The organism is Asaia bogorensis (assembly GCF_900465345.1).
In the GTDB taxonomy this organism is placed as follows: Bacteria; Pseudomonadota; Alphaproteobacteria; order Acetobacterales; family Acetobacteraceae; genus Asaia; species Asaia bogorensis_A.
This window is the reverse complement of sequence record NZ_UEGO01000016.1, coordinates 57672-115342: the sequence shown is the minus strand read 5'-3', so window position 1 is coordinate 115342 and position 57671 is coordinate 57672. Positions and strand designations below refer to the sequence as shown.

Genomic DNA, 57671 nt, shown 5'->3' with positions numbered 1-57671 from the left:
ATTCAACTACAGTAACAATAATCACGATATTGTCTTATTGATATATATCAAAGGGAAGAAATACAAAGATAGCGAATATTAACTACTTAATGTGCGTTTGCCACACGGGAATGATCTGAATCCACCAGGGCAATAACGGTACCGAAGAGGGCTTTCTTCCTGGGCGGATTTTCTTACGCCGGGCACTGGGGGCGGCTTTGCGAGTTCTTTTCGCGCCCGGGTGGCTGCCTTACAGGTGAGTTGCTAACAGAAGACTGTGACAGGTTGCACTGCGTGCGCTCAGGCAGTTCAAGGCGCTAAAGACGCGGAAACAGGGAGCGGATGAGGCGTCCAGGCGCCTCAATGTCGCATACGAGCGAGTCGTAATATGGCCCCTGGAACCAAAAAAAGCCCGCCACGGTCACGTTAGGCGTGCCGGGCGGGCCTTGGTATAGGTCCGGCTGCAACCAGGCGCAGCCGGAACCATGGCGACTTCAGTTCTTCGGCCAGCCCTGCAGGACCGCGTCTTTCACGGATTGCGGCAGCGGAACATAGTCCAGCTTCACAGCGTCAGGATTGCCGTTCTTGAGCGCATAGCTGAAGAAGTCCTTCACGGCCTTGCCCTGCGCAGCATCCTTCGGGTCAGTCGGAACCAGCACGAAGGTGGCACTCATGATGGGCCAGGCGTTTGCACCAGCGGTGTCGAGCAGATCCACGGCATAACGGTCTGCATGAGCCCAGTCGGCATGGGCCGCAGCGGCAGCGAAAGCAGCGGAATCCGGCTTGATGAAAGCGCCATCATGATCACGAAGCTGCGCCATGTTCAGATGGTTGCGGCTGGCATAGGCGTATTCCACGTAGCCGATACCGCCTTCTGATTCCTTCACGCCAGCGGCAACACCGTCATTGCCGCGCGCACCTGCACCGCCCGCCCAGGCGATTGACGTACCAGCCCCGAATTTCTGCTTCCAGGCGCCGGAAACCTTGGCGAGGTAAGAGGTGAATACGAAGCTGGTGCCCGACGCATCGGCACGATGGATCGGGGCCACATCCGTGTCGGGCAGCTTGAGGCTCGGGTTGAGTGCCGCAATGCGCGGGTCATTCCAGGTCGAGATCGTGCCATCATAGAGTCCGGCAATCGCAGGGCCATCCAGCTTCAGCGCACCGGGAGCAATGCCCGGCACGTTCACAATAACCACGATCCCGCCCATGGCCGTCGGGAATTGATAAAGCTTGTTGCTGTCCAGCTTCGCCGCGTCCATCGGCTTGTCAGAAGCGCCGAAATCGACCGTGCGGGCAATGGCCTGGTTCTGACCGGCACCCGAACCAACGCTCTGGTAATTGACCGAGGTGCCGATTGCCTTTTGTGCAGTCTCACCCCAAGCGCCATAGATCGGGGCCGCAAAGCTCGATCCGGCGCCGGTGATGGTGGCAGCGTGCGACACGCCGCATGACAGGGCCAGAGAGAGCGACAGGGCGCCGAAAATTCGGGAAAGCTGCATTGTTTGACCTCGATAGATCGTGATGACGGCTCGTTCTATCGGCGCCAGAAACAGGAAGATACATTTATAAAATGATAGTTTTATGAAAGCGGTCGGCGCTCCGGCATGACGTATGGCGTGCCTTGCAACCTGTCATGCGCTGTGTCTGAAAGGGGCCGTGAGACCGGTTTCTGCTGGCGTGATCGGCTCGATCGAAGTGGGATCAACAAACTTCGACCCGTACGGATGATCGACGTGGCGCTCCGCTGCGCCCAGCTTAGGGAGAATAGGTCGACCGATGAAGATCGTAGCAGATCGGTCGGGCGGAAGGTTGAACCCCGCCCAGTGTCTCGTCATTGACCAGCGCATCGGCGGGCAATGAGGCGGCTACAGCGTCCAGAGCGGGATAAGCGGCATCCCCTTATTGGGGAGCGGAGGATGGGCTGACCGGCCATTGTCAGGTTCAGTGTCCATCAGGTCAGCGAGAGTGCTTTGAAACCTCCTATGGCCCCACCCGCAAAAGAGTGGAGCCATAGGGTGCAGTGTCAGAAGCTGACACCTGTTTCAAGGTCGATCAGCAGGGCGTTCTTGTACCGGTTGGTACCGCCCGGGTGCCAGATATATTGAAGGCCGGGGCGGATGGTGAGCCACGGCGCCGGACGCCAGCCATAGTTGATTTCGCCCGCATGTTCACCGCTCGGCTTGAGCAACCCGGTATCCTGCGTCTGCACCGCCTGGAGGGCTCCAACATAGGCGCCCAGTTTGGGGTTCACGAAGTTGAATTTGCCACCGATGCTGATTGTATCATTTGGCCGGTTCCAGAACGTTCCCTTGCGGACCACACCCCAGGTGATGAAATACGGGGCGATTGCCGTGCGCGGGTCACCCCAGGTGAAGGACAGGAAGGCCACGGTCGAGCGCGATGAATCGCTCCTGTCGCGCTGAAGCATCTGATCGGCCATGAACCATCCGCCGTAACGTCCGCGTACCTTGTCGATGGGCAGATTGCCGAGAACGCTTGTCGGCAGCTCAAACCCTGCCAGCTGGGCGTAGACATTCTTGACCTCTGACGTATCCCAGTAGCCGCCAATCTTGACGTTGGTCGGCAGGCGACCTTTGGTGTCCGTGCCGCCGAAATGCCACCCAAGCTGGAAGGGCAGGTAGGCGCCGGTCGAACCATGCAGCCACATCTTCCAGGCATAGCCCGTATTCGAAATGGTCGGATCGACGTTATAGATGCCAGCTGAAACGAGCATGCGCTGATCACCGAAGGGGAACAGCTTCACGAACGCGCCGGGATGGGCAGTCGGGTAGTAACCATAGCCAGAGTTGCTTGCGAGCGCCTGTGGCATACCGCAGATCGCATTCGATTCGAACTGGCAATAAAGATTCATGCCCCAATGCATGGTGGACTGACCGAAATCATTTTCGGTATTGATCCAGCCGATTTCGGTATCGGCGTAGCGGTTCCACTGCATTTCCCATGAGAGCCGTGTGAAACGAATGGTCTCGCCCGAACCGAAGATTTCCTGCGGGCTGTTCAGCGCGGGAAGCTGCTGGCCAATGCCAAGGCCGGCGCGCTCGGTGAGCAGCACATGGAACATACCGTAATTATGCCCTGTGAGCTGGGCAAAATTGACATCGGCGCCAATCGCCACTTCATGAGCATAGCGCACGGTCTGGGCGCGCCCGCCGGTGGGATTACCTGCGCTGTCCTGCAGGTAGTGGCCCTGCGGCGTGATGCCCATGTTCTGCAAGCGGGTACGCAGGCCGCCCCAGTCACCCGTCATTGTGGGCTGCTTCAGCCAGTCTGAAAAACTCGCCGGAAAAAGGGCCTCGTTACCCGGTACCGGCACGAAGGGGTGGCGTACGGTGCCCAGAGAAGGCTGTGTGCGATCATAGGGGCTGCCATAGAGATTGGGCGGGTTATCGGCGCCCTTGCCTGCATGATTCTGGGTTGCCGTCTCCTTGAGCATAGGATCGAGCGTGGCTGCGGTCTGATCACTCGGGCTTGCTTGCTGGCTCTGACTCTGGGCAGAGGCCGGTGCAATGAGAAGGCAGCTTCCAAGTATCGTCCCGGCAGCCCAAAGTGCCAGACGCCCCGCGGCATTCTTTACAGGCATGATCGCGTGATCTCTCCATACTGACAGGTAACAACCTCACGCGACGCAAAGCTGAGATATGGCCAACTCTGTGCGTCGTTGCGCCCTCCCTATCAATATTTCATATCATGACAAGGAGATTGACGGCCGCAATCTATTTCCCACGTTGTGGGCTCCTGGCCTGTGTTTTTAAGGCAACACCTATATATCGGGTGCGGATTAACAAAATACCGTCGCGGTCGGCATGGCGCGGCGTGCATCGACTGTAAACTCGCGTTGCGTGTCCGCAATGGTACCCCGGCGGCTCAAAGGCGACCCGCCGGGAAGATCGTTTTCCCTTGCCCCGTTGGCAGTCGGTCATCGCATGATCAAAACCAGCTGCGAATACCGACCGTCAGGCGCAGGTTGCCGCCGCTATCGTCTCGCTCCCGCGCAAAACGCCGCGCCTGCTGGAAATAGCCGTCATACGTCATGGCAATATAGGGCGCGAATTTCCGCCATATCTCATATCGCAGCCTCAACCCCGTATCGATATCGGAAATTCCCGCACCGTTACCCCGGGCTGGATCGGCCTTCGAATAGAGATTCAGCTCAATCTGAGGCTGCAGGATCAGCCGGTTTGTCAGAAGAATGTCGTACGAGCCCTCAAAACGGGCGGCAAAACGTCCCTGATCGCTGACGTAGCCGGTGGCCTGCAACTCGAACTGATAAAGCGACAGCCCCTGTATACCGAGCGCAGCCCAAGTGCGTGTGGGACCACTATCCAGATCGACGCGAACACCGCCCTGCACGTCGAAATAAGAGGATACGGCGCGGCTATAGAGAACCTCCTGATCGCCATCTCCCATGCGGCCTTTCGACACGGTGCCCTCGGAACGCAGCCAGAGGCGATTATAGTCGCCGCCAACCCAGGCTTCGCCATCCCACCGGAAGCTCGAATTCTGCCCGGCAAGGCGCCCCTCGAACTCGTCGAGCAGGCCATGGACCCATATTCCCTGATCCATGACAGGCATGACACCGTCGATATAGCTGGGCATCGTCGCACTCGACTTTGCCTGCGACGCTGACGCTGCATGGCTGCCCGATGAGAGCAAAAGGGTACCGGCAAGGCTGGTCAGAAAGCTGATGGTGTGTCGGCGCATGTTCATGACACCACCACCGTGCGGAACATGCCGAGATGCATGTGATAGATCAGGTGACAATGTAGCGCCCACATGCCCGGCGTGTCTGCCGTCACAAGATAGCTGAGCTTCGAGCCGGGCTGGGAGAGGATGGTATGCTTGTTGGGCCTGAGCGCCCCCTGACCGTTTTCCAGCTCGCTCCAGAACCCATGCAGGTGAATCGGGTGCTCCATCATTGTGTCGTTGATGAGTGTAATCCGTACACGTTCCCCCAGACCGAGCATGATTGGCGGCGCTTCAGAGAATTTCTTCGCGTCAAAACCCCAGATATAGCGCGTCATATTCCCTGTCAGGTGCAGCACGATTTCCCGGCTTGGGGGGCGTTGGTCCGGGGCAGGGCGCAGGGCACGGAGCATCGCGTAGGTGAGGACTACACGCCCGTTATCCTCCAGTCCGTCCCCCGGCTCTGACAGGCGATTGACCGGGGCCATGGCGACATTCTGGTTTTCCACATTGCGTGGCGGCGGGCCGGGGTCATCGATCTGGATGGGCTGCGCCGGGGTCGGATACGCGCTTGACGCTGGTTTGTCTTGCGGTTTCATGCCGCTCATGCCGCTCATGCCGCTCATGCCGCTCATGCCGCTCATGCCGCTCATGCCGCTCATGCCGCTCATGCCGCTCATGCCGCTCATGCCGCTCATGCCGCTCATGCCGCTCATGCCGCTCATGTGAGCAGGGGCTTTCTCCATGCGCCCCATTCCCATATCGATCATGCTGCGCATGGGACGCGGGTCCATGGGGGGGATGGGTCCCGTCATCCCCAAAGCGGGAGCGAGTGTGCCGCGTGCGAAGCCGGTGCGGTCTTCTGGCTGGATGAAGATTGTCCATGCCCGGTTGTCGGTCGGGGTGACGATCAGATCATAGGTTTCAGCCGGGCCGATGCGGAATTCCTCAACACGCACGGGCTGAACATCTGATCCATCCGCTGCAATGATATCAAAATCGAGCCCCGGTATCCGGAAGTCGAACAGGGTCATGGCCGACGCATTGACGACACGCAGCCGGATCCGCTCGCCCGGGGAAAACAGGCCGGTCCAGTTGTCATCCGGCGATTGCCCGTTGATGAGGTAACTGTAAATCACCCCGCTGACATCAGAGATATCCGTGGCTGACATTCGCATACGCGACCACATCAGTCGGCTCGCCAGAGCGTCATGCAATCCATGCTGGCGGGCTTCATGAAACAGCGAGGCCACGCTGCGCTGGCGGAAATTGTAATAATCGTCCTGCTGCTTGAGGTTGCTGACGATGTCATGCGGCGCGACATCGCTCCAGTCTGACAGGACAAGAACGTAATCCCGCTCATAGTGATGGAGCGGCGGCCCTGCCGGATCGATCACCAGCGCACCAAAAAGCCCCTGCGCCTCCTCCATGCCGGAATGGCTGTGATACCAGTACGTGCCCGATTGGCGCAGCGGGAAACGGTAAGTGTAGCGACCCTTGGCAGGAATGCCGGCAAAACTCAGGCCCGGCACACCGTCCATGTTGGCTGGCAGCCTGATGCCATGCCAGTGGATCGAGGTAGGCTGATCAAGATGGTTGACGACATTCAGCACCATCTCGTCACCCTCGCGCCAGCGGAGGGTGGGGGCAGGAGCGCTTCCATTGACCGTAAAGGCGCGGCCCCTGCGCTTGCCGACCTGCCAGGGTGCCGTATCGACAGTCAGGTCGTAGGTGGAGGCGGGCGCCGGCGGAATGGCTGAGGGGTCAGATATGTGTGCCGCAGGCGTCATAGCGGGCATGGCGCGGGCGGACGAGGCAACGCCGAGCCCCGCCAGCCCCGTGACGAATTTCCGGCGATTGAGCGCCGGACCTTTGCGTGTCAAGGCAATCATGAAACAGGTCCTGAATGATCGGAACGGAACGCGCGGCCTGAAAAGATCAGACCGGCATACGGATCAGCGATTCAGGAAAAGCGGGGCGGTCTGGGGTCCGGAACCCGTCGCTGGCCGGCCAGAGCAAAGCCGGATGAGGCAGCATAGCGGGTTACCTGCACGGCGAGCGGACGGGCAGGTGACGTGGCAACAAGAGCGACATGGCCAGTTGTGCAGGACAGGCTCGGGGGGCAGCCATGGCAGCTTTCCCCATGCGGTTTGTGCTGGGGCTGTTCCGCCTTGCCCATCATGCCGTTTGTGGCTGCGCTAGACTGATCCATTCCGTTCAGGGCGACGATGGGGTGATGCATCGCACATCCCGCATGGGTGCTTTGCACCGTCATCTCGCCGCAACCGGGCAGCTGCGCACCAGCCGCCTGCGCCGGGAACGCCCCGCGCAGGATCAGGCAGAATGCAGCGAGCATCACGATCCATAGAGGCGTGCAGCGGTTCGGCATGTCGTCCCATAGACGTTACAGGGAAATAATTGGATTAGTTGCGACACTCTCTCAGAGGTATACGTTGATTGCAACCGTATTGATCACCATCTCAGTCTGGTCATATTGGCAAGGAGCATGAAACAATGAGCGAGACCCTTGATTTCCAGGTTGAAGGCATGTCCTGCGGGGGCTGCTCAAGCCGCCTCGAAAAGGCACTGCTCGAGATCCCCGGCGTGACGGATGTCAAAGCCAGCCACGAGACGGGCGATGTGCGCGTCACCACGGACGGTGCGGCTGTGCCGCGCGCCGCGCTGGAAACGGTCATTGAGGAAACGGGCTTCGACATCGCACGAGGCTGACATGCTCGTCTATCGCCGCCCGGAGATCATCGAGGCCCATTTCGTCGGTTACAACACGGCGGGATGGGCTCAGCGGTCGTCGCCTTTCACGCGCCCGTCGCTTAACGAGCCAGCGGTTCAATCTGACCAACACTGGTCAAATGTCGGCATCCCGCACACTTCGGGCTGATGGTTGCCGGAGAATGGTTCAGCCGACGGTCCCTACGGGGCAGGCGGTAGTAGCTCTACGCGATGGAGCGGCCAGATAAGGGACGCCCCATCGGTAGAGGCAAGCGGTTGAAATGACCCTTTCTTTCAGTCGAATGAGAAATGATTCCATGAGCGCCAGCAGTCTTGATCTGGAAGTAACGGGTATGAGCTGTGCTGCCTGCGCGGCACGGCTGGAGAAAGTGCTCAACCGGCAGGATGGGCTGACAGCGTCGGTCAATTTTGCATCCTCGCGCGCGATCATCTCCCGAGCCGATGAAGGGCCAGACCTCACCGCCATTGAAAAGATCGTTGAGAAAACGGGCTTCGGTCTTGGGCATCAGGAAGCACGATTTGCCATTAAGGGAATGAGCTGCGCCGCTTGCTCTGCGCGACTGGAAAAGGTGCTCAACCGCTTGCCGGGCGTCAGGGCAGCCGTCAATCTCGCCACGGAGACCGCGCAGATCGACTATATCGCAGGGGCAGTCACTGAGGATCGTCTCGTCGAGGCCGTTCGCAAGGCTGGCTTTACGGCAACCCCCACAGCGGATCAGCAGGGGCACGAAGCGCCTTCGAAAGAACCTGCAACGGCGCAGCGGGATCTGGCCATTATCGCCCTGTTCTGCATTCCGTTTGCCATCGAAATGCTGGGTATGGCGGTTGGCGCCCATCACCTCGTGCCGCTCTGGCTTCAGGCGCTTTGTGCGAGTGTCGTACAGATTTATGGTGCCCGTCATTTCTATCGCAGTGCCTATCATGCGCTGCGAAGTGGCTCGGCCAATATGAACGTGCTGGTCTGCCTCGGCACGAGCATCGCCTACGGCTTCAGCATGGTTGTCACGCTTTGGGGGCTTGATCTGCCAGTCTATTTTGAAGCGAGCGCCTTTGTGATCCTCCTGATTTCGGTTGGAAGGCTTCTCGAGGCGAGGGCGCGTCAGAAAGCGGCTTCCGGTCTGGAAGCTCTGCTCAATCTGAGGCCGCAAACTGCCAACCGCGTAACCCCGAACGGCGTGGAAATTTGCGCTGTCGCTTCATTGCAACGCGGTGATGTGTTCGTGGTCCGCCCTGGTGAGGCCATACCGGTTGATGGCGAGGTTATCGAAGGCACAACCGAGATCAATGAGTCGATGATTACGGGTGAGGCTGTGCCCGTCCTGCGTCAGGTTGGCGATACGATTTTCGCCGGAACGCTCAACACGACGGGTGTCGTGCGCGCCCGTGCAACCTCGCTTGGAAGCGAGACCGCACTGGCCCGCATCGTGGCGATGGTCTCGCGTGCGCAGGGATCGAAAGCGCCAATCCAGCGCCTGGCTGATCGTGTTTCGGCCATCTTCGTACCCACCATCATTGTTATCGCCTTATCGACGTTCGTCATCGGTTGGCTGGCAACGCACGATGCGCAATGGAGCCTCGTCTCGGCCATATCGGTGCTCGTCATTGCCTGCCCCTGTTCACTGGGCCTTGCGACGCCGACCGCGCTGATGGTCGGGACAGGAAAGGCGGCCTCTGCCGGTATTCTGTTCCGCAATGCTGAAGCGCTTGAACGCGTTCATCGTCTCAAAGTGCTGGCCTTCGACAAGACAGGCACACTCACCAAGGGGCAGCCTGAAGTCGAAGCGATTTATCCCGCCGATGGGGTGACCGAGGCGGAACTTCTGGGGGTGGCAGCATCACTGGAGGCCAACTCGGAGCATCCATTGGCGAAGGCCATCATGCTGCGGGCAAGAGAAGCGGGGGTCACCTCCGCCCACAGTCTGGACCATTTCCGCGCCGTGCCGGGCAAGGGGATCGAAGCGGCAGCGAAGGGGGAGACCTTTCTGCTCGGGACACCCGAATTCCTGCAAGAACAGGGCATCGCCGTGTCGGCCCTGCCATTGGATGCCGAAACACAGAGCATCGCCTGTATTGCACGCGGGGGCGTCTATCTTGGCGCCATAACCCTGTCTGACGCTCTGCGCCCGGAAGCCGCGGCCATTGTTTCCTGGCTCCGCAAGCAGTCGATCGAAACGATCATGCTGACAGGCGATCGCGAGGCGGTTGCTGCGCGGGTTGCCCGGGAAGCAGGTATTGACGAGATCAGAGCCTCACTTCGGCCCGAAGGCAAGGTCTCCGCGGTGCAGGCGTTGCGCGGTGAGGGTCGTCTGGTTGGTATGGCTGGGGATGGCATCAATGATGCGCCTGCTCTGGCCGCTGCAGATATCAGTATCGCAATCGGCTCAGGCTCGGCCGCGGCGCTGGAGACAGCAGATCTCGTGCTCATGAGTGCGGATCTGCGTGCTATCCCGGATGCTCTGTCCATCTCCAGGGCTACTGTCGGCAAAATAAGGCAGAATCTCGTTTTTGCCTTCGGCTATAACGTGGCGGCCATACCGCTTGCAGCCTGCGGGCTACTCAATCCGGTGATTGCCGGCGGGGCCATGGCGCTCAGCTCAGTCTCGGTTGTCACCAACTCCCTGCTTCTCAATCGCTGGCGCTCACAACGATCCCTCTGATCGCTGCAGCGCCGAGCGGGGAAGCCTCAGTGTGTGATCAGGCTGACCTTGAGCGCACCGCCTTCGGGTGTCAGTCTGACGGCGCAATCGTCGAAGCTCGGCGGCCCGAAACGGACGCTCGGATCCCGTGAAAACCCTATGGGCTCCTTGGGTATGCCAATGAACGAGCGATCGAGCCGGGCATTGCCGTTGCGGTCCTGATAGGCCTGCACGGCATATACGCCTGCCGGTATGTCGGCAAAATTCACGGTAACGTCTGGCTTAGATGATTTTACCTCAGCATGGAATTTGCAGCTGGGCTTGAGGAACTCATCCTCCGTGCAGATCGCCACCCTGATGGTACCAACGTCATCGGGGACGTTTCCGATAACCGCCTGAACGGGGCCTGCCACGGCCACAAGAGGGGCAAGCGGCAGGGCCATAAGGGTGGCGAGCAGACCAAGTTCAGGTTTCATAATATCGTCCTTTCCAGGTGACGGGGCGTCCAAGCACATGCCTCAGGCGGGCGTGAAACTGGATGAAAAGCAGCATGAACACCCCGACCGGACTGGCGAGAACGGTGCGTAACCCCTGCTGACACCGCAGCGCCACCAGCAGGCGCAGTGCAAGGCTCGCCAATCGCGCAAACTGCATCGTCGGGGTGCCACGAAGCAGGAAGGGAAGGATATGTCCTCCGCCCAGCAGGAGCGTCCATATGGGCAGGGCGACAGGGCCGGCCAGGCCTTCCACGGCGTTCTTCATCAATCCTGCATAGACCTCGCGCCCATTGCGGTACATTCGGCATGTGGCGAGATCGGTGGCATCGAGCAGCCGTGTGCGAAAACCGGCCCGACGCATTTCGCGTGCCAGAGCAAGGCCGTCATGAAGCTTGTCCCGTATCTGCCCATGGCCACCGCTCTGGCGATAGGCCTCTGCCTTGACCATGACCAGCTGCCCGCAGGCTGCCGCTAGGGCAGGAGAGCGACCCTTGTCGAAAACGAGTGGCAGATAACCGAAAAGCAGGACATCAATGAAGGGCAGGAGAAGCCATTCAAAGCCCGAGCGCATTTCCTGACGTGGCACACCGCTGATCAGTGACGGGGCGTGTACGCCCTCGGTAAGTGCCAGCAGCCGTGGAATTGCGCGTTCCTCCAGCCGGACATCGGCATCGATGAACAGGAGCCATTCCTGTGTGGCGGCGGCAACAAGCTGGGCGCAGGCATGGTTCTTGCCACACCAGCCTTCAGGGAGAGGTCGTCCGTGCAGCAGTCGTACACGTTTGTCGGCAATGGCTTCGACACGTGCCGCGGTATCGTCCTGAGAGCCATCATCGAGCACCAGAACCTCGCGCACCGCAGGTCCGTTTGCGAGAACGGCCATGATGGCCGCCTCGATCTGTGCCCCTTCGTTGCGTGCGGGAATAAGCACAGAGATACCGGCGCTGCGGGCATTTGAACGTGAGGGCGCGCGGCTCAGGGCACGCAGGTTGAGCAACCCGACCAACAACGGAAAGGCTGCAAGGGCTGCGATGGTCAGTTCAGCCCGCGTCGGGGCTGACCGTTCAGCGCCCTGCGTGGCGTGGGTCATGTTTTTCCCTCCTCATCAGGCTGCTGAGTTTCTGAAGCTGGGCATACAATCCGCCCATGCCGGATCGCCCTTCGAGGAGAAGTCGGAAACGCGCATGGTCGCGTTTGATGACATCTGCCGCCAGCGCATCCTGTGTTGCGTTAAGAGCGTCCTCCAGAAACGCGTGATTGGCTGTGAGGCTACCGGGCAGGCTGGAATGAGGCACGGGCTGGCCGAAACGTATGAATACTTCTGCCCGACTTTCGGAGCCGTAGGCATATTCGATTGCAACCGGGATGATCACGCAGTCTGTCGCCTGAGTGGCGATATGGGCCAACCCCGCCTTGAGCCTGACGGGTCGCAGGCGGACATCAGTAAATTGCCCTTGTGCAGTGAGCCAGAAAACGCCGCCACTTTTCAGGATCGCTACGGACTGGTGCAGGAAGTGTCGTAGCGAGCCATGCGATGACGGATCAAGCGGCAGAAACCCGGCGCGATTGAGGGTGGGGTAACGCTCGAGCGTCCGGGCATCTATCGGGCCGAAGCCCGGTCGGCCGGGCATGAAATGCGACTGTAGCAACGCAAACAGGGCAGGGTCCCACCAGCCGGGATGGTTGCTGTAGAACAAAGTACCGGATGCTAGGGACGCGTCTGGCTTATGTCCCGACCACTGCACGGAGGCAAAATGACGGGTCAGGCGTTGCCTGAGGGCCCGCGTGATCCAATAAGTAAGAAATGGAGATCGGCCATAGGCCGTCTCCAGTCCCGGTCGCCACGCGTTACCACGGTTGCTGCGTGACAACTCAGCCGGCCGTGCTGCGTGATGCTGCACCCGATGGGGCTACGGGCACGGGGCTATCCTTATCGAGGCAATCGGCAGCGATCCAGCCCGACATGAGCGCCATAGGCATGCCGGGGCCCGGATGAGCGCTGCCACCCGCCATGTAAAGCCCTGCAATGTCGTCCGACCGGTTTGCAGGCTTGAAGCCGCCGCTCAGCTTCCCATGGCTGGCAAGGCCATAAATGGCACCCGCCTGGGGCGAGTATCTCGTATGGATATCCATTGGAGTCAGGTGGTGTTCTGCCACGATACGCTCTTCGATATCAGGCATACCGCCCGCCTTCTTCAGCTTGTCGAGGATGACCTGACGATAACCCGGGAACATCTCGGTCCAGTTCTGGCCGGGGCGCAGATACGGCGTGTGGACCAGCACATAAAGGGCCTCTCCACCGTCCGGCGCGGTTTGCGGCTCGGTCCTGGCAGGCGCAGCGAGATAGCAGGTGGGGTCCGGGGCAGGGCGGCCCTGGTGATAGATCGCATCGAATTCCTCTTCCGCATCGCGCGAAAAGACGAAATTGTGGTGGGCAAGGTGCTCATAGGCCTTGTTCAGACCCAGATAGAGCACAACGCCCGAGCACGCGGGCTCGCGAGACTTCCACTGGCGACGGAACTGGCGAAAGGCCTTTGGTGCGGCCTTGCGATCGATCAATTCATACATGGTACGCACGCTGTCCATGTTCGACACGACTGCCGATGCAGCGATGGTTTCGCCGGATTGGGTCTCGACACCATGGACCCGTTTTGCGTCGTGCAGGATGCGCTCGATACGGCAGTTGGTGCGAAACACGACGCCATTCTCTTCGGCGATCTTACGCAAGGCAACGGGTACCGCGCGTGTTCCGCCTATCGGATACCAGATGCCTTCATCAACCTGCATGTGGGCGATACCGGTCAGTACCGCCGGCGCCTGGAGGGGGTTTGAACCAACATATTGCGTGAAATGATCGAAAACCTGCACAGCCTGCGGGTTGGTGATGCGCTTTCTGATTTCCTGCCCAAGCGTCGAATGCATACGCAATGCAAGGACGTCTCGCAGCGTTTTGGGCGCAAAAGTCTCACCAATATTCATGGTGTCGCGCAGCCCGCCGACGGATTTCCAGAATACGAAACGCCGCGAGATATCATGAAGCCGCTCGCTGACCCTGAGCAGATCCTCATAACCGGCTCCATCGCCCGGCTTACGTTTTTCCAGCTCCTCTGACATGAGGGCAATGTCCTCAACGAGGTCGAGGGGTTGGCCTTCGTCAAAGAAGCAGCGCCATTGCGGATCCAGACGACGCAGGTCCAGACGATCCTCCATACGCAGGCCGCTCTCGGCGATGATGCGGCGAAGCACGGAGGGAAGCGTGAGAATGGTCGGTCCCATGTCGAAACGGAAACCATCCTGATTATGCTCGGCCGCCTTGCCGCCCGTCCAGTCATTGGCCTCGCACACGATCACCTCGTGACCGCGGGCGCTTAGCGTGCAGGCGGCGGCCAATCCCCCGAGCCCTGCCCCGATGATGACTATGGGTGCTCGCTTCGTCGTATTCAGCATGGAATTCTCTTCCGCTCAGGCGTGGCCACCGGTACATTCTGGCATCAGGTGCAGACCCGGAGGTGGGGTCTCGATAATCGTCGCTGGCGCCTTGGCCAGATCTTCGATGAGGAGCGTCGCACTGATGCGTGCCCCCTCGAAAATGACGGGCAGGCCACTACCAGGATGGGTGCCCCCGCCCGCAAGATAAACGCCTTTTACGTCTTCAAACCGATTATGGGGGCGTCGATGCAGCATTTGTCCAAGCGAGTGGGCCATGTTGAACACCGCCCCACGATGGACATCGTGTTCCTCCTGCCATTGCAGCGGGGTGATGGTTTTCTCGACCAGGATGCGCTCTTCTATATCGCCAAACCCTGCATCACGAAGACGCTGGAAGACGATCTGGCGCGCCTGCGCTGTGTTGGCCTCATCCCACGCGAAGCCATCCTCGCGCAGATTGCCGACCGGCATGAGAACGTAGAGAGCTGAGCATCCTTCAGGCGCCTGACCGGGATCTGTCACACACGCGTTCTGGATATAAAGGGACGCCTTGGACGAGATCTGTTTACCTGCCTCGATCTCGGCAAAATTGTTCTCATAGTCGCTGGAGAGGAAAATGGTGTGATGAGCGTGATCGGGCAGAGTGCCCTTGAGGCCGAGATACATCATGAATGTCGAGCAAGAGTATTTCTTGCTGGCGATATTCTCATCGCTCCATTTCTTGCGTGAATTGTCTGGCAAAAGGGCGGAGATGGTGCGGGCAAAATCGCCGTTGACGACAACGGCATCGACCGGAACGGCCCTTCCGTTCGCCACAATCCCGGTTGCCTTGCCCTTGCTGGTCTCGATTATCTCAACGGCACTGTTGAGCTCGATACGGACCCCCAGGGTCGTAGCTGCCTGCGCCATGGCGGCCTCGGTTCCACCCTTGGGGTGATAGATACCGAACTCGTGTTCCATGAAGCTCAGGATGGTAAAGAGCGAGGGACACCGGTAGGGCGACATGCCCAGATATTTGCTCTGAAACGAGAAGGCGAGACGCGTGCGCGGGTCGCTGAAGTAGCGTGACAGGTCCTTGTCGATGGAAGAGAACGGCGAAAGAACCGGGAGCGCCTTGAGCATGTCAGGCTTGAACAGGTCAAAGACAGAGCTGAAAGGCCGCTGAAGAGGCGCGATGAAACGCTCGAACTTATTCCTGTTATCGGCGAGGAAGCGTCTCACTTGTCTCGCATCCTGCGGCGAGATCTTGGCTATTTCCTCTTCAAGGCGCTGTGGATCGGTCGTCAGCGAGAGGTTAGGACCATCTTCAAAGCGCAGATCGTAAAGGTGATGGAGCCTTTCTAGCTCGACCATCTCATCGAAGTTGAGCCCACATTGCGCGAAAATCTCACGGATAATCTCGGGGTACAGAAAGAAGGTCGGGCCGGTGTCGAAACGGAAGCCCTCGAGCTCGATACATGACGAGCGACCACCGATCCTGTCACCTTTTTCGTAAATCGTGACATTGGCGCCGGCATGGGCGAGCAGCATGGCTGAGGCGAGGCCTCCCGGTCCTGCGCCAATCACAGCGACATTGCGCGAATGAAGCCGGTGGCGAGAATGCTGGGTGCCCGGGGAAGCGGTAGAGACCATGAGGCGCAGGGTCCTGACAGGATGACGGAATGGCAACATTCCGAGGCATTAACGAAAGATGATGATCCCGAGGTCGCACACCTCGTTATTTCGCTTGAAAGTTGTCCGCCTGCGGCGCGTCGCCCGAGCAGATGCCTCGGGCCTCTTCATCAACGGACCGTGATCGATCAGGTTTCGTTGTTAACGATCTTTATCTGCCATGCCATTGGCGAAGCCGCGGCAACAGGTGAAAGGCACCCCGTTTGCGTGTCGAAATGCTGACTGGTCGGGTGAGCGCCAGCAAGCCCTCGCGCCCGCGGGTGACGCCAAAACCGCTCCTGCGTGCCCCGCCAAACGGCAGCCGGGGATCTGCACTGGGAACGATGATGTCATTGATGGTGATCGTTCCAGCCGGAATGCGTCTCGCGATTGCCAGAGCCTCGCGTTCATTACCGAAAATGCTGGCGCCGAGGGCGTGTGTAGCCGCACCTTCAAGGCAGATCGCTTCCTCAACTGAGTGCGTCGTGATCACTGCAAACCAGGGTGCGAACAGATCGATATCAGCAAGTCTTGCCTTATGGGCGTTCAGGAAGATGACCTGTGTCTTGCCATAGACAACGACCTCTCCCCCTGCGCATTTTGCCGAGCAGAGAAATTGCGCAAGCTTTGATGAAGGATCTGGCGCGGGGTTATCCCCTTCACCGCCGAACACGCGATACAGTTCACGCTGCAAGGGGCGCCTCTGCCCCTCGCTGATGAACACCCTGCGGGGTGCGATGCACGTATGCCCGCCCTTGAGTGTCTGTCCGAAATGCAGCGCTCGTGCCACGAGGGCAAGATCTGCATCAGGCAGGACGAAGACAGGGTCTGCCCCGGATAGCTCCATGATGGTGGGCGTCAGGGTCTCCGCCGCTGCGAGCGCAACCTTGCGGCCTGTTTCAGCTGAGCCAGTAAGGATGATCAGGTCGTAGCCACTCGAGACTGCCTGTGGCCCGCTATCCTCACCGATCAGCTGCACGACCCCTTTCGGCACACCTGCCTGCTCGAGGAGCGCAACGAAACGGTGCAGGACTGCGGTCCGGCCGGGGGCTGGTTTCAGCGCGACGCTGTTGCCTGCCACGAGCGCCTGTAACGTCTGTATTCCTGCGAGCATGAGCGGGTAATTGCCGGGAGCCAGGATGAGGACCGCCCCTAGTGGCTTGCGCAGGACTGATGTCTTGATGCCCTGCAGCCAAAGCGGGCGCCCCAACCAGCTAAGCCTCCTTTCCTTGAGGAGGGATGGCGCCTCACGGCAGAGGAAACGCGACGCGGCCATGAGCGGAAGGATCTCGGCTGTCATGACGTCGAGCGAGGCATGATCGGCAATCAAACGGATTAGGCTAGGCGCGTTGAGAAGCATCAACCTGTTGAAACGACGTAACACCCTCAATCGCGCGCGCAGGGGTACCGCCGCCCATCGGGGCTGCATCGCCTTGAGGTCCCGGCAAACCTCCTGCGACGACGTTGAGCTCGATTTGTCCTCGCATTCATCGTGCAAGGAGGCGGAGGCCTCGAGACTCTCAGCTGGGCTGTGAGAATTGCGCGTAAAGGAGGTCGTGATGTCGCTCATGAAGGGTTCCGCTCATATCTCGAGTGCTAACCCCTCTTGATCGCCGCAGTTTCCCTGACCCAGTCTGTGCATCTTCACATCGGGGCCTGAGACACATCCCACCACCCTCAACAGGAAAACCATTGAGCGGAGGCAGATTGAAGCATCAGTGATGCTGGCAACCGGAGGCGTCACTCTGATCCTGAGCTGACAGCTGTCATGCGCTCGCATTGCTCGGATCCCGCGTTTGAGGAGAAGTGCCCGCTTGGTGCGCAGCATGGCGGCTGACGCCTTGCCCGGGAGATACATGCTATGCGGAGCATCATGATGCTGGCTAAAAGGCGCATTCAATGCGCGCTGGTAGGAACGGAGAGAAGCGCGCCTGCTGGCTCGTCCCGTTGGGAGGGCAAGCCCGAGGCCGGCCCCTTGGCCTCTCCGTCCAGGAACCGGAGGCAAAGGGCAACCTGTTCCCATGCCGCGTCAGACTCTCCGGCTCTTTACCTGAACAACCGGAAGATGCCGCCTAGACCAGCATCTTCCGTTCAGGAACTTTCACATCGCGGCTTCAAACACGCCAATGATCTGGGCAAGGGTCGCCTTGCGCGGATTGGTGAGCATGCAGGCATCCTTCTGCGCGTTCTCCGCCATCGTCTTGTGGTCTTCCGCCTTGACGCCGAGCGCGGTGAGACCCGACGGGATACCGACAGAGCGGGCCATCTGGGTGATGGCGTCGATTGCAGCCTCAGCCGCCTCATCGCGGCTCATGAGATCGGTCGGTACCCCAAGCAGGCGTGCGACGCGGGCATACCGATCGGCGGCAGCGATGAGGTTGAAGCGGCAGACGTGAGGCAACAGCACAGCGTTACAGACGCCATGCGGCAGGTTGTAAAAACCGCCCAGCTGATGCGCCATGGCATGCACATAACCCAGCGAGGCATTATTGAACGCCATGCCGGCCAGATACTGCGCGTAACACATGGCAACGCGCGCTTCCATGTTCTCACCATTGCCCACTGCCTTGGGCAGGAATTCGCCAATCAGGCTGATGGCCTTTTCAGCGCAGGCATCGGTGATCGGCGTTGCTGCAGTTGAAACATAGGCCTCGATCGCGTGGGTGAGCGCATCCATGCCGGTGGCAGCTGTCAGGGCAGGCGGCATGGCCACCATCAGGTTCGGATCGTCAATCGCGATCAGCGGTGTGCAACGCCAATCGACGATCGCCATTTTCACATGGGTCTGGGAATTGGTGATGATGCAGAACCGCGTCATCTCAGACGCTGTGCCCGCCGTGGTGTTGATCGCGATGAGTGGCGTCATCGGAACCTTGGATTTGTCCACGCCTTCGTAGTCGCGAATATTGCCACCGCCCGCTGTGACCAGGCCAATGCCCTTCGCGCAATCATGGGCGGAACCGCCGCCGAGCGAAACGATGAAGTCGCAGCCATTATCCTGATAGATCTTGACGCCGTCATGCACGTTTTTATCTGTGGGATTGGGCTCCGCACCGTCAAAAATGACAGTCTGCAAGCCATCCTCGAGCAGGTAGCCCGAAATGATATCTGCCACGCCCATTTTCTTCAGGCCAGCATCGGTGACAATCAGGGCCTTTCTGGCACCAAGCGCTTTCGCCCGGTCCCCGGCCTGCTTGGCACAACCGGGACCAATGAGGGTCACGCAGGGAATGAAGAAACTGTCGGTATGATCGGCAAGGGCGATATGCGCCATGTTTCTGATCCTTATGCCAGAGACGTTCGTATTGACTGGATTTCATCCCGCATAAGCGGTTTTATCCGGCTCTCCTTACGAAACGTTCCAATAGATTTATGGCTTCCTCAATAGAGGATCAATAAAACTCGATTATGAAGTCAATAAATTACAAATAGTACTACGCTGGTATAGAATCATTTACACGCCATGTTCTCGACATACCCCTCATGATCGCAGGCAGGATGAAGGTCGAACTACAAGGTGCGGGAAGCGTGTATGGTCCGGGCAGGGGCCGCAGGCCGTGCAAAAAGAGCTGATAAGCCTGGCAGCCTGAGCAGACAGCTCGGGCTGCTGCGCATGGCGCAATCTCAATCAGCTGAAGAGGTGAGCTGTTGATACCCTCTATGCGCAGAGGCGCCATGAGGGCGTGAGGTGTAGGCGCGGCTCAACGCCGCGCCCACCCTGATCTGCAAAACAGCAGAGATGACGGCTCAGAGAGCCGCCAGGAGTGCCTTTGTCAGTTCGGCCGTGCCTGTCTCGCCACCCAGATCACGCGTGCGCACGCCATCAATGCGGATGACGCGGTCGATAGCCTGATCCACACGTGTGGAAAGGTCCTGACGGCCGACATGAGCAAGCATCATGCTGGCAGCCATGAGCATGGCCAGCGGGTTGGCAACGCCCTTGCCGGCGATATCGGGGGCGGAGCCATGCACCGCCTCGAAAATCGCCGCATCGGGGCCAATATTGGCACCGGGTGCCATGCCCAGACCGCCGACAAGACCGGCAGTAAGGTCAGAGAGAATGTCGCCAAACAGGTTTGTCGTGACGATCACGTCGTACTGCCAGGGATCGGTGACGAGCTGCATTGCGCAGGCATCGACGATGCGCTCCTCAACAGCGACACGACCTTCATATTCCCTGGCGACCTTTCGACCTTCCTCAAGGAAAATCCCGCTGAAGATCTTGAGAATATTCGCCTTGTGGACCAGCGTGACCTTTTTGCGGCCATTGGCAACCGCGTAGTCGAAGGCGAAGCGCACAATGCGTGCACATTCTGCGCGTGAGTTGAAACCGGCGCCATAGGCCAGACCCTTAGGGTCGTCACCGACGGGCAGATAATGCTCCATCGCAGCATAGAGCCCTTCAATGTTCTCGCGCACAACCACGAGATCCACCTTGTCGAAGCGCCCGCCCGGAACAACCGTACGTGTCGGGCGCAGGTTGGCATAGAGGCCAAATTCCTGACGCATCGTCACATTGACGGATTTGAAACCCGCACCAACCGGCGTGGTGAGCGGTCCCTTGAGGGCAAGGCCGGTCTTGCGAATGCTGTCGAGGGTCGGCTGTGGCAGCGGCGCGCCGAACTTCTCAATGGCGCCAAGACCGCCGGATTGATGGTCCCATTCGAACGGGGCACCGACCTTGGACAGGATCTCGACAACAGAGGCGGTGATTTCCGGCCCGATACCATCACCCTCGATAAGGGTCGCGGGGATCATGTGATCAGCCATTCTGTCTTTCCTTTGTTCAGTTCGTGATTGGCGCGCAAGCGTCAGCAAGCCAGTTCCGGTCGTCCTCGTCCAGAAGCGGGCCGATATGGGCGAGCGTATCCTGATGATAGGTATTCAGCCAGCGCAGCTCTTCCGGTTCCAGTAACGATGCCATGATCAGACGGCGATCGAACGGCGCGAAGCCAAGTACCTCGAACTCGAGGAAGGGGGTCTGGCTGGAGACTGAAGCAGGCTTGACCAGAAGCAGGTTTTCCAGCCGGATACCGTAGGAACCGGGCAGGTAATAGCCCGGCTCGTCAGAGACGATCATGCCTTCTTCCAGCGCCACAGGGCGGGCAACAGAGCTTATATTCTGAGGCCCCTCATGCACGGAGAGGTAGCTGCCAATGCCATGCCCCGTACCGTGGTCATAATCGAGCCCGGCCTGCCAGAGCGCATAGCGTGCCAGAGCGTCGAGCCTATGCCCCGTCGTGCCCTGAGGGAAGCGTGCGCGGGCGAGAAGGATGTTACCCTTGAGCACTCGGGTAAAGGCTTCGCATAACGCTGCGGGCGGCGCATCGGGGCCATTCCAGATCGTGCGTGTCACGTCTGTGGTGCCGGCATCATACTGGCCCCCGCTGTCGATCAGATAGACCTGATTGGGCTGCAGGATCAGATCCTGACCGGGCAGGGCGCGATAATGCGGCAGGGCAGCATTGGGGCCGACAGCCGAAATCGCCGGGAAGCTTTCCCCATGATAGCTCTCTGAAGCACCGCGAAACCCGTTGAGGATTTCGGCAAGCATGGTTTCGCGTAGCCCCGTGCCCTCGCGGGAGACAAAATGGAGGAAGCGGCAAAGCGCGGCTGAATCGGACAGATGCACCTTGCGCGCGCCTTCCTGCTCGGTAGCGTTTTTGCACGCACGGGGCAGGGCACAGAGATCGTTGCCACGCGCCAGCGTTGCTCCTGCGTCAGCCAGTGTCTGGATGAACCAGAGCGATGTCTGGGCCGGATCGAAGCGAACGACCTGACCGGAAAGCGCCGTCAGACGGTCCTGAAGCTCCTCGGGGGGCAGGACAGAAACATTGCGGAACGAGATGGCCGCATCCGGGCTGACACGGCTGATATCGACGAACACTTCCAGAGACGCATCCTGATGCAGGATGCCGAAAGCGAGGATGACCGGCGTATTGGGAACGTCATCTCCGCGGATATTCAACAGCCAGGCGAGCGATGTCGGATCACAGACCAGCATGGCTTCCTGGCCTGCCTTGCGCAGCGCGCCGCCAATCTTGCGGCGTTTGGACAGGCTGCCTTCGCCGCTGAAGGCCTCCGGGTGATACTGCACGGCGCTCTCGGGCGCCGCCGGTTGGTCGGCCCAGACGGCATCAACCGGATTACGGTCGAGTGGGACAAAGCTGTAATCGGCTGAGGCCAGGGCATTGAGTTGTGCTTCACCCACCAACCTGGGATCATACCCGATTTTGAGGCCCCGCGCATTGTGGGCGAGCCACTCCGCCGCTGGCTGTTTTGTCAGATGCAGCCGCTCCCATTGAGTCCCATCGACCTGATCCTGCAACTGGCTGGTGTAACGTCCATCGGAAAAGACTGCGGCGGTCTCGCGCAGGACGATGGCAAGTCCTGCACTGCCGGTGAATCCGGTCAGCCAGGCCAGCCGCTCGGCGCAAGGGGCTACATATTCACCTAGAAATTCGTCCCCGCGCGGCAGCAGAAAGCCATCCACCCCGCTTGCATCGAGTTCATGTCGGACAAGTGCCTGACGTTTGTCGAGAGGGATGAGGCTCATGGCGTTTTCTTTCATCTCGGGCCCTGCAAGCAGGGCATTGCGGGACGTTTGTAACGAGGTTTCGGCCTGCTCAGACCGGGTGAGGCGGGCTTGTGTCGCTGTCGGGCGACGGCGTGTCCTGCATCAGTCCTGAATGCCCATCTTCCTCAAAAAGACGATACATAAAGACCAGATCAAGCCAGCGACCAAACTTGAAACCCATCTGAGGAAGGGGCGTGCTCTCGCTGAACCCTGCTGCACGATGAAGCGCGATCGAAGCGGTATTGCTGGCAGTAATGGCCCCGATCAGCACATGCATCCCGGCGTGTTCGGCATGAGCTGTTATGGCCTCAAGGAGCATGCGACCGATACCCTTGCGCTGCGCTGCACGTGCCACATAGATGGAATGTTCCACCGTGCGGGCATAGCCTTCATAGACGCGAAACGGCCCGTAGGAGGCGAAGCCGAGGATGGTCCCGTCTTCCACAGCGACGATAACCGGAAAGCCGGCAGCCTTCCGATCGGCCATCCAGCCGCGTCGCTCTTCCAGGCTGCGCGGTGACGTTGCCCATATCGCCTCGGAAGTCGCAATCGCATCATTGGTGATGGCGAGAATGGCGGGCAGGTCGCTTTCGGTCGCGTCGCGAAGTTCAGTCACGACGGCGCAGAACCAGCGTGGACCACTCGCCTTCGTAGTACTGCTTCTCGAGCACAAGTCCCTGTCGCCTGTGCGCGGCCAGCACCATACGGGCCTGAGTCGTCAGCAGGCCAGCAAGAATGACCGTGCCGCCCGGAGCAAGATGGCTACCGAGATCACGCGCCATCTTGCAGAGCGGGCGTGCCAGGATATTGGCGAAGACGAGATCGTAAGGGGCCTTGGCACGAACCGCCGGTGTCATCCAGCCATTGCCCAGGCGGGCATCGATCAGCGGGCCGATGCCATTGAGCTTCGCGTTGCTTGCGGCCACCCGGACCGACCAGGGCTCGATATCCACGGCAAGGATACGCTTGTTGAAAAGACGTGCCGCCGCCATGGCCAGAATACCCGACCCGCAGCCCATATCGAGGATACGGGCCGGTTTGCGCCAGGCCATGTCCTCCAGCGCCCTCAGGCAGCCACGGGTGGAACCATGCTCGCCCGAGCCGAAGGCAATCCCAGCATCCAGCGTGATGGTCAGGCGGTCACGCTTGTGGCTGGGGGTGAGGTGGGTACCCCGAATGGCGAAGCGCCGTCCGACATCCTGCTGCGGAAAGGCTTCATAGGTACGGGCAAGCCAGCCTTCTGCCTCGGTGCGCTCGCGCACAAGCTCGGCGTCCACGCCGGTCATGAGGCGCGCCAATGTCAGGGCGCGGGCAAGCTCCTCTTCGGCATGGCCCACATCCTTCACGCCCTCGACGCGCCAGATGTTCTGGTCCTCATTAGCCTCGAAAATGCCAACCGTGGTGCAAACGGTCAGAAAGGCCTGTTCGAAAAGCGGCACGGCCTCATCAGCGACGGTGACGGAGATGGTTTCAAGCGCCGAAGCGTGTCGTCTGGATGCGCTCACGAGACCTGTTCCACAAAATGGGCCATAATGCGTTTTTCGCCTGCCTTCTCGAAGTTGATATGCAATCGGTCGGATTCGACACCGAGCACGGTGCCATAGCCGAATTTCTGATGGAACACGCGTGCGCCCGAGGCAATTCCATGTGAGGCATCGGGTCGCACATCTGTCACGCGGGGGGCGGGTGTGCGGAAACGCCCTTGCGTGCTGCTCAGCGGGCCCGATGCAAAGATGGATGTCTGCGCGGCAGCCTGACGGCGCTCCTGCATGGCCTGTCCACTATGTTCGACCGTTTCAGCAGGAATCTCGTCAATGAAGCGGCTGGGCATGGAGTCCTGCCAGTTGGCATAGATGCGTCGACGGGCGGCATGAATAATGATCGCTCGTTTCCTGGCGCGGGTGATCCCGACATAAGCCAGCCTGCGTTCTTCCTCGAGGCTCTTGAGACCGCCTTCATCAAGGCTGCGCTGTGAGGGAAACACCCCTTCCTCCCAGCCGGGAAGGAACACTGTGTCGAACTCCAGCCCCTTGGCCCCATGCAGGGTCATGAGGCTGACCGTGTCGGCACTCGCCTTGTCCTCGGTCTCTGTGACGAGTGCCACGTGCTCGAGAAAGCCTTCGAGCGTGCCGAAATCACCGATGGCCCGAAGCAATTCCTTGATATTGTCGAGCCGCCCCGGGGCCTCGGGCGACTTATCGTCACGCCACATCGGCAGGTAGCCGCTTTCCTCCAGCAACTGCTCCATGGCCACCACATGGCCTTCGCTCTCACGGGTTTCGCGGGCGCGGGCGAAAGCCTCCATGAGGCCTGACAGCGCGTCGCGGCCTTTGCCCTTCACCAGGCCGGTGTCGAGGGCATGAGCAACGCCAACACTGAGCGGCGCATTCAGCCTGCGCGCCTCATGATGAAGCTTCTGCAAACCGGCGGCGCCCACACCGCGCTTTGGCACGTTGATGATCCGCTCAAAGGCAAGATCATCGGCGGGCTGGGCCAGAACACGCATATACGCCATGGCATCGCGTATCTCGGCGCGCTCATAGAAGCGCAATCCACCGACCACGCGATAAGGCAGGCCAAGTGTCAGGAAACGTTCTTCAAAGGGACGCGTCTGGAAGCCCGCTCGCATCAGAATGGCAATCTGGGAAAGGGGGTGCCCCTCGTTGCGCAGCCGCTCGATGGCCCCGGCAGCGATGCGGGCTTCCTCGTCCGAATCCCATGCGCTGATGATCTGCAGCTTTTCGCCCTGTGCGTCCTCGCGACCGGGCCGAAGCGTCTTGCCCAGACGGCCTGAATTATGAGCAATCAGCCCTGAAGCCGCGGCAAGGATCTGCGCTGTCGAACGGTAGTTACGCTCGAGGCGAACGATCTTCGCGCCGGGGAAATCCTTCTCGAAGCGCAGGATGTTTTCCACCTCGGCACCGCGCCATGAATAGATCGACTGATCGTCGTCGCCCACGCAGGCGATATTGGCCGGTCCGTGCTCGCGCTTGGCCAGCAGACGCAGCCAGAGATACTGGATCGTATTGGTGTCCTGATACTCATCGACCAGAATATAGCGGAACAGCCGGTGATACTGGGCCAGAACGTCTGGCTGTGTGCGCAGGATCTCAAGCGTATGCAGCATGAGATCGCCAAAGTCACAGGCATTCACTGCCTTGAGCCGGTCCTGATAGGCGGCGTAAAGCTTGCGCGCCTGTCCTCCTGCAAAATCCGTATCCTCGGCGGCCGTCACCTGTTCGGGCGTCAAACCGCGATCTTTCCAGCGCTGGAAAATACCGAGCAGGGCTTGAGGTGGCCAGCGTTTCGTATCGAGGCGGAACGGCTCCATGATCTGACGCACGAGCCGAAGCTGGTCGTCGGTATCGAGGATTGTAAAGCCAGTGGTCAGCCCGACATATTCTGCGTGACGGCGTAGCATCCGTGCGCACAGGGCATGGAATGTGCCCAGCCACAGCCCTTCCACACTCTCGCCAAGCAGAGCGCCAACACGCTCGCGCATTTCACGCGCAGCCTTGTTGGTAAAGGTGACCGCCAGAATCTGGTAGGGGCGCGCGCGGCCATCGAGCAGGATATGCGCAAAGCGTGTCGTCAGAACGCGTGTCTTGCCCGTGCCCGCTCCAGCCAGGATCAGAAGCGGTCCCTCGGTCGTCTCAATAGCCTCCCGTTGCTCGGGATTGAGACGTTCAAGGTATTCGGGCGAGGGGGATGGAATGAGGGATTGCGTCACCCGACCGATATAGAATGTAATGCCCTTATGGCCAAACGCTCATTTTCGCCTGAAAGCAAGAACCTGCTCCGCGGTGTGGGGCCTCAGGGGCATCGTGAGCGCATGCGCCATCGCGTGATGAGCGCAGGGGCGGACACACTCGCCGATTACGAAATCCTGGAGGTGCTGCTGTTCAACAGCATACCCCGGCGCGATACCAAACCCCTGGCCAAGGCGCTCCTGCAACGATTTGGAAGTCTCTCTGCCGTCTTTGCAGCCCCCGCCCAGGATTTACGATCGCTGGGCGTGAACGAGAAGGGGCTCTTGCTTCTGCGATTTCCCCCAGTACTCGCCGACCGGCTGGCTCTCGCGGAAGACCGGTTGCGTCCCCGACTGGAGAACTGGGACCAGCTCTGCGCGTATCTCTCAGGCGTGATGGCGAGTGCCGTACCTGAACAGTTTCGACTGCTCTATCTGGATAATCGCAACCGGTTGCTGGCTGACGAACCGGTGGATGATTTTTCCACTACCGCGCCAATTTTCCGCAGGGCACTGGCGCTTCAGGCTGTTTCTTTCATAGGCGTCCAGAAAACACTGACCACGTTTCATGCAGCAACCTCGCCCCTGCGTCGTTTTGCGGAGCGCCTCAGTCTTGAGGCCGGTGCTCTCGCCATGATTGTCCATGATGTCGTGGTCGTCTCGGAAAGGCGGCTCCCCTTGAGCCTGAGGCAGAAGGGGTTTTTTTAGGCGATTTTGCGCAGGCCGTTCCACATCAGCAGAGGCGGGAAAGCGCCGTAAATTGACCGTGCAGGGCAGGTGGCAGATCACCAGGTGAACCGACAAGAAGGTCGGCACCAGCCTCGGTCAGTTCTACCTCGCCACCATAGCCCCAAAGCACACCAATGGCGCGCAGGTGGTTGGCATGTGCCCCCGAGATATCGAATCGCCTGTCGCCAATCATGAGTGTCCGGGCAGGGGATAGTCCCTCCTGCCGCATGATGCGCGCGATCATCTCCGGCTTTTCGCCGCCGCTGTCATCATCGGCAGCGCCGTGAACATGATCGAAGCAGTCATCGAGGCCATGCTGACGCAATATCTCCCGGGCAAGTGAGGCTGGTTTGGACGTCGCCGTGAAGATCCTGACCGGCGAGCGCGCGAGCGCACGCAGGAGATCGGCCATGTGGGGAAAGACAGGCGTCTGGAACCTGCCAGATTTGTCGTAGAGGACCCTGTAAAGCGCTACCGCTTCTTCTACCCTGTTGTCCCCATAGACTCGAATGACCTCTTCCATCAGTTCGGCCAGAGGGGGGCCGACAACCCATGTAAGATCGATCGACAGATCAGGCTCGTGGCCAAGTGCCCGCACGACTCCATGAAGAGTGTCGATGATCCCGATGCGGGAGTCTATGATCGTGCCGTCAAGATCGAACAAGACAGAATGATCACTCGTATATTGGTCAAACTCTGACATACATCACTCGATTGATCTTGGCGGAGATGCCGTTGAAAGAAGTCATTTACGAGCATGGCGGCATGGATGTGAGATCGGGCGTGCAGCGAGTTGACGCCGCACAGGCTATGTTCGGCTCGATGGAATTACCTCACATGGCCATGACTGATGGGCAAGGGCCGGTGTTGTCGGACGAGGCGCTTCTGTATCTTTTTTGCGAAGGGACAGGCGTGCCCGCCGGGAAGCGAATACCTTTCTGCGAGAATATGCTGATGCGTTTTGGTTCGCTGGCTGCCATGTTCTCGTCAGAGCAGCGCACTCTTGCGGGAGTTGTCTCGCTGGATCGCCACCTCATCTGCACGATCACCCTCCTTCACGAGGCAGCCATACGGGTCAGTCGTGCACGAATGGGTGAGGGCGATATCCTCTCCAATCCCAGGTCAATGCTCGACTACCTGAAATCCCGTCTTTCCCGCGAGCCGATCGAGCAATTCCGTATCCTGTTTCTCGACGAGCACAATCGTCTTCTGGCAGATGAAGCACAGACACGGGGCACGGTGAACCACACACCTGTCTATCCGCGCGAAGTCGCACGACGCGCCATGGAGATCGGGGCAAGGAACATCGTGCTTGTCCATAATCACCCAAGCGGTGACCCAACGCCTTCCGACGGCGATATAGCGATGACGCATGACACACAGCGCGCCGCAGCCTTGATAGAGGTTCGGATTGCCGATCATATCATTATCGGCAATGGCAGCTATACCAGCTTCAGAGAGCTTGGCTTGATGGCCGAACGCTGATCAGTCGTCCGGCTGAGGGTCTCTGCCGACGCCAAGTGCTTCATCGAAGCGTGCCGCGATACCAAACGAACCCGGCAGCGCCCCGAGCGGGAAAAGCGCATTCACATGACCCATCTTGCGGCCTTCCCGACATGCGGTCTTGCCATAAAGATGCAAGGCGAGACCTGAACCCGAAAGAACAGCACTGCAGACATCCATGCCATCCTGACCGATCAGGTTTTTCATGACCGCATCACTATGGCGATAGGGATCAGGCAGAGGCAGATTGACTACCGCGCGGATATGCATTTCGAACTGGTCGATCAGACAGGCATCCATCGTCCAGTGGCCGGAATTATGCGGGCGCGGTGCAATCTCGTTGACCAGAAGCTCTCCCTTTGCCGAGACGAACATCTCGACGCCAAGAATTCCCACAAGGTCAAGTGTGACGGCAATGCGGTGTGCCAGCGCTTCGGCTTGTTCGGCCAGAAGTACCGGGATACGTGCTGGGGCTAGGCTGACATCGAGAATACCATCCCTGTGCTGGTTCTCTGTCACAGCAAAGCACATGGTGGCACCGCTCGCGTTGCGGGCGACCATCACGCTCAGCTCGCGCTCGAAATCCACAAACCCTTCGGCAATGAGCGGGAAGGGAAGATCGCGATTAAGCGCATCGAAGGCGGCCTGATCAGCGATACGAAACTGACCCTTGCCGTCATAGCCGAACCGCGCGGTCTTGAGCAGGAAAGGAAATCCCAGCGTGGTCGCTGCATCCTCAAGCGATGCAGCGTTCGGAACTGAAATCCAGGGCGCTACCGGGATATCACTGTCGCTCAGGAAAGTCTTTTCGAGGATACGATCCTGGCTGATAGCGAGAACGGGTCCTGCCGGATGCACCGGACAAAGGGAGGACAGCAGATCCAGACCAGCCGCGGAGATATTCTCGAACTCGAACGTGATGACATCGACGCTTTGCGCAAAGTTGCGTAGCACAGCTTCATCATCGTAAGCCCCGATGGTCACACGCTGTGCCGTTTCCTGCGCTGGCGGATCAGCCTCGGCGCTCAGGATATGCACGTGATAGCCCAGACGGGAGGCGGCTACCGCAGACATCCGGCCCAGCTGTCCGCCACCGATGATGCCGATTTTCGACCCCGGAGGGAGGGCTGTAACCTTCATGCTTCAGGGGTGTCAGCTACAGAGGCTGTCTGCATGGCGCGCCATGTATCCAGACGTGCCCTGACACCTTCATCCTGCAGGGACAGGATAGAGGCCGCAAGAAGCGCTGCATTGATGGCGCCAGCCTTGCCGATGGCGAGTGTGCCAACCGGCACGCCGCCCGGCATCTGGACGATCGACAGCAGGGAGTCCATGCCTTTCAGGGCATGGGATTCGACAGGCACGCCCAGAACCGGAAGTGTGGTCCAGGCCGAAACCATGCCGGGCAGATGGGCTGCACCGCCAGCCCCGGCGATAATGACCTGAAGCCCCCGACCCCGTGCGCTACGGGCGTATTCAGCCAGCCTGTCAGGGGTGCGATGGGCGGAAACAATGCGTGTTTCGAAGCTGATATCGAGCTCGGTCAGCTTCTCGGCGGCAAAATTCATGGTCGACCAGTCCGACTGGCTTCCCATGATGATACCAACGCGAGGTGTCTGGGCCAGATCGGTTGTCTGGCTGTATAGATCGAGGTCTTCGCTCATTCAGGCAATATCATCCGGTATAAGGCGGTTCTCGATAAAGTTGATTTCGTCCTTCAGAAGCAGCTTGCGCTTTTTGAGGCGCTGAAGCTGCAACTGATTGAGCGGATGCTGGACGAGACGATCGATCACCGTATCGAGGTCGCGGTGCTCGCTGCGCAGTTCATGCAGGCGGCGGAGCATGACTTCATGATCAACGAGCATCAGGTTCTTTCCGCTTTCATTTCAGCCACTACCCGCGAAATCCTACAACAGGGTTAATGGCCGGCGCTATCCCTACTTAGTTCTCTGTGTCGTCAAACTCTGACATTTCTGCGACGACAGGCACAGAATGACCTTCACGGGCGAGGCGCTCATTGGCGGCCTGTACCGCAGCGTTAAGGTCCGTCTGGCTGCACAGGCCCAGGATCACCGGATCGCGCGGCTTAATATTGGCGCTGTTCCAATGCTGGCGGTCACGCACCTTGGCGATGGTATCCTTGGTCGTGCCCAGCAGCTTGATGATCTGGAGTTCCGAAAGCTGGGGGAACTGGCGCAGCACGAAAGCGATGGCATCCGGGCGGTCATTGCGGCGCGCGATCGGGGTGTAGCGTGCGCCCTTGGCGCGACGGGCAACCGGGTTGGCCTTGGCCGAAAGCTTGAGGCGCAGATCCGGGTTGCCTTCGCAACGGGTGATCTGTTCCTGCGTCAGCTGGTTGTTCTTGACCGGGTCGTAGCCATTGATGCCCGCAGCAACCTCGCCATCAGCAATGGCCTGCACCTCAAGCGGATGCATGCCGCAGAATTCGGCAATCTGCGTGAAGGTGAGGGCGGTTTTGTCGATCAGCCATACTGCGGTGGCTTTCGGCATAAGCGGCAAGGTCATCTCGGTCCATCCTGCGTGAGGAGCATCGCTCCAGCAGGCACCGATTTGAATGTCCTTGCCCGGCGTACCGGGGAGATCTGCGCGGCACCTGCTGGATGCATAGCAAAGTCTGCGCTGATATGGTCTGCGAGAGCGGCAGGGGTCAAGCCCCTGCGCGCATTATTGGTAAAAAACCCGGGTGCAAGACCATCTCGCCTCGACACCACCCCGTGATGCAAAGCGGTGGATCAGGTCTGAATCAGGCCGCGTGGTTGACCGGAAGGGGGCTGGAGGCTGCTGACAAGCCGGAGGCCCTGACGCTGTTCGAGGCTGGCGTACCCTGCGAGATCGGAATGCGGCGCGGCTTGAGCGCCTCGGGAGTGACTTGCCGCACGGAAACGGTCAGCAGACCATTCACCAGTTCGGCACCACTAACCTCGATATGGTCAGCGAGCGCAAATCGTCGTTCGAACGCCCGGGTCGCAATACCGCGGTGGAGCAACTCGCCAGCTGCTGTCTTGCGAGGTACATGACCCTTGATGATCAGCTGGTTCTCGGCGAGATAAACCTCGACATCCTCAGGACCGAACCCGGCCAGTGCCATGGTGACCTGATAAACATCCTCGGCCGATTTTTCTATATTGTAGGGGGGATAGCTGGCATGGGCCGGTGCATTGGACACGGCATCATCAACCAGACGGGCCAGGCGGTCAAAACCGATCGCCGAGCGGAAAAGTGGTGCGAAATCGTAGGACATGAAGAACCTCCTTCAAGGCAGATCCGATACTGCGCCTCCGCATGGGCCGGCACAGAAACATGAAGCATTGTCGCAACCCCATATGGGCATTGTGACAGGCTTGATGTGGGATCGTTTCCGGGCGGGACAAGGCCCCGCCCGGGAAGGAGCGCCTGATATTACTTCTTGGCGGCGCGAGCGCCGATGCCGGCAAAACGCTTGTTGAACTTGGCCACCTGGCCTCCCGTGTCGAGCATACGCTGCACGCCGGTCCAGGCCGGGTGGGACTTCGGGTCAACGTCGAGACGCAGCGTGTCGCCAGCCTTGCCATAGCAGGACTGTGTCTTGAACTCGCTGCCATCAGTCATGATGATGGTGATCTCGTGATAATCGGGGTGAATGCCGGTCTTCATCTGTGCTGTCCTTGTTGCAATGCTCCGATGCCGACCGGAGCGGATGGCGGGGCTATAACGGAAAGAAACGGTCAGGGAAACGACAAAAACGCAGAAACTTCTGCGCCCCCATTGTTTTTTCTATCGGGCCGCAGGGTTTTATCCCAAAATCTGGGGTGCTTGACCATTTCGAACACGGGTGATGCCCGCGTCACGAACCGAGCCTGAACACGCTATCTACAATCCCTTACCTGAAGGAAAAAAACTCACGATGTCTGATCTACGTTCAAAGCTGCACACCCCCGGCTGGATTGCCGAATTCCAGAAGTTCATCATGCGTGGCAATGTCATCGACATGGCTGTCGGTATCATCGTCGGTGCAGCTTTCACGTCGATTGTCACCAGTCTCGTCAAGGATATTCTTACTCCTGGCATCGGGCTGCTTACAGGTGGGATCGATTTCTCGAACATCTTCATCACGCTCAAGGGCCCGGTTCTGCCTACCCTCGCCGAAGCCCAAAAGGCCGGGGCCGTTACAGTCAATGTGGGCGTATTCCTCAACGCCGTAATTCAGTTTCTGATCGTGGCCTTCGCTGTATTCTGGCTCATCAAGATTGTCTCCCGTTTCCAGCATAAGCAGGAAGCCGCGCCGGCGGCCCCGCCTGCGCCGACCAAGAGCGAGGTTCTGCTGACAGAAATCCGCGATCTGATCGCGAAGGATCCCAGATAAGCCAGTCTTTATCACCCTGTCTTGATGCGCCCGCTTGGCGGGCGCTGTTTCGTGGCGCATGATCTGTTCATGCGCCATTTTCTCTCATCCGCAATTCTGGTTTCGGCCCTGTCTCTTACCGCTTGTGCCGGAGGCGCAGGCGACCAATTGATGCAGAGCCGCTCACCGAGCGTTCTGCTCACAAGCTATGCTATTGCGAATGGCATGGCAGAGCACGGCATGATCGTGCGCATCATGCAGCACAAGGCGACGAAAACCGATATCGCACGCCTGATCGCGATCGATCACAATACGTGGCAATTGATACGGCAGGCTGCGTTCTCGCCCACGGACGCCAATTTCAGGCTCGCTGACGGTGGAATTATGCAGATTTTGGATTATGCCACCCCGGTGCCCCAGCCAGCCGCTGATGGTACAAAACCAGGGCTGGCGGCACCCTGACCTGATTCAGGCATCGGTCACGGGGCTAGGGGAGGCAAGCCAACCTCCCCGGAATTTTAGCCTCAGGAAGCCTTGCTGCGACGCAGACGCTTCTCGCCCATAAGCAGAAGCAGCGGTGCCGCAATGAAGATCGACGACGATGTTCCGACCACGATGCCGAAGAGCATGACGGTGGCAAAGCCTGAGAGGCTATGGCCCCCGAAGATAGCCAGCGGCAACGCAGCGAGAAACACCGTCATGGACGTGCCGAGCGTCCGGTTGAGCGTCTCGTTGATGGAGAGATCGAGCAACTCACGCAGGGGCATGGTGCGATACTTGCGCAGGTTCTCACGCACGCGGTCATAGACAACCACCTTGTCGTTGGTGGAATAGCCCAAAATCGTCAAAATGGCGGCCACCATCACCAGATCGAACTGGAAGCGTGTGATAGCAAGGAACCCGACCGTCTTGGTGAGGTCGAGCACCAGCGTGATCACGGCGCTGATTGCGAACTCCCATTCGAACCGGATCCAGATATAGACCAGGATCATGGCAAGGCTGAGCCCAAGGGCAAGAAGCCCGTTGCGAAACAGCTCGCTAGAGACCGAAGCGCCAACGGCGTCGGCGCGCAGGACCTGCGTACCCGGCTGAGCCTCGACAACTGCGTGGCGCACGGTATCGACCAGCTTTTGCGTATCGGCTTCCTGCGTCGGGCCGGCAGGTGGTGTGTCGAGCTGGATCAGCACATCGTTTTCAGCCCCGAAGCGCTGTAGCCCCGCCGCGGAAATATTATGGACGGCAAGCGCATGACGCAGCTTGTCGAAATCTGCCGGTCCCTGAGTCTGGGCCTCCACAACGATACCCCCATGGAAGTCGAGACCGAGCTTGAGGCCAGGCACGAAAAACAGAACGACCGAGAGAGCCGACAGGATGGCCGAGGTGGCAAGGCCGGCATAACGGCCCCGCATGAACGGAATATGCTTGTCTTCACGGACGAAGCGGAAAAGAGGACGTGAGAGCATCGCTTCAGACCGGCAGTTCTGTGGGGCGTGTAAGGGCGTACCAGCGAACCATCAGCAGACGTGATAGCAGCATGGTGGTGAAGAGGGTGGTGACGATACCGACCGTAATCGTCAGGGCGAAGCCGCGCACGGGCCCAGTGCCGAACACGAACAGCATGACATGCGCAAGAAAGGCCGTCGCATTGCTGTCGATGATGGTGGAGGAGGCACGTTCGAAACCTGTCTGCATGGCAGCAAGTGCCGTGCGTCCGCGCCCGACTTCCTCGCGGATACGCTCATTGATCAGGATGTTGGCATCGACTGCCATGCCGAGTGTCAGCAGCATACCCGCCATACCCGGCAGGGTCAGTGTGGCCTCGAACAGCGAGAGGATAGCCGTCATCAGCACCAGGTTGGCCAGCAGCGCAATGTTCGCATAGAGGCCAAAGCGCCCGTAGAACAGCGCCATGAAGACGATCACGAAGATGAAGCCAATAGCCAGGCTGATAGCACCGGCCCGGATCGAATCAGCACCGAGGGACGGACCAATCGAGCGCTGCTCGATAACCGCCAGCGGCGCGGGCAGGGCGCCTGCGCGCAGCATCACAGCAAGATCGGTTGCTGTCTGAGCGGTGAAGTTGCCCGTGATCTGGCCGTTACCCTGCGTAATGGGGGTCCGGATGACCGGGGCCTCGATCACCTTGTTGTCGAGCACGATCGCAAAGCGTCGGCCGACGTTTTCGGTGGTGGTCTGTGCAAATGCGCGGGCGCCTGCACGATTGAACGAGAAGGTAACAGCCCATTCGCCCGATTGCTGGTCGATCGATGCACCGGCATTGTTCAGCGCCGCGCCATCAACAGCAACATGATCCAGCACTGGCAACATCGCACCCGTGCTGATATCCTGCATGAGGGTGGATCCCGGCGGCGCGACGGCACCCCCTCCGGCCGAGTTGGCAAGCAGGCGGAATGTCATCTTGGCGGTGGTGCCCAGAAGACGCTTGATATGCTCAGGATCACTGATGCCAGGCAGTTCGACTACGATACGGTCGTCTCCCTGTCGCGTAATCTCGGGGTCCACTGCACCTGTGCTGTCGATACGGCGACGGACGATCTCGATGGACTGTCCTACAGCCTCGCGCGCACGCTGACGCAACGCGGCCTCATTCAGGGTCATCACGATGCGGTCGTGATCGATCGCGGCGGCTACGTCGCTGCCAGCGCCAGTGAGCGAGGAGAGAGCCTCAAGGCTGGATTGCTGCTCGCTTGCATCACGCGGGAGGAAGCTGAGGGTTCGTCCAGCGGCATCCTTGCGAAAATCGCGATAGCCAAGGTTCTTTTCAATCAGGACCTGCTTGGCCTGATCCTCAAGACCCTGAAGGCGGTCATCAACAAGGCTCTGCTGATCGAGTCGAAGCAGAAGATAGGAACCGCCACGCAAATCAAGACCCAGATGGATCTGATGCCAGGGCAGCTTGGCCGCAGGCGCACGCATGAAATTGGGCAGGCAAAGCAGGAGGCCGAGGAAACAGACCCCGAGAACTCCCAGCATGGTAGGCCGACTATAGTACATCATCGAACGGAGCGGCGTCCTTCTTGTAACGACCGGAGATTTGAGGCTACCGCAAGGCGGTCAGGCTGCGGGAAGATGCAGGCAGGCGCTCTGCGTTGCAACCTCCCTGTGCCCCCTGCTACACCAAAAACATGATTTCAGACGTGCACGGACCGGGAAAAGATATGCTGAAGGTCGGAATTGTGGGGGCTGGTCATTTTGGCCGCTTTCACGCGCTCAAGGCAAAGGACTGTCCGCGCGAGCAGCTTGTCGCCCTTTACGACCCGGATCAGGCGAGGGCACAGCTTGTCGCGAAGGAGGCCGGTTGTGCAGTGGCGGCAAGCCTTGAGGCCCTGATTGCCCAATCAGACGCAGTGATCGTGGCAGCCCCGGCGGAACAGCATTTCCCGGTCGCTTCAGCCTGCCTCAAGGCAGGGCGTCACGTGCTGGTAGAGAAACCCATCGCTGCGACCCTTGATGAAGCCAGAACCCTGGCGGTACTGGCGAAGGGTAATGGCGTGGTGCTTCAGGTGGGTCACCTCCTGCGGTACTCCTCTGAGCACAAGGCGATTTCAGAGCGTATCGGCAAGCCTCTGTATATCGAGGCGACGCGGATTGCCCCCTTCAAGCCACGCGGCACGGATGTGTCGGTGATTCTCGATCTGATGATCCATGATCTCGATCTGGTTCTCTCACTGGTCGACTCTCCCATCGAGTCCATAGACGCGGTAGGTGTTGCGGTATCGAGCGAGCATGAGGATATCTCCAATGCACGGGTACGGTTCGCCAATGGATGTGTCGCCTCCATCTCGGCCAGCCGTATCTCGCTCAAGACCGAACGTCGTATGCGTGTCTTTTCGGAAGAGGGTTATCTCTCGGCCGACTTCGTTCAGCAGGAGCTGACCATGATTGGCCGCAAGCGTGGCTTGCCTTTACCGGGCACGGGGGGCTTCCGGCGCGAGGCACTGCGGTGGAAGGACAATGACTGCCTTGCGGCCGAGCACGATGCTTTCGCAGCGGCATGCCTGGACGGCGCACCGATCCTTGTCGATGCGGAGGCGGGTATACGGGCGCTCGATGCGGCTATTCGCGTCAAGGCTAGCATGGATGACACGCGGGCGCGCATGGAGATGTCAGGGCTTATCGCATCAGGCGACAGCCTGTCTCCAACTGAGGCCTGAGCTGGAAGAGGGGCATTTTCCTGCTCCTTACCCCTCGAAGATTTCTGGTCCGGTGTTCAGGCGCCGGACTCGATTTCTTCTTTTTTCATTTCGAGCAGGAGCCATTCCTCCTCGGCAGAGGTAAGCGATGCCTCGGCAGAAGTGAGCTCGTCACTTACCCGGGCAAATTTCTTCGCGTCCTTGCTGTAAAGCGACGGATCTGAGAGTGTCTCACGCAGGGTGACGATGAGCTTCTCGAGACGATCGATTTCCGCAGGGAGTTTCTCAAGCGCCAGCTTGTCCTTATAGCTGAGCTTCTTGCTGTTGCGCTCTGATTTTGCGATACCCTTTTCCCGTGGTTCGGCGGTTTTGCTGTCGGGATTTGCATTGCGCTCAGCCGGGGCTTCGCCGCCAGTCTGGGCCAGCATATCGCTGTACCCACCGGCATATTCGATCCAGTGACCGTCGCCCTGCGCCACAAGAACCGAGGTGGCCACGCGGTCCAGAAAGTCGCGATCATGGCTCACCAGCATGACCGTACCCGGATAGTCGTCCAGCATTTCCTGCAACAGATCGAGCGTCTCAAGGTCAAGATCATTCGTCGGCTCGTCGAGTACGAGCAGGTTTGATGGCTGGGCCAGCGCACAGGCAAGGGCAAGCCTGCCACGTTCACCGCCAGAGAGAACACCGACCGGCGTGCGCGCCTGTTCGGGGCGGAACAGGAAGTCCTTCATATACCCAATGACATGGCGCTTCTCATCGCCCACCTGCACCATGTCGCCGCTTCCCCCGGTCATGGTATCCGCTAGCGTCATGGACGGGTCGAGGCTTGCGCGCCGCTGGTCCAGCGTGACAAGCGAGGTGGAGGGACCTACCTGTACGCGTCCCGTATCGGGCTGATCCTCGCCGGTGAGGAGACGAAGAAGCGTCGTCTTGCCCATACCGTTGGCCCCGACGATCCCAAGGCGATCGCCCTTGAGCACGCGCAGATCGAGATTCTTGACCACAACCCGCTCGTCGAATGCCTTGGTCACATCCTCTGCGACCGTTGTCAGCTTTCCGGTTGTCTGGGCTTCTGACACGGTCAGCTTGAGCGACCCACGGAACTGGCTCGCAATCTCCTTGCGGCGCGAACGCAGCGAGGCCAGCTCGGCCACGCGGCGGACGTTGCGCTTGCGACGGGCTGTCACGCCATAGCGCATCCAGTCCTCTTCACGGGCGATCTCGCGATCGAGCTTGTGAGCCGCAAGCTCCTCTAGAGCGAGAACCTCCTCGCGCCAGTCCTCGAAGCGGGCGAAACCCTGATCAAGGCGGCGAGTGATGCCTTGCTCGAGCCAGACGACGGCCCGCGAGAGAGTTTCGAGGAGGCGGCGATCATGGCTAATCACGATCATGGCTGAGCGCATGGAGGCAAGCTCGCGCTCGAGCCATGTGATGGTCGGCAAATCGAGATGGTTGGTCGGCTCATCGAGAAGCAGAAGATCCGGCCGCGCAGCAAGGGCGCGGGCGAGGGCGCAGCGACGGGCTTCACCACCCGAGAGTGTTGCCGTACTTTCATCACCTGTCAGACCCAGTTCGGAGAGCATGCTACGGGCGAGATAATCTTCCTCGGGCTGCAGATCCTGAGCAACGTAGTCGTAGCTCGTCCTGAAAGCCGAAAGGTCTGGTTCCTGCGGGAGATAAACGATCTTGATCCCGGGCTGCACGAAGCACTGGCCAGCGTCAGGAAGGATCTCGCCAGCAGCAATACGCAAAAGCGTCGATTTGCCTGAGCCATTGCGGCCCACAAGGCACAGCTTTTCTCCCGGGGCAACCCCGATTTCGGCACCGTCCAGCAGTGGACGACCCCCGAGAGTATAGGAGATATCGCGTAGATGAAGGATCGGTGCAGCCATGCGCCCTATGTGTCGCACCGGCTGCGTCGATGCAAGTCAGATCGCTTTGAGACCGCCCGTAACCGCCTGATAGGTCGTTATGGCCAGCGTGGTAGGCTCGAAGGGCTTGGTGATAATGAAAGATGGTTCTTCCTGCTCGCCTGTAAGCAGCCGCTCGGGATAAGCGGTCACGAAAATCACCGGTGCCTGATGGTCCTTCATAATGCGACCAACAGCGTGCATGCCGTCGCCGCCGCCACCGAGATTGATGTCGGCCAGGATAAGTCCGGGGCGTGTTTCCTTGGCCAGCCGCACGGCATCGGCCTCAGTGTAGGCAACACCAGCAATGCGATGGCCGCATTGTTGCACCACATCCTGGATGTCCATTGCGATGATGGGCTCGTCCTCGATGATCAGCACACTTGTCTCAGCGACCGAACGCAGACCCTCATTCGCCTTGGCGATATCAGCAAGGATATCGGCCTCTGTTCGCCCGAGGATCATGGCAACGGCGCTGAGGGGTACCTCCTCGAGCGAGGTGAGAAGCAGGACGAAGCGTTGCGTCAGGGTGAGGGATGACGGAGGATGAGCGCTGGCATTGGCCGCCTGAAAACAGTCGATGATCGACTTGTAAAGACGGAAGCGAACACTGATCTCATGTCCACCCTTGCGCGTAGCCATGTCGCGTATGGCAAGGGCCACAAGCTGATCACCCTGCTTCTGTGTGCCTTCAAGAGCTCTTGCAAAACGTCGCGCAAAGGGCAAGGCTTGCATGAGGTCTTGGCGCTCTGCATCGACCATAGAGAAACGAAGCTCCAGAAATTTTCCGCCAACACAACGCGGTTCGTTGCGTTACGATGGCACTTTTTCGGCGCTGAGCAAAGAGGAATGCAGTCATGTGCTACCGGGAGATCACAGGCTGAGCACCCACAAGCCAGACAATCCGCGAGAGGCGGGCGCGAAGGCTGACCCCGTCCGGCGGGGAATTGCCACGCACCTCATCGATCTGCGCGGTTTTGCACGCTACCTTACCAGAGACGCCTCCGCAGCCGATGACCTCGTGCAGGACACGGTTTTGCGTGCGCTGGCCGCGCGTGACAGCTTCGTTCCAGGGACCAATCTCAAGGCCTGGCTATTTACCATCCTGAGGAATGTTTTTTTTGAGCAGCGCCGTCGCAAGGTGAAAGAAACAGAGATTCTCGGCGAGATATCACGAGGTAGTGAGGAAGGGTTCGATGAGCGCGATCGATACAAGGATGGCGTCATGGATCTTTCACAGCTCTTGTGGCGTCTGCCTGAGCTTTTGCGTGAGGCGCTGATTCTCGTTGGCGCTCAGGAGATGAGTTACGAGGAGGCCGCTGCGATCTGCGATTGTCCAGTCGGTACGATGAAAGCGCGTGTGTCGAGAGCACGAGCCCAGCTTGCCGAGATCGCTTCACCATCTGCGGATCCCGCATAGAGAGACTGTGGGGAGCAGTAAGCGCTCTGCCTGACCGCCACAAACTGTCCTTGCGACGAGGCATTTCAGGCCTTTGACAAAATTTTTCAGTTTTTTGTCATTGCATGCAACCTCTTCCTCCGCCCGTTCATTGGTCCGTTGAAAAGCACCGAGCGAAGAAGGATTTTCGCATGACCAGCTTCCATGACCAGGTTATTCAGATTCTCCCCAAACTGCGCGTTCAGGCTCTGTCCCTGACACGCAACCGTTCCGCAGCCGAGGATCTGGTTCAGGACGCGGTATGCAATGCCCTTGCGGCTCAGGACAGCTTCATCCCCGGCACGAATTTTTCGGCCTGGATGCATCGTATTCTGCGCAACCGCTTCATTTCCGATCTGCGCAAGCGCCGTGAGACGACGGATATCGAGGATGTGCCCGCATCGTCCTTTGCTAGCAATGCGACGCACGAAGACAGTCTAGCGCTTAAAGATCTCTCGATGGCTCTGTCCCGTCTGCCTGCCGATCAGCGCGAGGCTCTCGTAATGGTCGTTGTGCAGGGCATGAGCTACGAAGCCCTCGCAGAAGCTACGGGCTGTGCTGTCGGAACGGCCAAGAGCCGTGTATTCCGTGCCCGTCGTCAACTCGAGGCCTGGATGACCGGCGACCTGCCCGCGAACGACAAATTGCGCGTTAAGGTTGCTGCTCTCCGCGCCACGCTGGATGATCGTCGCCGCAAGGGACTCAAATCTGACGATCTGTTCACGTTCTGATTATCTGTAGCGTAATCAGAAGGCCTTGATGCTGCGACATATTTGCAGAATTTTGAAGGGGAGTGAGGTAGCTCACTCCCCTTCAACGCGATTGGGTCTTTCCTTTTCTTCAAAATGCGATGATTAAATTTCGTTAGTGCAACTCGTCCGGCGACGCATTGTTAAGATCGCGTGGGTTGAATTTTTTTGTTGAGGTGAGGACATGACTGGGGGAAAGGACGGCACGCCGGAGAAGCCCCGCCAGGCAGGCCTCAGCAAGGAAGCCGATAATCCCTTCGATCTCTGGTTGAAGCGCGGGCTGCACCAACTGTTCGACGACGTGGCAAACGAACCTATCCCTGAAGAATTGCTGCGCCTGATTGAGGAAGATCGTGACGAGCAAGAGCCGTAGTCGCAGGCTTGAAGGGCAACCTCCCGCATTTACAGTATTGAGGGTATCACCTTGAAGATTCCCTCTATTTTCCCTCTCGGTGGTCTTCGGTCGCGCTCCGGGTTGCTCGACACTGTAGGCTCGCGCGTGATGGCGCTGATCATCTGCACTTCTGTGCCCCTGGCCTCGGTCGCCGGCGTGCTGGCCTGGCATGCTTACCTCACCACATCGGACAATAGTTTCGAACGCACGCGTGCGGATGCCCTGAGTGCTCGACATGAAATAGCCGCCGACCTCGGGCGTGCGCAGGGCGCTTTGGAAACCCTGGCTCAGATCACCCTGCATGAGGAGATTGCCCCGAGGGCGTTCCAGCTCGTGCAATCCATCAGTCAGCAGCATTACTGCTCGCTCGAGCTGATCGATCGATTGGGGAAGGTTATCGCGAGCAGCCGTGGTAACGAGCGGGATGGCAACCCCTGTCAGGCCAATCTGCTTGCTCTGGCCAGAGCCACGCATGACGTGCTGCTCTCTGGGCATAATTCCCCTGGTAGTCACGGCGCTGACGTTATCACCGCAGGTTCCATACTCCTCGTAAGGTCTGCGATCAGCCTGAACTACGTCGATCGAACGGGGGCGCTGGTACCGGGCCAACTCGTTGCTTTTCGCCCTCTCGTCAACCAGGAACTCGTAGCCAATGCACAATACGCCCATACGGCGAGTGATGCAGATGCCGGTGCAACCGACCTATGGCTTTTCACGGGCAACACGCCACCGATTGCCCTGACTGCCCGTCAGCGTGTCAATGATCCATTCTCCAAGGAGGTCACGGATCGCCTTCTTGCTGATTTGAAGGTGGGACGGCAGGCAGATCATTTCGAGTCCAACGACGTTTATTATACGCTCATTCCTGGGTACGGCCCTACAAGCATTGTCGCCATATCTGTTCGCAGTGCTGCTGAAACACGTGCATTGCAACTCTTCCTGGCGCGCGTGATGCTCATTGTACTCATACTCGTCGTTGAGCTCCTTCTGGTAGCGCTTGCTGCACAACGTTACCTTGTCGAACCCCTCGAGAAACTTGCATCGAGTGTTTCCGAATGGCGGCGGCATGGGCTTTTCCAGCCTGATCTTCCGAAATCTCTCCCTCTTGAGATTCGTCAGATGGAGCGTGCTTTTAATCGAGCTACCAGACGACTGGATCGTCACGAAGCGCGACTGCAAAGGGCGACGAAACAGCAGGATCTCCTGATCCGCGAGATTCACCACAGGGTAAAAAACAACCTCCAGATCGTGGCCTCGTTGCTTAACCTCCAGGCCAACCGGATCAAGCTGCCGGAAGCCAGGGAAGAGTTCCACCTTGTCAGGGATCGCGTCCGGTCTCTGGCTACATTACACCGCTATCTCTACCCCGAGGGCGGTTTGAGCACGTTGGATATACGGGCATTTCTGGAGGAACTGGCAAGCCAGATCTTTACCGCCAACAACCATGCGAACAGAGGTCGTATCAGCTTGTCGCTTGATGTTCACGACTTGCCGATAACTCCCGATCAGGCGGTACCGCTCTCGCTTATCGTGACGGAAATCGTGACGAACGCTCTTCGCTATGCCTTTCCGGAAGGAAGGACAGGCGCTGTTCGCATTCAGCTCAATCGCGTTGAGGATACGGCTCTGCTTTTGATTGAGGATGACGGCGTAGGGCTTGCCTTTCCGTCGGAGGGCGAGAAGCGCGAAGGTATAGGTCTACAACTCGTGCGCGGGTTTGCCCGTCAACTTGGCGCTACGCTCGACATCATATCGGAGCAGGGCACGGTCTACAGGCTCGTATTTCCGATTCATCTGCAAAGACGCAATCTGGCCTGACGAGGCTGAGCTGAGCGCCTCCAGGTACCTGGTGCGAGGCATCAAGGACACAGCCCTTAGGCAATCGACACCTACCTTGCATATGGCCGCCTTTGAGAGGTCCCTGGATCGACATTCTGGGCGTGGCGTTCGCAGCGCGTTGAAATGATATGAAAGACACTCGGGAGCGAGAATAAGCATTCGTTCCCCTGTCGGGCGGTCAATGGGACGGAGCGATAGCCAATTCGCAATATTTCCGAACGTATCATCTCCCGAATCTGGAATTTTCTCGTCTGGTCCAGCTCTTTGAGTTGCGGCAAAGGAAAATTTAACGGTAACGCGCATATTCTATATAGAGATATGTCAATAATGTTAAAATCACCCTGCAAATTGCTCGATTTTGACGAAACTCAACTCAACTATTGACGAAAACCGTTTGGAAATAGCAAGGTGTTGCTGTGTCTTGCCGCAACAATGCTGATATTGTCGAAAGATCGTTAATGTTTCGTTCCATGGTCAGGCGCCAGTTTTGCCGTGACTCAATTCTTGTTTCTGCGTGCCTCTCGGCAACTGGAAAGGCGTTTGCGCAGACGCAGGGTCTGGGTGATCCTGACTGGGAGCTTTACAAGAAGCGCTTCCTCCGTCCGGAAGGACGTATCGTCGATACAGGTAATCACGATGTTTCGCATTCGGAAGGGCAGGGATATGGCCTGCTCTTCGCCTCAACCTTCAACGATCGGATATCGTTCGACCGCATCTGGAACTGGACGCGCGAGAATCTGAAGCATCGGGATGGAAATCTCCATAGCTGGCGCTGGACGCCCACAGCTCCGCATGTGAGCGATACGAACAACGCAACGGACGGCGATCTCATGATCGTCTGGGCGTTGCGGCGTGCCGCCATTCTCTGGAGATCAGAAACCTATCTGGAGCAGGCGAAAGCGATCACGCGTGATCTTGCCCAGAAATGCGTGAGAAAAGTTGGTAGCAGGGTCGTCCTCCTGCCGGGCATGAAGGGATTCGACAGGCCGAAATCTGCCATCATCAATCTCTCCTACTACCTTATGCCTGCGCTCGATCGTGCTGCGCTTCTGGACCCGGATGGCCCTTGGAAAACTGTGATCGAACACGGCCAGCAACTGGTTCAGGCAAGCCGATTCGGTCTGTGGGGTCTGCCGCCTGACTGGCTCGCGATTGACCGCAGGTCGGAGCGCCTGGTCCCCGCACCCAATTATCCGCCCCGTTTCTCCTACGATGCCATACGCATCCCGCTTTATCTCAAGTGGGGGAAGCGCATGCCGACGACGCTCACTCAGTCGCTCTACGCGGTAAGTCAGAATTACTCGATGACTGCCTTGCCGGCTTGGGTGGATCTCATGACGGGTGAGCGCTCACCATACAATGCGCCTCCCGGCTTCAGAGCGGTCTATCTTGTTGCCCTGAACGGGGCAGATGCGCTGCCTGATCTACCCGAACTGAAGGAGAGCGATGACTACTACTCTGCTTCGCTCACCCTGCTTTCACGAATTGCATCCATGGAGCTAGTTTGATGCCTGATACCTTCAAAATACTTCATGAATCCTTTTCCGAGCCGGCACCTGTAACGGAGGATGAGGGTTTTCAGGATTTCAATGCCTTGTCTCGTATAGCGGCATCCGAGCCTCCAGCCGAGAACCCGGCGTCACGACCGGCTCCGGCTGACAAGAGCGTTTTACCGCGCCACTCCACTGAACAGTCTTCAGCCTTTGCGGCTTCTCCTGCCGTTGCGCCCGCGCAGGAGGCAGTCAAGCCGGTTCCGGAACGCGCGCAGCCCATGACCAGCCGCCCGGCTCCAGCGATGCAGACCAAATTACCCCCGATTGCACCGGGTGCGCCTGTCAGTGATGTTGCCACGAGCGAATCTGGATGGCGTGAGCTGCCTCTCGCTGACTTTTTCGGCCGATTGAGATCTCGCGCTCCGCATATAAGCGAACCTTCGAGGCGGCTACACGGAATGTTCCGACGCTGATACGATCTCAAACAGGTTTTCGGAAGCAATAAAAAAATATGACCCTTATCTGCATAGCCTCTCCTAAGGGTGGTGTTGGAAAGACCATGATTGCCGCGCATCTGGCGGACGAAATACGCCGCGCGGGAACACCCAACGTCGTTGCGATAGATCTCGACCCGCAAAATGCTCTTCGATTGCATTTCGGGGTTCCCATGTCGCACCGCTACGGACTCTCGGGGGCAATAGCCACGGGTCATTCATGGGATGGAGCAATGGTCCAGACCTCGAATGACATACAGCTCTTCCCGTTCGGATCGCAGCCCATCCATGCCCAGGCTGATTTCGATCACGCAGTAAGGCTCCGCCCTGACCTTATTGCTTCCGAGGTCGCACGCCTTTCTGAAAAAGACGATACAGTCGTTATCGTCGACACGTCACCGGGCTATTCTGTAGCCTTCGCTTCAATCCTGCCATTCACGGATGTCATCGTCTCCGTGATGACAGCTGAGGCCTCATGCATCTCACTATTGCCTGATATTCACTCCGCAAGTTGCTACGGCATTTCTCCTACGGAGACTGCTCATTTTACCCATAAGGTGGTCGTCAATCGGTTTGATCCCCTCAACCGCGTTGGTTCCATGGCCCTTCCCCAGATTGTGCGCCGCATTGGTGCGATGCATCTCGGCACAGTGTGTCGAGACGAGCATGTAGGCGAGGCCTTTGCCAGCCAGAGGCTTGTGCAGCATTACGCCCCTTATTCGCGGGCCGCCGCTGATCTGGAGTTGATCGGTACGCGGCTGGTTCAGACAATCAATAGCCTGAGTTGAAGCGAGAGCGCAGATGAAGCACGTCAGGCATATGGTCGCCATACTGGAATCATGGATTGATGACGCGGACCATTCCGCGGGACGGACGGCCGTCAAGACGGGGCTGGTCGCTTTCGCGATCCTGTGCATGATCATTGCTGCTTTCGTGCATCTCAATCTGGCAGGTCAAACACTTGTATGTGTGTTTGGCATTGTACTCTTCATGCTCGTCAACCGGCATCCAGGCCCGCGTGCCACGCTTGTGCTCAAGGGGCTGTCAATCATTGTGTCTCTGCGTTATCTGAGCTGGAGGCTCACCGAGACACTCAATTTCAGTACCTGGACGCAATCAGTCCTTGGCATCGTTCTTGTCCTCGCTGAAATCTACGCCTTTGTCATGCTCATCCTGAGCTATTTCCAGACACTCCATCCTTTGGAACGCAAGGTAACACCCATGCCCAAGGATGTTTCGCTTTGGCCGAGTGTGGATATCTATATCCCGACCTACAATGAGGAACTGCGTATCGTCAGGCAGACCGTTCTGGCAGCGATGGGTATTGACTGGCCCAGTGACAGGATCAATGTTTATCTTCTCGATGATGGACACCGTGAAGAATTCCGCGAATTCGCGGAATCCTGCGGTGCTGGTTACATCGCCCGTTCAGAGCATAACCATGCCAAGGCTGGGAACCTGAACCATGCAATGCAGCTGACGAAAGGCGAGCTGATTGCTATCTTTGACTGCGATCATATCGCTAGCAGAACATTTCTTCAGGAAACCGTTGCGCCGTTTCTGTTCAAGCCGCATCTCGCCCTCATCCAGACCCCTCATCATTTCTACTCTCCAGACCCGTTCCAGAGAAATTTCTCACATGGGGCAATCGTGCCACCGGAAGGAAATCTCTTTTATGGTCTGATCCAGGACGGGAATGATTTCTGGAACGCCACGTTTTTCTGCGGCTCATGTGCCGTGATCCGGCGCGCTGCGCTCGAGGAAATCGGGGGCGTGGCAGTTGAGACGGTCACGGAAGATATGCATACCGCCCTGAAATTGCAGCGGCGTGGGTGGTCAACGGCCTATCTCGCCAAGCCGCTCGCTGCCGGTCTCTCGACCGAGCGCCTTATCCTGCATGTGGGACAGCGGATGCGCTGGGCGCGCGGCATGCTGCAGATTCTCAGGCTTGATAATCCCCTTACCGGACCTGGCCTGAACTTCGCCCAGCGCCTGTGCTATTTTGCTGCTATCGCCAGTTTTCTCTTTGCCATACCGCGTCTGATCTTTCTGACATCGCCCATGGCATATCTGCTGTTCAATCAGACCCTGATTGATGCCTCGCCGTTTGCGATCGCAATCTATGCCGTGCCTCACCTCATCCACAGCGTCGTGACGTCAGCGCGCACGAACCGCAACTGGCGCTACTCGCTCTGGAGCGAGGTTTATGAAACCACGCTGGCGCCATTCCTGGCGCGCGTAAGCATCATGACGCTCATCTTTCCACGCCGAGGGAAGTTCAACGTGACGGAGAAAGGGGGATTGCTGGATCGTTCCTATCTCGATTGGAGCGCGATCTACCCGAATGTCTATCTTGCCGTGGCTCTTTTCGCGTCTTTGGGCGTCGGCCTCTTTCGGCTTGCCCATACCCATCATGATACGATCGTGACGAACGCGTTGCTGATGAACATCCTGTGGATCACGGTAAGCATCGTTATCGTGCTGGCTGCGATTTCCATCGGGCGGGAGTCCATGCAGATCCGTCGCAGCCATCGCGTCGAGATGGTTATCCCCGTCACCGTATGCACGGCTGATGGCCGCATGTTCCAATACACAAGTGAGAACATGTCCAGTGGTGGTGGGATGTTGCATGGCCATGCACCGGCTGAGGCTCTTCCCGACAACAGTCTGATCACCGTTATCGTCCCGGACAGAAATGAGACCTATGCGCTTCCTGCAAAGGTCATACGCGCCACATCGCAAGGCACGCTCGCGCTCAGTTGGACCACAAAAACAATTCTACAGGAGGCCCAGATCGTGCGAGTCATATTCGGTCGACGGGATGCATGGGCCAGCTGGGCCGATTACAGGCCGGACAGCCTGCCGCGTTCAATTCTCCTGCTTTTGCGCAGCATTGTTGATCTGTTCAAGCCGGCGACCTTTCGCAAAAGGAAGACAGTCGTTTCTCTCAAGCCGCGCACTGTCCAGTCTGTTCCTCAGAAAACGGCCGTTATCGTACGTCCCAAGGCGGGTCTGATAAAAATCATCGTCTTGAGTATGGGCGTAGGAACGATGCTCGCCGCACCCTGCGCCAAGGCACAGCAGAGCGCGGCCGATCTTCCCATGCCCACAGGGGTGGGCGCTTTGCCGGGACCGACACAGACAGCGGCGGCTCCCCCACCCAGTCAGCCGCCGGCAGGTACCGTCCCCGCGTCTCCGATATCCGCCGCTCCCTCCGCGCCCGAGCCGCCGCCTGTCACACCTGCGGCGACTGGTGGCTTGCTTCAACCCTCAGGCTCTTCCGGTGCCCAGGCAACTGCTGATATGCCCGGTACGGCGCGGGAGGAGCTGGAAAATGCAAGAACCACCTCGTGGAGTTTCAGCCAGCTAGGTAGCGCCGATACGCTGATCATGACGGCCTGGATACCGATCCAGGGTCTCAATTTTGGTGTGCCCTCATCAGAAGTCGTCACCGCAGCCACACTCACACTGCATGGCTCCATGTCGCCTGACATGTTGCCGGCAGGCAGCGGCGTGACGATTTTCCTGAATGATCAGTTCATCGGAGTCATACACCCTGACAAGGCTAAACCTCAGTTCGACGGGCTTGCATTCACGATCAATCCGCTTTTCTTCAAGGAACACAATGTCCTGACCTTCCACTTTGCCGGGCAGTACACACTTAGCTGCGGTGACCAGACGAGTGCGATGCTGTGGGCAAAGGTTCTTGGTCAATCAAGCCTTTCGATCACGTCGGCTCCGCTGCCGCCCTCACGTGATCTCGCTACCTTGCCAGCGCCGTTTTTCAATGAGGCTGTGCTGACGCCGGCACGGGTGCCATTTGTGATCGCACGTCAGAGTTCACCCCATACGCTGGAGGCGTCGGCTATCCTCGCGTCATGGTTTGGCGCCCAGAGCGATTATCGCGGCGCATCCTTTCCTGTGCTGTCGCAACTCCCACCTTCGGGCGGGGCTGTTCTCGTCGGACCGGCGTCGGGTCTGGGGCAGATGCTCGCCGGACAGGCGCCTGTGTCGGGGCCGACAGTTATCGAGACAGTCAATGCGAATGATCCCTTTGGGGCGATTCTCATCGTGACCGGGCGGACAGACGATGAGGTTCTCGCCGCTGCACGTTCTGTTGCGTTTTCCAGCAAAGGCTTCCCACACGAGTCCCGAATAAACGCGCCGCCGGTCACCATAGAGCCCCGCACCCCGTTCGATGCTCCTGGTTTCGTCTCGCGCGGTCAGCCTATCCGCATTGGTGATCTTGTTTCGCTCTCGACTTTGCAGGGGTACGGATATGTCCCGGGCACAATCTCTGTTCCTTTCCGTACAACACCTGACATCTACACCTGGCGCTCCCATCCACTGAGCATGCATTTCACGGTGCGGGGGCCGCTTGGTACCGAGATCGACCGTCAGCGGTCCCATGTCGATGTCAGCGTAAATGGGATTTACCTGAAGAGCGTCTCGCTCGCGCCGCCTTCCGAGCTGCCGGGGTGGCTGCGCCGTCTGTGGCCTGACGCGTCGCGCGCGCAGTCTGCTCATGTGTCGATACCACCCTGGGCTATCTACGGTGCCAATACACTGGGCTTCTACCTGGAAAGCCGACCTATCGGCCGGCGGGATTGCAGCGGCATGACGCAGGATCTGCGCATGAGCATCGACCCGGACTCGACCATTGATCTGACACGGGCCTATCATTACACCCAGCTGCCCAATCTTGCTTTTTTCGCGAATTCAGGTTTTCCGTTCACCCGGATGGCCGACCTTTCGGATACAGCAATTGTCTTGCCCGCCAATCACTCTGAAGGAGTCGAGTCCGCCTTTCTTGATCTGGTAGGGATGATTGGTGCCTCTACCCATTTCCCGGTTTCCGGCCTGACAGTGCTGCATGCAGATGCTGTGTCCGAAACAGAGAGCCGCAATCTGATTGTCATGGACACCTCGGTTTCGTCATCGGCAGTCGAACGCTTCCTGCGCGGCACGCCGTACAGTTTTTCGGGTACGACCCTGAATTATACACGGTCAGGAATTCTTGCGCCTTTCCGACTGCTCGCCCGCTCGATGACGGGAGGCGACGAAGGGGGCCAGGCAAGCACGTTGCAGGCACTGGGCGCAACAACGTCTCTCGGGGACGGGGGCGCCCTGATCGAGCGTCATTCGCCATTTTCGTCAAATGCGACGATGCTCCTGATGCTCAGCGAAAATCCCCAGGGTCTTGAGCGCCTCATTCAGGCAATGCGCAATTCAAAGACCCAGCCCATGATTCAGGGTGATCTCGCGCTGATCAACGGCACGCATATTCTCGCGACCCGCAATCTGCCCACGTATTCGATCGGTTCGGTCCCATTCTGGTTCTGGCCCGATCTCTACCTGGGTGATCACCCTTTCCGTGTCATTTTGCTCGCTGTGGTCGGCGTCGGGCTGGGTGTTCTGATCCTGTTCCCTGTTCTCACCAATCATGCACGCCGTCGCGCCAGGGAATTGCATCGTGATCGCTGACCGCCACAGATTTCGCAAGATCGCGCTGCGGGCAGCGCTTCTTGCCAGCTTCACTTCTGCTCAGGCGTTTGCTGATCCTGCGCCTGAACAGAATGGGATTTCGTCGGATACGGGGAAAATCCTCCCGGCGGTGGTCAAACGTGCACGTTACTGGTTCGAGCACGGGCGTTTGGATGATGCGCGCATCGCGCTGAATCAGGCCAGGCAGTTAGCGCCTTCCGACCCTGATGTCCTTGTTCTCGAAGGGCAAATGAGCCTTCAGGAAGGCGATATTGCCGGGGCGCATCGTATTCTCAAGCAGATACGAGACCACAGTAACGATCCCGATGCCGGGCGGCTGCTCGATATGGACCTTCAGGCACGTTCAGCACCGGGTAGCGATGTCCAGAATGCGCGAACCCTTGCGCAGCGTGGCGCGACGGCGCAGGCAGCTGCTGCCTATCTGAAGGCTTTCCCCGATCGCCCCCCTTCGCTTTATGCTCTCGAATATTATCGCACCCTGGCGGGTGTCCCCGATCAGCGTGCAAAAGCGCAGCAGGGGCTGGCAAAGCTCGTGTCAGGCGCGCCCAATAACGTCGAGTATCAGATCGCCTATGCTCAGTCCCTTGTCTGGGATGAAAAGAACCGTGTGACCGGCATCCAGCGTCTCGAGGCTCTGGCAAAAATGCCGAACCTTACCGAAGCGCAACGCCAGCAGATCAATTCGACGACGCGGCAATCAGTGCTCTGGCTTCCTGCTACGGCATCGTCCGATGCGGTCATCAGTTCCTATCTCGCCAGCCATCCGGAGGACAAGGATATCCAGGCGCTGCGCGGTCGCGCGCTGGGCAATACGCTGAAGCCTTTCGAGAGCGAGCGTCAAAAGGGCTGGGATGCACTGCGAGCCAATAATCTTCAGGCAGCGATCGTTTCCTTTCGCCAGGCCCTGACAACCGCACCTAATGATGCAGATACGCTTGGCGGGCTCGGTGTAACCCTGCTTCGTCAGCATCGCGACGGCGAGGCCAAAACTTACCTCGATCGTGCTATGGAAGCAGATCCTTCCTCAGCGGCACGATGGAAGGCTGCCGAGAGCGGCGCAGTACTCAATGATTCCTACGCCAGAGCGAATTATCTCTTCAGCCATGAGCGATATGCCGAAACATTGGCGTTGATCAACCCGATGATCAAACAGTCGCCAGGGCAATCATGGCTGAGGGCCATGCGCGCAGATATCCTCGAGCGGACAGGCCGACGCGATGAAGCCATCGCAGCCTACGAAGCACTTATTGCGGCCGAGCCACGCAACGTTTCCTACCGGGAGCGCCTTGTCAGGGCGTTAATCGAGGATCGCCGCTATGACGAAGCAAATACGGTTCTTTCCCAGAGCCCGCTCGAAAATCCACAGTTGAAGTCGCTGATCTACGACAGTCAGGCCGGACTTGCCGCCACCCAGACTGACCGGCTGGCAATTTTCCAGCATGCCGATCAGGAGAATGCACTCTCGCCGTGGTCACGACTGCACTACGCGCAGGCCCTGCTTGGCGAAAACCGTCGTGCGGACGCCGAACAGGTCATGGCGCCGCTGATAAGGGGCGACGGAGCGCGCGATCCAGCGGCTTTGCAAGCTGCCTTGTTCTATGCCGCACAGACGGGCGATGAGAGAACTGTCGCTCAACTGCGTGCACGGGTTCCAGAGCGGTCCATGACACCTGATCTGCGCAAGGTGCTGAGACAGGCCGATCTGCGGGCGCAGGTCGCCAATGCCCCGACAGATCCTGATTCTGCACGTTTCTATTTTGCGCATCTGCTCGACCAGGGTGATCCCGACGGTAGCCTTGCCCAGGTGATCGCCACCACGCTCTATGACCGCGACGACCGGGCTGGCGCATCGCAAATTCTCGATCTGCAGATTGCTAGAGCAGGGGGTCGGCTCACGCCATCGCAAAGGCTGGCCTATGCAGGAGCCTACCTGCATATGCACGATCTGGAACGTGCCCGACGGCTGTCAGCGTCGCTCAAGGGGGCGTCGCTTGATGCAACACAGGCAACGCAACTGGCACAGATCGACACCGGCCTGGCGGTCGCAACATCCGATCATCTCAATGATCAAGGCAATCGTGCCCGTGCCTATGAAGCGTTGGCTCCAGCGCTCAACAGGCCTGATCCACCGGTCGCCGCCAATCTCGCACTTGCGCGGCTTTACAGTTCGGGAGGGCAATACGCACAGGCCTATCAGATCACCCTGCAGGCAGTGCAACATGACCCCAGCGATCTTGATGCGCGGCTTGCGCTGATCCAGACCTGTGTCTCTATGCATCGATATGCTGAAGCAAGCGGCTATGTGCAGCAGATGAATGCCATCGCGCCGACGGATCCGAGAAGCTGGTATGCGGCGGCGCAGCTTGATCGGGCCAGGGGTAACATTCGCGCGGCTGTGCGCGAACTGGCCCAAGCACGCCTCCTGCGCGTGGAGCAGATCGCGCCCAGCCATGAATCCTATGTGCGACGTACAAACCCATTTGCGAGCGAAGATGTCACCCTGCAAAGTAACCAGACAGATCCGCTGATCCGGCAGATGGATGACGAGCTGACGCAGATCAGTGACAGCATGGCGGCGTCCGTAACGATCTCTCCCGGTATCGACAGCCGGTCGGGTTCCGGGCTGAATGGCCTGAGCAATGTCACGACAGATATCGCTGGATCGCTCCCTGTGGGCGGCGGTCATATCCGCCTTGCTGCCACACCAACCTTCCTGAGCAGCCGGTCCTATAACAGCGGCGACGTAAACGGGCCACGTGATATCGGCTATAATCCGTTGAATAGTGTTATTGGTGGTCCTCTGAACCAGAGCAGTTCCATGAATGCGACGGGCGTCGCACTTTCGGGTCGTTACGACTGGCGCTGGCTTACCCTGGATGCCGGTACGTCGCCGCTCGGCTTCGCAGTGACGAATGTTCTTGGTGGCGTAAGCGTATCGCCGAAGCTAGCCAGAAACACGATCCTCACGATTGGTGCCGAACGTCGATCAGTGCAGGACTCCCTTATCTCCTATTCCGGGCTACGTGATGCGTCTGGTGCAACATGGGGCGGCGTTGTACGTAATCGTCTTTATGCTCAGCTCGCCTATGGCGATGAAAATGCCTCGTTATATGCGCGTGGCGGCGGGTCTTATCTGACCGGGCGCAATACACGAAGCAATACCGGCTATGAGGCTGGAGCAGGGGGACAGATCAGGATCTGGAGCCAGGAGCGCCCCGATCTGCGTCATAATCTCCATCTCGGCATGGACCTTACGTGGTTCGGTTATGATCGCAACGAATATCAGTTTACCTTCGGTAATGGCGGATATTTCTCCCCCCAGAATTTCGTGGCGTTCACTTTTCCGGTCACCTATGCGGGGTCCTATAAACAGATCGACTGGCGTGTGATCGGTCGTGTAGGCTATCAGACCTACCACTCGTCGCGGTCTCAAACCTTTCCAGCCAATTCGGATACGCAGGCGTTACTGGCGAATGTTGCTCCGCTTTATGCCTATCAGGATGGAAATTCTGCCAATGGTCTGACAGGCGGAATCTATGGCGCTATAGATTATCGAATGACGCCTAATCTCAAGCTTAGCCTCAATGCAGATTACCAGAAGGCTGGGCCTTGGAATGAAGTAAGAGCTTTTGTCGCGGCCAAATATAGCTTTCTGGGGACGAAATGATTTCGCCTGACTTTTCCCTTTTCATCCACTCTCTCGCCACTGAACTTGAATTGCAGGCCGGAGCAGAGGAGAGTGATGCTCTCCTTTACAGCGTCGGCGCGCGTATGGCCGGACGTCTGCCCTTGCCGTCATGCAACAGCACGGCTTCCTTCGAACTTGAATGCAATGCCCTCCTTGCGCTCATCGGTTGGKGCAGGATCGAATTGGCTTACGACCAGCAGAAGAATATCCTGCATGTGCATCTGCACGATCATCCGACTGTCGGGGCACTGGGCAAACCGACAGGCGCCTGGTTCGCAAGCTTCTACGCCGGAATTCTGACCGGGTGGTTTGCTCAGATGGGTGAAGCTGTGACTCTTCGGCATGTGACACCAGCCGGTGGCAAGGTGCTGCTTTTCATGGTTGACGTTCGCGACTGAGTGCAGGAGAGGGTCATCGGCAGGGGGCTTTGTGATGCTATCGACGCGTCTACAACCCCACGCATCGCGCCATCATACTTCCGGATCCGGACCTGATGGATCAGGAGTATGACCTGCGTTTGCAGGAATGCAGCAGCGCGGGTATGGAGGCATGTCTCTGCACATGAGGCCCTGTCTCTTCATCTCAAGATGACGACCCAACGGCTTGTTATCTGACTAGTGTTTCCTTCACGGGAGGCCCGGTAAGGAGTCGCGATAGGCGTCGCCATTCGGATGATAACGCTGCGTCGTCATGGTTGCCTTGTGCCAGTCGCAGTGGATGTGGCCCTTATCACCCTATGCCCCGCTGCAAATGCTGTGGCCGCGCCATTCTGGCTGACCTCTCATGCTAGGGAAAACCCTTAGCCGACGCAGTGGACCACGTCTGCTGCGTCGCCTGAGCATTGATCTCGATATGTGCAGCGATCAGGCAGAAGGCTTCCCTGAAATCGATGCCAGGGGTCACGCCAGTGTGCTGGCGCCTATGATCAGGCCTTGCCGGTCCACCACCAGAACCCCGATCTCACAGTTTGGATAATCAAGCGTTTTGCGGGCGGTGGCGCAGGCCGCTTCGGCAATGAGGTTGCCCAGCCTTTCATCAGCGAGGGCGGCGTAGCCCTGCGCGATGGTCTTGGCTGCGTCGAGTTGTGCCATGCGGGAGGCGGATAAGCCCAGGGGAGCGGCAATGCTGCGTAGCGCGGCCGGATTGGCCAGGGTGCGGCTGGAATGCAGATCGAGATGGCCCTCAGCCAGCTTGGTCATCTTCGCAATACCGCCAGCGAGGGTCAGGCGCTGCACCGGATGCCGATGGAGATATTTCAGCAAGCCACCCGCAAAATCACCCATCTCGATGAGCGCGGCCTCACTCACTCCGTAGCGCAACCGCGCAGCATTTTCCGAGGTCGCGCCGGTGCTCGCCACGATATGGGGGAGGCTAAGAGCGCGTGCGACATCGATGCCGCGATGGATCGAATGGATCCAGGCCGAGCAGGAATAGGGTATGACAATGCCGGTCGTTCCCAGAACGGAGAGACCGCCAATGATGCCAAGGCGAGCATTGAGCGTCTGTCTGGCCAGCATCTCACCATCGGCAATCGAGACCGTCACGATGGCATCCGCCCCTTCTGGTGTGACCTGCAGGAGTGCTGCGCGGATCATTTGTCGGGGCACCGGGTTGATGGCGGGCTCTCCCGGCGGCAGAGGCAGGCCGGGCTGGGTGATGGTGCCAACGCCTTCGCCTGCGCGAAAGGTGACACCCGCGCCCGGAAAGGCTTGCTCTACCGTCACGCGCATTATGGCACCATGGGTCACATCCGGGTCGTCACCGGCATCCTTGATCACACTGGCCCATGCGGTTCGGCCGTCTTTCCCATGCCCGTTGAGCGCAAAACAGGCTTCCTTGCCGCCGGGCAGGCTGATCGTCACCGGGTCGGGGCAGATATCGTGCCGCAGCAGAGACCAGGCTGCCTTGGCTGCTGCCGTTGCGCAGCTTCCGGTTGTCCATCCGCGACGCAGGGCCGTGGCTTGCGTCATGACGGCGTTGGCTCCTCTCATCGCGGGGGAGGAAATACCTCCTGTTGCAGGTCTGTGTGTTCTTTACATAGACGGCCCCGCGCCGCCAGTGCGGCGTGATGGAGCAATAGCAACGGAAAGGCACACATCTTGTCTGGTGTGCTCAACAATGCGGACGTAACAATTCTCTCTGTATTAGCTGGATAACACGGCTATGGTTGGGGGCTTCTCCTGCAAGAAGGAAACACTGACCATTCCCGCGCCCGTTCTTCTCACCATTGTTGTGGTTCTCGCCCTGTTCCTCGTCTTCTGTCTGCTGTTCGGCGGGATCATGATCGTGCCGGGGCGGATGGTTTACGTCACCGAATTTCTCGGCAAGCCGCAGCGCAAGCTTCTCGAAAGCGGTATTCACTTCCGTATCCCTTTGCTCACACGCGTTTCGTACAAGGTGTCCCTCCAGCAGATGCAGGTAGAGACCTCTTCCGAGGTCAAGACGCTGGATGACGTGTTCATCGAGATACGCTGGGTGCTGCTTTACAGTGTCCGTGATGACAGCGAGGCCGTGTTCAACTACGCCTACAAGGTATCGCAGCCCGTCAAGCGTCTGGTCTTTCGGGTAGAGAATGAAATCCGGCAGATTGCGTCCACGATGACGCTGGCCGCGCTCTACTCGCAACGCAACGAGATTGCCCGCCGTGTCATTGCCGATCAGGTGGCCGATGCCCTTGAATCGGGTCTTGATATCCATGGCGTCACGATCGAGCAGCCCATGCCACCACGTGAGATTCAGGAGGCCATGAACAACAAGCTGGCCGCCATTGCGCGCAAGGACGCCGCGCAGGCTGAAGCCGAGGCCGAAATGGTGCGGCGCGTCGGTATTGCCCGCGCCGAGGCCGAGAGCAAAAAGCTACAGGGTGAGGGTATCGCCAATGAACGCAAGGCGATTGCGGCAGGGTTTGCCGAGGCGGCAGAGCTGTTTCGTCAGAGCGTGCCGGGTGTGAGTGAAGAAGCGATCCTGACCCTCATGCAGAATGTCAATCAGGCCGATATGGTGGTGACCGCCAGCCGCTCGGGCAAGGCAACCGTCATCTTTGTTCCAACCGACATGAATGTTGGTCAGATCGCTGCGGCCACGTCAGGGCAATTCGTCTCATCAATCGTCTGATCGGCACGCGACAAATGCGGATCATGGGGGTGTGGGGTGCTCCTGACCGTCAGCAGGGGCGTCGGTCAGGGTGTTGAGAAAATCCACAATCCTGTTGCGTTCGGCCTCCGTCAGGGCAGGTTTGTCACGCGGCCCGAAAGGCGCGTCATTCCTGTCAACATTGGCGCGGTATCGCTTGGGCAGATCGTCATAAAGGGCGATCGTTCCGTCTCTGTTGCGAGGATAGAAGCGCGCGGGCTCGATATCGCGCAGCACATAGAAATCCATCACCTCACGCAGGGAGGTGAACACGCCATTATGGAAAAAATGCCGACGCGTGGCGCTGTTGCGCAGTGAGGGAGT

At 58.9% G+C, this 57671-nt stretch carries 47 protein-coding genes (1 of these 47 only partly in view); 17 read left to right on the top strand and 30 right to left on the bottom strand.

From position 1 onward, the window contains the following. Nucleotides 1-473: 473 nt before the first annotated feature. The 5 genes from pstS to ED655_RS15520 all read right to left on the bottom strand — a co-directional run bounded on the left by pstS (nucleotide 474) and on the right by ED655_RS15520 (nucleotide 7042). Nucleotides 474-1481 carry a phosphate ABC transporter substrate-binding protein PstS gene (gene pstS / locus ED655_RS08625; RefSeq protein ID WP_122049820.1) on the bottom strand — a complete coding sequence of 336 codons (1008 nt, stop codon included), beginning with the start codon at nucleotides 1479-1481 and terminating at the stop codon, nucleotides 474-476. A gap of 524 nt (nucleotides 1482-2005) precedes the next feature. Continuing rightward, a complete protein-coding gene (locus tag ED655_RS08620) occupies nucleotides 2006-3583 on the bottom strand; it encodes a carbohydrate porin (protein WP_240993582.1) in 1578 nt (525 codons plus the stop codon). Nucleotides 3584-3930: 347 nt separating this feature from the next. Beyond that, entirely contained in the window at nucleotides 3931-4710 is a 780-nt protein-coding gene (locus ED655_RS08615; RefSeq protein ID WP_122049819.1) for a copper resistance protein B, read from the bottom strand. Next, on the bottom strand, nucleotides 4707-6578 hold the full coding sequence (locus ED655_RS08610) for a copper resistance system multicopper oxidase (RefSeq protein ID WP_122049818.1): 1872 nt from the start codon (nucleotides 6576-6578) through the stop codon (nucleotides 4707-4709). Before ED655_RS08610 ends, ED655_RS08615 begins: the two co-directional genes overlap by 4 nt. 71 nt (nucleotides 6579-6649) lie before the next feature. After that, nucleotides 6650-7042 carry a hypothetical protein gene (locus ED655_RS15520; protein WP_162993448.1) on the bottom strand — a complete coding sequence of 131 codons (393 nt, stop codon included), beginning with the start codon at nucleotides 7040-7042 and terminating at the stop codon, nucleotides 6650-6652. A gap of 158 nt (nucleotides 7043-7200) precedes the next feature. On the opposite strand from ED655_RS15520, the gene ED655_RS08600 reads away from it, so the two are divergent. Together ED655_RS08600 and ED655_RS08595 are read left to right on the top strand one after the other, a co-directional pair. After that, nucleotides 7201-7416 carry a heavy-metal-associated domain-containing protein gene (locus ED655_RS08600; protein WP_122039630.1) on the top strand — a complete coding sequence of 72 codons (216 nt, stop codon included), beginning with the start codon at nucleotides 7201-7203 and terminating at the stop codon, nucleotides 7414-7416. A 317-nt stretch (nucleotides 7417-7733) separates the two neighbouring features. Next, nucleotides 7734-10094: a heavy metal translocating P-type ATPase gene (locus ED655_RS08595; RefSeq protein WP_122049816.1), complete on the top strand. Its 2361-nt coding sequence runs from the start codon at nucleotides 7734-7736 to the stop codon at nucleotides 10092-10094. Nucleotides 10095-10120: 26 nt separating this feature from the next. Here the strand turns inward: ED655_RS08595 and ED655_RS08590 are convergent, their stop codons facing one another. From ED655_RS08590 to ED655_RS08530, 12 genes are all read right to left on the bottom strand, one after another. Continuing rightward, complete coding sequence (locus ED655_RS08590; RefSeq protein ID WP_122049815.1) at nucleotides 10121-10549, bottom strand: DUF2141 domain-containing protein; 429 nt, start codon at nucleotides 10547-10549, stop codon at nucleotides 10121-10123. After that, entirely contained in the window at nucleotides 10539-11660 is a 1122-nt protein-coding gene (locus ED655_RS08585; RefSeq protein WP_122049814.1) for a glycosyltransferase family 2 protein, read from the bottom strand. Before ED655_RS08585 ends, ED655_RS08590 begins: the two co-directional genes overlap by 11 nt. Beyond that, complete coding sequence (locus tag ED655_RS08580) at nucleotides 11635-12267, bottom strand: lysophospholipid acyltransferase family protein (protein WP_162993447.1); 633 nt, start codon at nucleotides 12265-12267, stop codon at nucleotides 11635-11637. Before ED655_RS08580 ends, ED655_RS08585 begins: the two co-directional genes overlap by 26 nt. Before the next feature lie 175 nt (nucleotides 12268-12442). Next, the gene (locus ED655_RS08575; RefSeq protein ID WP_122049812.1) at nucleotides 12443-14017 is read right to left on the bottom strand and encodes a phytoene desaturase family protein; all 1575 of its coding nucleotides are present in this window, start codon (nucleotides 14015-14017) and stop codon (nucleotides 12443-12445) included. Nucleotides 14018-14032: 15 nt separating this feature from the next. Further along, entirely contained in the window at nucleotides 14033-15631 is a 1599-nt protein-coding gene (locus ED655_RS08570; RefSeq protein WP_122049811.1) for a phytoene desaturase family protein, read from the bottom strand. Nucleotides 15632-15821: 190 nt separating this feature from the next. Further along, on the bottom strand, nucleotides 15822-17219 hold the full coding sequence (locus ED655_RS08565; RefSeq protein WP_122049810.1) for an aldehyde dehydrogenase family protein: 1398 nt from the start codon (nucleotides 17217-17219) through the stop codon (nucleotides 15822-15824). Between the two features lie 531 nt (nucleotides 17220-17750). After that, the gene (mdh, locus tag ED655_RS08555; protein ID WP_122039638.1) at nucleotides 17751-18923 is read right to left on the bottom strand and encodes an iron-dependent methanol dehydrogenase; all 1173 of its coding nucleotides are present in this window, start codon (nucleotides 18921-18923) and stop codon (nucleotides 17751-17753) included. Between the two features lie 473 nt (nucleotides 18924-19396). Beyond that, nucleotides 19397-20419 carry an isocitrate/isopropylmalate dehydrogenase family protein gene (locus tag ED655_RS08550; protein ID WP_122049808.1) on the bottom strand — a complete coding sequence of 341 codons (1023 nt, stop codon included), beginning with the start codon at nucleotides 20417-20419 and terminating at the stop codon, nucleotides 19397-19399. Between the two features lie 16 nt (nucleotides 20420-20435). Further along, the gene (locus ED655_RS08545) at nucleotides 20436-22205 is read right to left on the bottom strand and encodes an aminopeptidase P family protein (protein ID WP_122049851.1); all 1770 of its coding nucleotides are present in this window, start codon (nucleotides 22203-22205) and stop codon (nucleotides 20436-20438) included. 70 nt (nucleotides 22206-22275) lie between these two features. Continuing rightward, the gene (locus ED655_RS08540; protein WP_122049807.1) at nucleotides 22276-22842 is read right to left on the bottom strand and encodes a GNAT family N-acetyltransferase; all 567 of its coding nucleotides are present in this window, start codon (nucleotides 22840-22842) and stop codon (nucleotides 22276-22278) included. Then, nucleotides 22835-23731, bottom strand: a complete 897-nt coding sequence (locus tag ED655_RS08535; protein ID WP_240993581.1) for a 50S ribosomal protein L11 methyltransferase — start codon at nucleotides 23729-23731, stop codon at nucleotides 22835-22837. The genes ED655_RS08540 and ED655_RS08535 overlap by 8 nt, the downstream gene beginning before the upstream one ends. Further along, nucleotides 23728-25956: an ATP-dependent helicase gene (locus ED655_RS08530; protein WP_122049805.1), complete on the bottom strand. Its 2229-nt coding sequence runs from the start codon at nucleotides 25954-25956 to the stop codon at nucleotides 23728-23730. The genes ED655_RS08535 and ED655_RS08530 overlap by 4 nt, the downstream gene beginning before the upstream one ends. 27 nt (nucleotides 25957-25983) lie before the next feature. On the opposite strand from ED655_RS08530, the gene ED655_RS08525 reads away from it, so the two are divergent. After that, nucleotides 25984-26682 carry a JAB domain-containing protein gene (locus ED655_RS08525; protein WP_122049804.1) on the top strand — a complete coding sequence of 233 codons (699 nt, stop codon included), beginning with the start codon at nucleotides 25984-25986 and terminating at the stop codon, nucleotides 26680-26682. A gap of 25 nt (nucleotides 26683-26707) precedes the next feature. On the opposite strand, the gene ED655_RS08520 is transcribed toward ED655_RS08525, so the two are convergent. Then, the gene (locus ED655_RS08520) at nucleotides 26708-27367 is read right to left on the bottom strand and encodes an HAD hydrolase-like protein (RefSeq protein WP_346773214.1); all 660 of its coding nucleotides are present in this window, start codon (nucleotides 27365-27367) and stop codon (nucleotides 26708-26710) included. A gap of 71 nt (nucleotides 27368-27438) precedes the next feature. Between ED655_RS08520 and radC the strand changes: the two genes are divergently transcribed. Next, the gene (radC, locus tag ED655_RS08515; RefSeq protein WP_240993580.1) at nucleotides 27439-28188 is read left to right on the top strand and encodes a RadC family protein; all 750 of its coding nucleotides are present in this window, start codon (nucleotides 27439-27441) and stop codon (nucleotides 28186-28188) included. Here the strand turns inward: radC and ED655_RS08510 are convergent, their stop codons facing one another. The 6 genes from ED655_RS08510 to rpmE form a co-directional block, all read right to left on the bottom strand. After that, nucleotides 28189-29346 (bottom strand): 5-(carboxyamino)imidazole ribonucleotide synthase, encoded by a 1158-nt coding sequence (locus ED655_RS08510; protein ID WP_122049802.1) that lies wholly within the window; start codon nucleotides 29344-29346, stop codon nucleotides 28189-28191. It abuts the gene before it with no gap. Beyond that, nucleotides 29343-29870 carry a 5-(carboxyamino)imidazole ribonucleotide mutase gene (purE, locus tag ED655_RS08505; protein ID WP_023978057.1) on the bottom strand — a complete coding sequence of 176 codons (528 nt, stop codon included), beginning with the start codon at nucleotides 29868-29870 and terminating at the stop codon, nucleotides 29343-29345. Before purE ends, ED655_RS08510 begins: the two co-directional genes overlap by 4 nt. Next, complete coding sequence (locus ED655_RS08500) at nucleotides 29871-30071, bottom strand: DUF465 domain-containing protein (RefSeq protein ID WP_023978056.1); 201 nt, start codon at nucleotides 30069-30071, stop codon at nucleotides 29871-29873. A gap of 76 nt (nucleotides 30072-30147) precedes the next feature. Next, nucleotides 30148-30732, bottom strand: coding sequence for a DUF1013 domain-containing protein (locus ED655_RS08495; RefSeq protein WP_122039647.1), 585 nt, complete (start codon nucleotides 30730-30732; stop codon nucleotides 30148-30150). A gap of 238 nt (nucleotides 30733-30970) precedes the next feature. After that, entirely contained in the window at nucleotides 30971-31468 is a 498-nt protein-coding gene (locus tag ED655_RS08490; protein ID WP_122049801.1) for an Hsp20 family protein, read from the bottom strand. A 158-nt stretch (nucleotides 31469-31626) separates the two neighbouring features. Next, nucleotides 31627-31860, bottom strand: a complete 234-nt coding sequence (rpmE, locus tag ED655_RS08485) for a 50S ribosomal protein L31 (RefSeq protein WP_023978053.1) — start codon at nucleotides 31858-31860, stop codon at nucleotides 31627-31629. Between the two features lie 250 nt (nucleotides 31861-32110). Here rpmE and mscL point away from each other — a divergent pair, with 250 nt between their 5' ends. Both mscL and ED655_RS08475 read left to right on the top strand, forming a co-directional pair. Further along, entirely contained in the window at nucleotides 32111-32569 is a 459-nt protein-coding gene (gene mscL, locus ED655_RS08480) for a large-conductance mechanosensitive channel protein MscL (protein WP_023978052.1), read from the top strand. 69 nt (nucleotides 32570-32638) lie between these two features. Then, nucleotides 32639-33010: a hypothetical protein gene (locus ED655_RS08475; RefSeq protein ID WP_152530160.1), complete on the top strand. Its 372-nt coding sequence runs from the start codon at nucleotides 32639-32641 to the stop codon at nucleotides 33008-33010. A gap of 62 nt (nucleotides 33011-33072) precedes the next feature. Here the strand turns inward: ED655_RS08475 and secF are convergent, their stop codons facing one another. Further along, complete coding sequence (secF, locus tag ED655_RS08470) at nucleotides 33073-34011, bottom strand: protein translocase subunit SecF (RefSeq protein ID WP_023978050.1); 939 nt, start codon at nucleotides 34009-34011, stop codon at nucleotides 33073-33075. A gap of 4 nt (nucleotides 34012-34015) precedes the next feature. Beyond that, on the bottom strand, nucleotides 34016-35563 hold the full coding sequence (gene secD / locus ED655_RS08465) for a protein translocase subunit SecD (RefSeq protein ID WP_122049799.1): 1548 nt from the start codon (nucleotides 35561-35563) through the stop codon (nucleotides 34016-34018). A 164-nt stretch (nucleotides 35564-35727) separates the two neighbouring features. On the opposite strand from secD, the gene ED655_RS08460 reads away from it, so the two are divergent. Continuing rightward, nucleotides 35728-36723, top strand: coding sequence for a Gfo/Idh/MocA family oxidoreductase (locus ED655_RS08460; RefSeq protein ID WP_475647873.1), 996 nt, complete (start codon nucleotides 35728-35730; stop codon nucleotides 36721-36723). A 56-nt stretch (nucleotides 36724-36779) separates the two neighbouring features. Here ED655_RS08460 and ED655_RS08455 read toward each other — a convergent pair whose 3' ends face one another. Both ED655_RS08455 and ED655_RS08450 read right to left on the bottom strand, forming a co-directional pair. Then, a complete protein-coding gene (locus tag ED655_RS08455; protein WP_122049797.1) occupies nucleotides 36780-38597 on the bottom strand; it encodes an ABC-F family ATP-binding cassette domain-containing protein in 1818 nt (605 codons plus the stop codon). 36 nt (nucleotides 38598-38633) lie between these two features. After that, entirely contained in the window at nucleotides 38634-39377 is a 744-nt protein-coding gene (locus ED655_RS08450; RefSeq protein ID WP_122049796.1) for a PhyR family response regulator anti-anti-sigma factor, read from the bottom strand. A gap of 184 nt (nucleotides 39378-39561) precedes the next feature. Here ED655_RS08450 and ED655_RS08445 point away from each other — a divergent pair, with 184 nt between their 5' ends. The 9 genes from ED655_RS08445 (at nucleotide 39562) to bcsD (ending at nucleotide 54613) form a co-directional block, all read left to right on the top strand. Next, complete coding sequence (locus tag ED655_RS08445) at nucleotides 39562-40035, top strand: sigma-70 family RNA polymerase sigma factor (protein WP_031240265.1); 474 nt, start codon at nucleotides 39562-39564, stop codon at nucleotides 40033-40035. A gap of 170 nt (nucleotides 40036-40205) precedes the next feature. Beyond that, on the top strand, nucleotides 40206-40784 hold the full coding sequence (locus tag ED655_RS08440; RefSeq protein WP_023978043.1) for a sigma-70 family RNA polymerase sigma factor: 579 nt from the start codon (nucleotides 40206-40208) through the stop codon (nucleotides 40782-40784). Between the two features lie 202 nt (nucleotides 40785-40986). Next, nucleotides 40987-41175 (top strand): NepR family anti-sigma factor, encoded by a 189-nt coding sequence (locus tag ED655_RS08435; protein WP_122049795.1) that lies wholly within the window; start codon nucleotides 40987-40989, stop codon nucleotides 41173-41175. 51 nt (nucleotides 41176-41226) lie between these two features. Beyond that, nucleotides 41227-43014 carry a sensor histidine kinase gene (locus ED655_RS08430; protein ID WP_162993446.1) on the top strand — a complete coding sequence of 596 codons (1788 nt, stop codon included), beginning with the start codon at nucleotides 41227-41229 and terminating at the stop codon, nucleotides 43012-43014. A gap of 479 nt (nucleotides 43015-43493) precedes the next feature. Continuing rightward, a complete protein-coding gene (locus ED655_RS08425) occupies nucleotides 43494-44543 on the top strand; it encodes a family 8 glycosyl hydrolase (RefSeq protein WP_122049793.1) in 1050 nt (349 codons plus the stop codon). A gap of 496 nt (nucleotides 44544-45039) precedes the next feature. Beyond that, nucleotides 45040-45810 carry a cellulose synthase operon protein YhjQ/BcsQ gene (locus ED655_RS08420; RefSeq protein ID WP_122049792.1) on the top strand — a complete coding sequence of 257 codons (771 nt, stop codon included), beginning with the start codon at nucleotides 45040-45042 and terminating at the stop codon, nucleotides 45808-45810. 13 nt (nucleotides 45811-45823) lie between these two features. Further along, entirely contained in the window at nucleotides 45824-50506 is a 4683-nt protein-coding gene (gene bcsA, locus ED655_RS08415; RefSeq protein ID WP_122049791.1) for a UDP-forming cellulose synthase catalytic subunit, read from the top strand. Beyond that, a complete protein-coding gene (locus ED655_RS08410; RefSeq protein ID WP_162993445.1) occupies nucleotides 50496-54194 on the top strand; it encodes a cellulose synthase subunit BcsC-related outer membrane protein in 3699 nt (1232 codons plus the stop codon). Before bcsA ends, ED655_RS08410 begins: the two co-directional genes overlap by 11 nt. Next, a complete protein-coding gene (bcsD, locus tag ED655_RS08405; RefSeq protein WP_122049789.1) occupies nucleotides 54191-54613 on the top strand; it encodes a cellulose biosynthesis protein BcsD in 423 nt (140 codons plus the stop codon). Before ED655_RS08410 ends, bcsD begins: the two co-directional genes overlap by 4 nt. Before the next feature lie 501 nt (nucleotides 54614-55114). Here the strand turns inward: bcsD and ED655_RS08400 are convergent. Further along, the gene (locus ED655_RS08400) at nucleotides 55115-56185 is read right to left on the bottom strand and encodes a cobalt-precorrin-5B (C(1))-methyltransferase (RefSeq protein WP_122049848.1); all 1071 of its coding nucleotides are present in this window, start codon (nucleotides 56183-56185) and stop codon (nucleotides 55115-55117) included. 193 nt (nucleotides 56186-56378) lie between these two features. Here ED655_RS08400 and ED655_RS08395 point away from each other — a divergent pair, with 193 nt between their 5' ends. Next, the gene (locus tag ED655_RS08395; RefSeq protein WP_122049788.1) at nucleotides 56379-57329 is read left to right on the top strand and encodes an SPFH domain-containing protein; all 951 of its coding nucleotides are present in this window, start codon (nucleotides 56379-56381) and stop codon (nucleotides 57327-57329) included. A 21-nt stretch (nucleotides 57330-57350) separates the two neighbouring features. Here the strand turns inward: ED655_RS08395 and ED655_RS08390 are convergent, their stop codons facing one another. Continuing rightward, nucleotides 57351-57671, bottom strand: partial view of a cytochrome-c peroxidase gene (locus ED655_RS08390; RefSeq protein WP_240993579.1) — the 3' end only. It continues 984 nt past the right edge of the window; only the last 321 of its 1305 coding nucleotides appear in the window; its start codon lies off the right edge, out of view — the gene reads right to left on this strand; the stop codon is at nucleotides 57351-57353.

Excerpts from the sequence above, each read along its gene's own strand:
- pstS (WP_122049820.1), bottom strand. The coding sequence starts at position 1,481 with ATGCAGCTTTCCCGAATTTTCGGCGCCCTGTCGCTCTCTCTGGCCCTG.
- ED655_RS08620 (WP_240993582.1), bottom strand. The coding sequence starts at position 3,583 with ATGCCTGTAAAGAATGCCGCGGGGCGTCTGGCACTTTGGGCTGCCGGG.
- ED655_RS08615 (WP_122049819.1), bottom strand. The coding sequence starts at position 4,710 with ATGAACATGCGCCGACACACCATCAGCTTTCTGACCAGCCTTGCCGGT.
- ED655_RS08610 (WP_122049818.1), bottom strand. The coding sequence starts at position 6,578 with ATGATTGCCTTGACACGCAAAGGTCCGGCGCTCAATCGCCGGAAATTC.
- ED655_RS15520 (WP_162993448.1), bottom strand. The coding sequence starts at position 7,042 with ATGCTCGCTGCATTCTGCCTGATCCTGCGCGGGGCGTTCCCGGCGCAG.
- ED655_RS08600 (WP_122039630.1), top strand. The coding sequence starts at position 7,201 with ATGAGCGAGACCCTTGATTTCCAGGTTGAAGGCATGTCCTGCGGGGGC.
- ED655_RS08595 (WP_122049816.1), top strand. The coding sequence starts at position 7,734 with ATGAGCGCCAGCAGTCTTGATCTGGAAGTAACGGGTATGAGCTGTGCT.
- ED655_RS08590 (WP_122049815.1), bottom strand. The coding sequence starts at position 10,549 with ATGAAACCTGAACTTGGTCTGCTCGCCACCCTTATGGCCCTGCCGCTT.
- ED655_RS08585 (WP_122049814.1), bottom strand. The coding sequence starts at position 11,660 with ATGACCCACGCCACGCAGGGCGCTGAACGGTCAGCCCCGACGCGGGCT.
- ED655_RS08575 (WP_122049812.1), bottom strand. The coding sequence starts at position 14,017 with ATGCTGAATACGACGAAGCGAGCACCCATAGTCATCATCGGGGCAGGG.
- ED655_RS08570 (WP_122049811.1), bottom strand. The coding sequence starts at position 15,631 with ATGGTCTCTACCGCTTCCCCGGGCACCCAGCATTCTCGCCACCGGCTT.
- ED655_RS08565 (WP_122049810.1), bottom strand. The coding sequence starts at position 17,219 with ATGAGCGACATCACGACCTCCTTTACGCGCAATTCTCACAGCCCAGCT.
- mdh (WP_122039638.1), bottom strand. The coding sequence starts at position 18,923 with ATGGCGCATATCGCCCTTGCCGATCATACCGACAGTTTCTTCATTCCC.
- ED655_RS08550 (WP_122049808.1), bottom strand. The coding sequence starts at position 20,419 with ATGGCTGATCACATGATCCCCGCGACCCTTATCGAGGGTGATGGTATC.
- ED655_RS08545 (WP_122049851.1), bottom strand. The coding sequence starts at position 22,205 with ATGAGCCTCATCCCTCTCGACAAACGTCAGGCACTTGTCCGACATGAA.
- ED655_RS08525 (WP_122049804.1), top strand. The coding sequence starts at position 25,984 with ATGGCCAAACGCTCATTTTCGCCTGAAAGCAAGAACCTGCTCCGCGGT.
- ED655_RS08510 (WP_122049802.1), bottom strand. The coding sequence starts at position 29,346 with ATGAAGGTTACAGCCCTCCCTCCGGGGTCGAAAATCGGCATCATCGGT.
- purE (WP_023978057.1), bottom strand. The coding sequence starts at position 29,870 with ATGAGCGAAGACCTCGATCTATACAGCCAGACAACCGATCTGGCCCAG.
- ED655_RS08500 (WP_023978056.1), bottom strand. The coding sequence starts at position 30,071 with ATGCTCGTTGATCATGAAGTCATGCTCCGCCGCCTGCATGAACTGCGC.
- ED655_RS08495 (WP_122039647.1), bottom strand. The coding sequence starts at position 30,732 with ATGACCTTGCCGCTTATGCCGAAAGCCACCGCAGTATGGCTGATCGAC.
- ED655_RS08490 (WP_122049801.1), bottom strand. The coding sequence starts at position 31,468 with ATGTCCTACGATTTCGCACCACTTTTCCGCTCGGCGATCGGTTTTGAC.
- rpmE (WP_023978053.1), bottom strand. The coding sequence starts at position 31,860 with ATGAAGACCGGCATTCACCCCGATTATCACGAGATCACCATCATCATG.
- mscL (WP_023978052.1), top strand. The coding sequence starts at position 32,111 with ATGTCTGATCTACGTTCAAAGCTGCACACCCCCGGCTGGATTGCCGAA.
- ED655_RS08475 (WP_152530160.1), top strand. The coding sequence starts at position 32,639 with ATGCGCCATTTTCTCTCATCCGCAATTCTGGTTTCGGCCCTGTCTCTT.
- secF (WP_023978050.1), bottom strand. The coding sequence starts at position 34,011 with ATGCTCTCACGTCCTCTTTTCCGCTTCGTCCGTGAAGACAAGCATATT.
- secD (WP_122049799.1), bottom strand. The coding sequence starts at position 35,563 with ATGTACTATAGTCGGCCTACCATGCTGGGAGTTCTCGGGGTCTGTTTC.
- ED655_RS08460 (WP_475647873.1), top strand. The coding sequence starts at position 35,728 with ATGCTGAAGGTCGGAATTGTGGGGGCTGGTCATTTTGGCCGCTTTCAC.
- ED655_RS08455 (WP_122049797.1), bottom strand. The coding sequence starts at position 38,597 with ATGGCTGCACCGATCCTTCATCTACGCGATATCTCCTATACTCTCGGG.
- ED655_RS08450 (WP_122049796.1), bottom strand. The coding sequence starts at position 39,377 with ATGGTCGATGCAGAGCGCCAAGACCTCATGCAAGCCTTGCCCTTTGCG.
- ED655_RS08440 (WP_023978043.1), top strand. The coding sequence starts at position 40,206 with ATGACCAGCTTCCATGACCAGGTTATTCAGATTCTCCCCAAACTGCGC.
- ED655_RS08435 (WP_122049795.1), top strand. The coding sequence starts at position 40,987 with ATGACTGGGGGAAAGGACGGCACGCCGGAGAAGCCCCGCCAGGCAGGC.
- ED655_RS08425 (WP_122049793.1), top strand. The coding sequence starts at position 43,494 with ATGTTTCGTTCCATGGTCAGGCGCCAGTTTTGCCGTGACTCAATTCTT.
- ED655_RS08420 (WP_122049792.1), top strand. The coding sequence starts at position 45,040 with ATGACCCTTATCTGCATAGCCTCTCCTAAGGGTGGTGTTGGAAAGACC.
- bcsA (WP_122049791.1), top strand. The coding sequence starts at position 45,824 with ATGAAGCACGTCAGGCATATGGTCGCCATACTGGAATCATGGATTGAT.
- ED655_RS08400 (WP_122049848.1), bottom strand. The coding sequence starts at position 56,185 with ATGACGCAAGCCACGGCCCTGCGTCGCGGATGGACAACCGGAAGCTGC.
- ED655_RS08395 (WP_122049788.1), top strand. The coding sequence starts at position 56,379 with ATGGTTGGGGGCTTCTCCTGCAAGAAGGAAACACTGACCATTCCCGCG.